Source organism: Kineosporia sp. R_H_3 (assembly GCF_002198675.1).
Classification (GTDB): domain Bacteria; phylum Actinomycetota; class Actinomycetes; order Actinomycetales; family Kineosporiaceae; genus R-H-3.
Genome location: NZ_MWLL01000152.1, coordinates 1 through 56774, shown reverse-complemented (window position 1 = coordinate 56774; position 56774 = coordinate 1). Strand labels below are relative to the sequence as shown.

52 protein-coding genes and 1 pseudogene (1 of these 53 running past the window's edge) are annotated in these 56774 nt (G+C 74.7%); 35 read left to right on the top strand and 18 right to left on the bottom strand.

Features of this window, described 5'->3' with window-relative positions; all coding sequences use genetic code 11:
• Both ECOMGDLI_RS15585 and ECOMGDLI_RS15580 read right to left on the bottom strand, forming a co-directional pair.
• On the bottom strand, positions 1-1924 hold the 5' portion of the coding sequence (locus tag ECOMGDLI_RS15585) for a diguanylate cyclase domain-containing protein (RefSeq protein ID WP_158221019.1). 488 nt of this gene lie to the left of the window's left edge; the window shows 1924 of its 2412 coding nt (coding positions 1-1924); the start codon lies at positions 1922-1924; its stop codon lies beyond the left edge, outside the window.
• A 68-nt stretch (positions 1925-1992) separates the two neighbouring features.
• Entirely contained in the window at positions 1993-3408 is a 1416-nt protein-coding gene (locus ECOMGDLI_RS15580; RefSeq protein WP_088317727.1) for a TrkH family potassium uptake protein, read from the bottom strand.
• A 162-nt stretch (positions 3409-3570) separates the two neighbouring features.
• Between ECOMGDLI_RS15580 and ECOMGDLI_RS15575 the strand changes: the two genes are divergently transcribed.
• From ECOMGDLI_RS15575 to ECOMGDLI_RS36835, 5 genes are all read left to right on the top strand, one after another.
• A complete protein-coding gene (locus ECOMGDLI_RS15575; protein WP_088317773.1) occupies positions 3571-4686 on the top strand; it encodes an acetoin utilization protein AcuC in 1116 nt (371 codons plus the stop codon).
• Between the two features lie 198 nt (positions 4687-4884).
• The gene (locus ECOMGDLI_RS15570) at positions 4885-5088 is read left to right on the top strand and encodes a helix-turn-helix domain-containing protein (protein ID WP_233150130.1); all 204 of its coding nucleotides are present in this window, start codon (positions 4885-4887) and stop codon (positions 5086-5088) included.
• A 127-nt stretch (positions 5089-5215) separates the two neighbouring features.
• Positions 5216-5314, top strand: a complete 99-nt coding sequence (locus ECOMGDLI_RS15565) for a 30S ribosomal protein bS22 (protein ID WP_003792170.1) — start codon at positions 5216-5218, stop codon at positions 5312-5314.
• A gap of 75 nt (positions 5315-5389) precedes the next feature.
• Positions 5390-6427, top strand: coding sequence for an NAD-dependent epimerase/dehydratase family protein (locus tag ECOMGDLI_RS15560; RefSeq protein WP_088317726.1), 1038 nt, complete (start codon positions 5390-5392; stop codon positions 6425-6427).
• Between the two features lie 238 nt (positions 6428-6665).
• Positions 6666-7752: lysophospholipid acyltransferase family protein (locus ECOMGDLI_RS36835; protein WP_369812755.1), on the top strand; the 1087-nt coding region annotated here is incomplete at its 5' end.
• A 12-nt stretch (positions 7753-7764) separates the two neighbouring features.
• Here the strand turns inward: ECOMGDLI_RS36835 and ECOMGDLI_RS15550 are convergent.
• Entirely contained in the window at positions 7765-8193 is a 429-nt protein-coding gene (locus ECOMGDLI_RS15550) for a VOC family protein (RefSeq protein ID WP_088317724.1), read from the bottom strand.
• A gap of 62 nt (positions 8194-8255) precedes the next feature.
• Positions 8256-9215 (bottom strand): HAD family phosphatase, encoded by a 960-nt coding sequence (locus ECOMGDLI_RS15545; RefSeq protein WP_088317723.1) that lies wholly within the window; start codon positions 9213-9215, stop codon positions 8256-8258.
• A 65-nt stretch (positions 9216-9280) separates the two neighbouring features.
• On the opposite strand from ECOMGDLI_RS15545, the gene ECOMGDLI_RS15540 reads away from it, so the two are divergent.
• From ECOMGDLI_RS15540 to ECOMGDLI_RS15470, 15 genes are all read left to right on the top strand, one after another.
• Entirely contained in the window at positions 9281-9553 is a 273-nt protein-coding gene (locus ECOMGDLI_RS15540) for a glutaredoxin family protein (protein WP_088317722.1), read from the top strand.
• A gap of 168 nt (positions 9554-9721) precedes the next feature.
• On the top strand, positions 9722-10477 hold the full coding sequence (locus ECOMGDLI_RS15535; RefSeq protein WP_369812754.1) for a redox-sensing transcriptional repressor Rex: 756 nt from the start codon (positions 9722-9724) through the stop codon (positions 10475-10477).
• Complete coding sequence (locus tag ECOMGDLI_RS15530; RefSeq protein WP_088317720.1) at positions 10474-11820, top strand: glutamyl-tRNA reductase; 1347 nt, start codon at positions 10474-10476, stop codon at positions 11818-11820. The genes ECOMGDLI_RS15535 and ECOMGDLI_RS15530 overlap by 4 nt, the downstream gene beginning before the upstream one ends.
• Complete coding sequence (hemC, locus tag ECOMGDLI_RS15525) at positions 11817-12899, top strand: hydroxymethylbilane synthase (RefSeq protein ID WP_088317719.1); 1083 nt, start codon at positions 11817-11819, stop codon at positions 12897-12899. Before ECOMGDLI_RS15530 ends, hemC begins: the two co-directional genes overlap by 4 nt.
• Positions 12896-14515 carry a uroporphyrinogen-III synthase gene (locus ECOMGDLI_RS15520; protein WP_088317718.1) on the top strand — a complete coding sequence of 540 codons (1620 nt, stop codon included), beginning with the start codon at positions 12896-12898 and terminating at the stop codon, positions 14513-14515. Before hemC ends, ECOMGDLI_RS15520 begins: the two co-directional genes overlap by 4 nt.
• Positions 14512-15513, top strand: coding sequence for a porphobilinogen synthase (gene hemB / locus ECOMGDLI_RS15515; protein ID WP_088317717.1), 1002 nt, complete (start codon positions 14512-14514; stop codon positions 15511-15513). Before ECOMGDLI_RS15520 ends, hemB begins: the two co-directional genes overlap by 4 nt.
• A gap of 1 nt (position 15514) precedes the next feature.
• Positions 15515-16006, top strand: coding sequence for a MarR family winged helix-turn-helix transcriptional regulator (locus ECOMGDLI_RS15510; RefSeq protein ID WP_088317716.1), 492 nt, complete (start codon positions 15515-15517; stop codon positions 16004-16006).
• 510 nt (positions 16007-16516) lie between these two features.
• Positions 16517-17053, top strand: coding sequence for a helix-turn-helix domain-containing protein (locus ECOMGDLI_RS15505; RefSeq protein ID WP_158221018.1), 537 nt, complete (start codon positions 16517-16519; stop codon positions 17051-17053).
• On the top strand, positions 17050-18480 hold the full coding sequence (gene hemL / locus ECOMGDLI_RS15500) for a glutamate-1-semialdehyde 2,1-aminomutase (RefSeq protein ID WP_088317714.1): 1431 nt from the start codon (positions 17050-17052) through the stop codon (positions 18478-18480). The genes ECOMGDLI_RS15505 and hemL overlap by 4 nt, the downstream gene beginning before the upstream one ends.
• Complete coding sequence (locus ECOMGDLI_RS15495; RefSeq protein WP_088317713.1) at positions 18477-19118, top strand: histidine phosphatase family protein; 642 nt, start codon at positions 18477-18479, stop codon at positions 19116-19118. Before hemL ends, ECOMGDLI_RS15495 begins: the two co-directional genes overlap by 4 nt.
• Complete coding sequence (locus ECOMGDLI_RS15490; RefSeq protein ID WP_088317712.1) at positions 19115-19732, top strand: TlpA disulfide reductase family protein; 618 nt, start codon at positions 19115-19117, stop codon at positions 19730-19732. Before ECOMGDLI_RS15495 ends, ECOMGDLI_RS15490 begins: the two co-directional genes overlap by 4 nt.
• A gap of 127 nt (positions 19733-19859) precedes the next feature.
• Complete coding sequence (locus tag ECOMGDLI_RS15485; protein WP_088317711.1) at positions 19860-20603, top strand: cytochrome c biogenesis CcdA family protein; 744 nt, start codon at positions 19860-19862, stop codon at positions 20601-20603.
• 16 nt (positions 20604-20619) lie between these two features.
• A complete protein-coding gene (locus ECOMGDLI_RS15480) occupies positions 20620-22263 on the top strand; it encodes a cytochrome c biogenesis protein ResB (RefSeq protein WP_198954889.1) in 1644 nt (547 codons plus the stop codon).
• A gap of 2 nt (positions 22264-22265) precedes the next feature.
• Complete coding sequence (gene ccsB / locus ECOMGDLI_RS15475) at positions 22266-23246, top strand: c-type cytochrome biogenesis protein CcsB (RefSeq protein WP_233153469.1); 981 nt, start codon at positions 22266-22268, stop codon at positions 23244-23246.
• A 49-nt stretch (positions 23247-23295) separates the two neighbouring features.
• The gene (locus ECOMGDLI_RS15470) at positions 23296-23682 is read left to right on the top strand and encodes a PLD nuclease N-terminal domain-containing protein (protein ID WP_088317767.1); all 387 of its coding nucleotides are present in this window, start codon (positions 23296-23298) and stop codon (positions 23680-23682) included.
• Positions 23683-23711: 29 nt separating this feature from the next.
• Here ECOMGDLI_RS15470 and ECOMGDLI_RS15465 read toward each other — a convergent pair whose 3' ends face one another.
• Positions 23712-25739: a bifunctional diguanylate cyclase/phosphodiesterase gene (locus ECOMGDLI_RS15465; RefSeq protein WP_088317710.1), complete on the bottom strand. Its 2028-nt coding sequence runs from the start codon at positions 25737-25739 to the stop codon at positions 23712-23714.
• 150 nt (positions 25740-25889) lie between these two features.
• Between ECOMGDLI_RS15465 and ECOMGDLI_RS15460 the strand changes: the two genes are divergently transcribed.
• A complete protein-coding gene (locus tag ECOMGDLI_RS15460; RefSeq protein WP_158221017.1) occupies positions 25890-26258 on the top strand; it encodes a DUF4229 domain-containing protein in 369 nt (122 codons plus the stop codon).
• Here the strand turns inward: ECOMGDLI_RS15460 and ECOMGDLI_RS15455 are convergent.
• Together ECOMGDLI_RS15455 and menE are read right to left on the bottom strand one after the other, a co-directional pair.
• Positions 26223-27203, bottom strand: coding sequence for a 1,4-dihydroxy-2-naphthoate polyprenyltransferase (locus tag ECOMGDLI_RS15455; RefSeq protein ID WP_088317708.1), 981 nt, complete (start codon positions 27201-27203; stop codon positions 26223-26225). The two genes, ECOMGDLI_RS15460 and ECOMGDLI_RS15455, sit on opposite strands and share 36 nt — an antisense overlap.
• Positions 27200-28432: an o-succinylbenzoate--CoA ligase gene (gene menE / locus ECOMGDLI_RS15450; RefSeq protein ID WP_143447731.1), complete on the bottom strand. Its 1233-nt coding sequence runs from the start codon at positions 28430-28432 to the stop codon at positions 27200-27202. Before menE ends, ECOMGDLI_RS15455 begins: the two co-directional genes overlap by 4 nt.
• A 67-nt stretch (positions 28433-28499) precedes the next feature.
• Here menE and ECOMGDLI_RS35945 point away from each other — a divergent pair, with 67 nt between their 5' ends.
• On the top strand, positions 28500-29819 hold the full coding sequence (locus tag ECOMGDLI_RS35945; protein WP_143447730.1) for a hypothetical protein: 1320 nt from the start codon (positions 28500-28502) through the stop codon (positions 29817-29819).
• A 98-nt stretch (positions 29820-29917) separates the two neighbouring features.
• The gene (locus ECOMGDLI_RS15440) at positions 29918-32164 is read left to right on the top strand and encodes a metallophosphoesterase family protein (RefSeq protein ID WP_088317706.1); all 2247 of its coding nucleotides are present in this window, start codon (positions 29918-29920) and stop codon (positions 32162-32164) included.
• Here ECOMGDLI_RS15440 and ECOMGDLI_RS15435 read toward each other — a convergent pair.
• Together ECOMGDLI_RS15435 and ECOMGDLI_RS15430 are read right to left on the bottom strand one after the other, a co-directional pair.
• Entirely contained in the window at positions 32085-32531 is a 447-nt protein-coding gene (locus ECOMGDLI_RS15435) for a PLD nuclease N-terminal domain-containing protein (RefSeq protein WP_198954888.1), read from the bottom strand. The genes ECOMGDLI_RS15440 and ECOMGDLI_RS15435 overlap by 80 nt on opposite strands.
• Positions 32532-32580: 49 nt before the next feature.
• On the bottom strand, positions 32581-33039 hold the full coding sequence (locus tag ECOMGDLI_RS15430; protein WP_088317705.1) for a PLD nuclease N-terminal domain-containing protein: 459 nt from the start codon (positions 33037-33039) through the stop codon (positions 32581-32583).
• 140 nt (positions 33040-33179) lie between these two features.
• Here ECOMGDLI_RS15430 and ECOMGDLI_RS15425 point away from each other — a divergent pair, with 140 nt between their 5' ends.
• Positions 33180-33539, top strand: coding sequence for a DUF1304 domain-containing protein (locus ECOMGDLI_RS15425; protein WP_088290254.1), 360 nt, complete (start codon positions 33180-33182; stop codon positions 33537-33539).
• Between the two features lie 22 nt (positions 33540-33561).
• On the opposite strand, the gene ECOMGDLI_RS15420 is transcribed toward ECOMGDLI_RS15425, so the two are convergent.
• Together ECOMGDLI_RS15420 and ECOMGDLI_RS15415 are read right to left on the bottom strand one after the other, a co-directional pair.
• Positions 33562-34014, bottom strand: a complete 453-nt coding sequence (locus ECOMGDLI_RS15420) for a GNAT family N-acetyltransferase (RefSeq protein WP_088317704.1) — start codon at positions 34012-34014, stop codon at positions 33562-33564.
• Between the two features lie 46 nt (positions 34015-34060).
• Positions 34061-34570 (bottom strand): hypothetical protein, encoded by a 510-nt coding sequence (locus ECOMGDLI_RS15415; protein WP_143447729.1) that lies wholly within the window; start codon positions 34568-34570, stop codon positions 34061-34063.
• 292 nt (positions 34571-34862) lie between these two features.
• On the opposite strand from ECOMGDLI_RS15415, the gene ECOMGDLI_RS15410 reads away from it, so the two are divergent.
• From ECOMGDLI_RS15410 to ECOMGDLI_RS15400, 3 genes are all read left to right on the top strand, one after another.
• Positions 34863-36452, top strand: coding sequence for an FG-GAP repeat protein (locus ECOMGDLI_RS15410; protein ID WP_088317702.1), 1590 nt, complete (start codon positions 34863-34865; stop codon positions 36450-36452).
• A gap of 126 nt (positions 36453-36578) precedes the next feature.
• On the top strand, positions 36579-38171 hold the full coding sequence (locus ECOMGDLI_RS15405; RefSeq protein WP_158221016.1) for an FG-GAP-like repeat-containing protein: 1593 nt from the start codon (positions 36579-36581) through the stop codon (positions 38169-38171).
• Positions 38172-38313: 142 nt separating this feature from the next.
• Positions 38314-39891: an FG-GAP repeat protein gene (locus ECOMGDLI_RS15400; protein ID WP_088317700.1), complete on the top strand. Its 1578-nt coding sequence runs from the start codon at positions 38314-38316 to the stop codon at positions 39889-39891.
• On the opposite strand, the gene ECOMGDLI_RS15395 is transcribed toward ECOMGDLI_RS15400, so the two are convergent.
• On the bottom strand, positions 39876-40700 hold the full coding sequence (locus ECOMGDLI_RS15395; RefSeq protein WP_088317699.1) for an aminoglycoside adenylyltransferase family protein: 825 nt from the start codon (positions 40698-40700) through the stop codon (positions 39876-39878). The genes ECOMGDLI_RS15400 and ECOMGDLI_RS15395 overlap by 16 nt on opposite strands.
• Positions 40701-40805: 105 nt before the next feature.
• Between ECOMGDLI_RS15395 and ECOMGDLI_RS15390 the strand changes: the two genes are divergently transcribed.
• Positions 40806-41165: a hypothetical protein gene (locus ECOMGDLI_RS15390; RefSeq protein ID WP_158221015.1), complete on the top strand. Its 360-nt coding sequence runs from the start codon at positions 40806-40808 to the stop codon at positions 41163-41165.
• A gap of 78 nt (positions 41166-41243) precedes the next feature.
• On the opposite strand, the gene ECOMGDLI_RS15385 is transcribed toward ECOMGDLI_RS15390, so the two are convergent.
• Together ECOMGDLI_RS15385 and ECOMGDLI_RS15380 are read right to left on the bottom strand one after the other, a co-directional pair.
• The gene (locus ECOMGDLI_RS15385) at positions 41244-42044 is read right to left on the bottom strand and encodes a nucleoside phosphorylase (RefSeq protein ID WP_088317697.1); all 801 of its coding nucleotides are present in this window, start codon (positions 42042-42044) and stop codon (positions 41244-41246) included.
• 251 nt (positions 42045-42295) lie between these two features.
• Positions 42296-43123, bottom strand: a complete 828-nt coding sequence (locus tag ECOMGDLI_RS15380; protein ID WP_088317696.1) for a hypothetical protein — start codon at positions 43121-43123, stop codon at positions 42296-42298.
• Between the two features lie 215 nt (positions 43124-43338).
• Here ECOMGDLI_RS15380 and ECOMGDLI_RS15375 point away from each other — a divergent pair, with 215 nt between their 5' ends.
• Positions 43339-43833, top strand: a complete 495-nt coding sequence (locus tag ECOMGDLI_RS15375; protein ID WP_088317695.1) for a hypothetical protein — start codon at positions 43339-43341, stop codon at positions 43831-43833.
• A gap of 122 nt (positions 43834-43955) precedes the next feature.
• Here the strand turns inward: ECOMGDLI_RS15375 and ECOMGDLI_RS15370 are convergent, their stop codons facing one another.
• The gene (locus ECOMGDLI_RS15370) at positions 43956-44261 is read right to left on the bottom strand and encodes a hypothetical protein (protein WP_088317694.1); all 306 of its coding nucleotides are present in this window, start codon (positions 44259-44261) and stop codon (positions 43956-43958) included.
• 393 nt (positions 44262-44654) lie between these two features.
• On the opposite strand from ECOMGDLI_RS15370, the gene ECOMGDLI_RS15365 reads away from it, so the two are divergent.
• Positions 44655-45008, top strand: a complete 354-nt coding sequence (locus ECOMGDLI_RS15365) for a hypothetical protein (protein WP_088317693.1) — start codon at positions 44655-44657, stop codon at positions 45006-45008.
• Between the two features lie 180 nt (positions 45009-45188).
• On the opposite strand, the gene ECOMGDLI_RS15360 is transcribed toward ECOMGDLI_RS15365, so the two are convergent.
• Both ECOMGDLI_RS15360 and ECOMGDLI_RS15355 read right to left on the bottom strand, forming a co-directional pair.
• On the bottom strand, positions 45189-46142 hold the full coding sequence (locus tag ECOMGDLI_RS15360) for a 1,4-dihydroxy-2-naphthoyl-CoA synthase (protein ID WP_088317692.1): 954 nt from the start codon (positions 46140-46142) through the stop codon (positions 45189-45191).
• 24 nt (positions 46143-46166) lie between these two features.
• Entirely contained in the window at positions 46167-46901 is a 735-nt protein-coding gene (locus tag ECOMGDLI_RS15355; RefSeq protein ID WP_143447727.1) for a hypothetical protein, read from the bottom strand.
• Positions 46902-46922: 21 nt separating this feature from the next.
• On the opposite strand from ECOMGDLI_RS15355, the gene ECOMGDLI_RS15350 reads away from it, so the two are divergent.
• From ECOMGDLI_RS15350 to ECOMGDLI_RS15340, 3 genes are all read left to right on the top strand, one after another.
• Positions 46923-47993: an o-succinylbenzoate synthase gene (locus ECOMGDLI_RS15350; RefSeq protein ID WP_088317690.1), complete on the top strand. Its 1071-nt coding sequence runs from the start codon at positions 46923-46925 to the stop codon at positions 47991-47993.
• Complete coding sequence (gene menD / locus ECOMGDLI_RS15345) at positions 47990-49915, top strand: 2-succinyl-5-enolpyruvyl-6-hydroxy-3-cyclohexene-1-carboxylic-acid synthase (protein ID WP_088317763.1); 1926 nt, start codon at positions 47990-47992, stop codon at positions 49913-49915. Before ECOMGDLI_RS15350 ends, menD begins: the two co-directional genes overlap by 4 nt.
• A 246-nt stretch (positions 49916-50161) precedes the next feature.
• Positions 50162-53866, top strand: coding sequence for an OmpA family protein (locus tag ECOMGDLI_RS15340; RefSeq protein ID WP_088317689.1), 3705 nt, complete (start codon positions 50162-50164; stop codon positions 53864-53866).
• 116 nt (positions 53867-53982) lie between these two features.
• Here the strand turns inward: ECOMGDLI_RS15340 and ECOMGDLI_RS15335 are convergent, their stop codons facing one another.
• On the bottom strand, positions 53983-55245 hold the full coding sequence (locus ECOMGDLI_RS15335) for an isochorismate synthase MenF (RefSeq protein WP_088317688.1): 1263 nt from the start codon (positions 55243-55245) through the stop codon (positions 53983-53985).
• Between the two features lie 171 nt (positions 55246-55416).
• Between ECOMGDLI_RS15335 and ECOMGDLI_RS15330 the strand changes: the two genes are divergently transcribed.
• The gene (locus ECOMGDLI_RS15330; RefSeq protein WP_143447726.1) at positions 55417-55938 is read left to right on the top strand and encodes a DUF3592 domain-containing protein; all 522 of its coding nucleotides are present in this window, start codon (positions 55417-55419) and stop codon (positions 55936-55938) included.
• Positions 55935-56774: pseudogene (locus ECOMGDLI_RS15325) on the top strand (hypothetical protein); the annotation flags it as partial. The gene ECOMGDLI_RS15330 and the pseudogene ECOMGDLI_RS15325, both read left to right, overlap by 4 nt.

Genomic DNA, 56774 nt, shown 5'->3' with positions numbered 1-56774 from the left:
CCGGGCGGCCCTCGCGCTCGTGCCGCAGCCACAGCGCCGTCATCGCCGCGTTGAGCCCGTCGGCGTCGGCGAGCCCGGTGAGCGGGTCGGCCGACAGACCGGCCGACGTCCGGCCCGTCGACCGGGTGAGCGCCTCGACGGTGAGCCGGCGGGTGCGGCTGACGACGACCTGCTGGACGGCGTCCTGCTCCCGGGCGAGCTCGTACCGGCGGGCCATCCCGTCGAGGCAGGCCGAGACGTCCCGGCGCAGTGCGTCCCCGGCGACCGCGTGCGAGAACGGCTGGTCGTAGAGCATGAACCCGTGCTGGAACCGGCCGACGCGCAGCGGCTGCAGCACGAGGACGCCGCCCGCGAGCTCGCCCGCGAGCTCGGACGGGAGCATCCCTGCCGAGGGGAAGACGATGCCGGTCGCGGACTCGTCGACCCGGTTGCCGCGGTAGGCGACGACGATCCGCGCGGAGGCCGTCGGCGCCCCGGCCTCCGGCTCGAACGTCGCCATGAAGAAGCGGCGGATGCCCAGCCCGGGCAGGTGGTGGACGACGGACCGCGTGAGGTCCTGGAGCGAGTCGACCGAGCGCAGCGCCTCGCTGACGCCCCGGGCGTGGTCGAGCGCGGCGATCTCGCGGCGGCGGGCGTCGAGCCACACCTCGTGCTCGGCCTCCGCGAGGCGCGAGCTGAGCTCGCCGTGGAGCAGCGCCGCGCGCAGCGCCGCCGAGTGCGAGGGGCGGTGCACGAGCACGGCCTCGAGCAGCGTCGCCGCGGCCTGGACCCACCAGCCCATGTCGCCGCCCTCCTCGGCGGTCGACCACAGCGGGGGCAGGCAGTGCGACAGCCACGGCTGCGGGTCGCCGTCCTCGGCGACGGCGGCGAGCGCGAGGGCGCCCCACTCCCGCGCCCAGCCGGGCGGCAGCTGCACGGGCGGTGCGCCGAGCGAGGCGAGGCCGGCCTCGAGGTCGGTGCCGATGGCCTGCGCGTCCCGCTCGTCGACCCCCGCGGCGACGGCCACCTCGGCCGTCGTCCGGGAGCGCACGGCGGCCACCGGCTCCTGGCCGGCCCGGGCCCGGGCGATCCCGGACAGCGGTGCGGCGCCGCACGAGCGGCGCACGACGAGCCGGGCCGGCACGTGCTCGTGCGGGGACGTCGCGTCGCCGTCCATGCGGGCGAGCAGCAGCCGCGCGGCGCGCTCGCCCTGCTCGACGAGGCACTGGTCGACGGTCGTCAGCGGCGGGCGCGTCGCGCGCGCCACGGGTTCGTCGTCGAAGCCGGTCACGCCCACGTCCTCGGGGACGCGCCGGTGCGCGGCGAGCAGCGCGTCGACCGCGCCGAGGGCCATCTGGTCGTTCGCCGCGACGACGAGGTCGACGTACCGGTCCCGGTCGAGCAGCCGGGTCAGCTCGAGCCGCGCCGCCTCGCGCTCGAAGAGCCCGGTGAGCACGTGGTCGTCGTCGAGCACGACGCCGCCGTCCGCGAGCAGCCGGCGGACGGCGGTCTCGCGGTCGTCGGAGTCCGGGTTGCCCTGGGCGCCCCGGAGGAAGACGGGCCTGCGGACCGAGCGGGTCGCGAGCAGGTGCGCGACGAGGTCCTCCGTCGCCCGGCTGTTGTCGGCCCGGACGCCGGGGACACCGGCGAGGTGCGAGCCGACGGTCACGAGCGGCGGGTTGTCCTGGTCGAGGAAGGCCCCGACGTAGGCGTGCGCGGTCTCCTCGGTGACGCTCGTCGCGACGACGCCGCGGACTGCGTCCGGCCGCACGAGGTCGAAGACGCTGTCGCTGGCCGCCCCCTCGTGCAGGTGCCGCACGACGACGACGCTGGCGACGCCCTCCGCCGAGAGCACGGACTCCACGCCGCGCACGATGCGCTGCTGGTAGTCCGCCAGCCCGTCGACGAGGATCGCGACGGGCTTGTTCTGCGTGCGGGGACGCACGGTGCCTCCTGACGGCCGGAGCTGGACCTCACCGCTCCGATCGGCCTGCGCGGCGCCCGCCTTGAGCCTCAGCCGACGATCGGGCGCTCCTCGGGGAGCCGGAACGCACGGCCGCGCTCGCGCAGCGCGAGCGCCGCGGCGAGGGTCACGGTGCCGGTGCGGCCGATGTACATGAGGGCGGAGAGCAGGTACTTCGCCTCGTCCTCCAGGTTCGGGTCGGAGGTCAGGCCGGTCGACAGGCCGCACGTCGCGAACGCCGAGATCACCTCGAAGAGCACGCGGTCGAGGTTCTCCCCGGTGATCGCGAGCAGCGCCAGGGTCGCGGCGAGGACGATCGTCAGCCCGGCGAGGAGCACCGTGACGGCGAGCCGCACGCTCGCCGAGGGGATCCGCCGTCCGAACGCCTCGATGTCCCGGTCCCCGCGGGCCTCGGCGACCGCGGCGAGGGTGAGGACGGCGAGGGTGCCGACCTTGATGCCGCCCGCGGTCGAGGCGCTGCCGCCGCCGATGAACATGAGGACGTCCTGGACCAGCCAGGTCGTCTCGTTCATCTTCGAGACGTCGACCGTCGCGAACCCGCCCGACCGCGGCATTGCGCCCTCGAAGACCGCGGTGAGCACGCGCGTGCCCGGGTCGAGGGCGCCCAGGGTCTGCGGGTTCGTCCACTCGAACGCGCCGATGAGCAGGATCGACGCCGCGAGCAGCAGCGTCGTCGTCGTGAGGGTGAGCTTGGTGTGGACCGGCCACGTGGCGGGCCGCCGCCAGGCGCGCACGAGCACGAGCACGACCGGGAAGCCGAGGCTGCCCGCGAAGACCGCGGCGGCGATCGGCAGGGTGAGCCACGGGTCGCCGACCCAGCGCGTCAGACCGCCCTCGTGGACGACGAAGCCCGCGTTGTTGAACGCCGACACCGCGTAGAAGACCGAGTGCCACAGCGCCTCGAGGACGCCCTCGCTGTCGCCGTCGTCCAGCGTGAGGAAACGCGGGAAGAGCACGGCGGCGACGGCGACCTCGAAGCTCGTCGAGGTGAGGACGACGATCCGCAGCAGGCTGCCCACCTCGGACAGCCGCGAGGCCTTGATCTCGGACTGGGCGACGAGCCGCTGGGCGAGCCCGAGCCGGCGCGACACCGCCAGGCCGAGCAGCGAGGCGATCGTGAGGATGCCCAGGCCGCCGACCTTGATGCCCGCGAGGATGACCGCCTGCCCGAAGCCCGACCAGTAGGTCGCGGTGTCGACGGTCGTCAGGCCGGTGACGCAGACCGCCGAGACCCCGGTGAACAGGGCGTCGACGAACGGCGCTCGCTGCCCGGTCGCGGTCGCCGCGGGCACGCTGAGCAGCGCGACGAAGACGGCGATGACCGCGGCGAAGACGCCGAGGGCCAGCCGGGCGGGGGAGCGGCGGGCCGCCTCGTCGATCCGGGCCTGGACCCAGCCCCGCCGGCGGTCGTCCCGGCCGGTGGCCTGGTGGTCGGTGTCGGTCATCGTGGGGAGGCTCCGGTCGTCGCGCAGATGCGGCCTGCCGTCGAACGGTACTGCTGGTCCGGGTCCGGTCGGGGGCGGCTCGGTTACGGTGAGCGGGTGGAGGCGCTGCGGCTGGTCTGGGACGAGTCTTTCACCCGGTACGACTTCGGCCCGGGGCATCCCATGGCGCCGGTCCGGCTCGACCTCACCGCGCGGCTCGTGCGCGACCTCGGGCTGCTCGACCACGCGGGCGTGCACGTCGTCGGCGTCGACCCCGCGGACGACGCCACGCTCGCCACCGTGCACGACCCCGACTTCGTCGCCGCCGTCCGGGCGGCGTCGGTCGTCCCGCCGGTCGTCGACGAGGTGCGCGGGCTCGGCACGGACGACGTCCCGACGTTCGCCGGCATGCACGACGCGAGCGCCCGGATCGTCGCGGGCACCCGGGACGTGGCGCTCGCGGTCTGGAACGGCGAGGCCGAGCACGGCGTGAACTTCACCGGCGGCATGCACCACGCGATGCGGGACAAGGCGAGCGGGTTCTGCGTCTACAACGACATCGCCGTCGCGATCCAGGCGCTGCTCGACGCCGGCGCGAAGAAGGTCGCCTACGTCGACGTCGACGTCCACCACGGCGACGGCGTCGAGCGGATCTTCTGGGACGACCCGCGGGTGCTGACGATCTCGCTCCACGAGACCGGGCGCGTGCTCTTCCCCGGCACCGGCTACCCGACCGACATCGGCGGCCCGAGGGCCGAGGGCGACGCCGTGAACGTCGCCTTCCCGCCCGGCACGTCGGACGCCGCCTGGCTGCGCGCGTTCCACGCCGTCGTCCCGCCGCTGCTGCGCTCCTTCGCGCCCGACGTCCTCGTGACCCAGCACGGCTGCGACTCGCACGCGCTCGACCCGCTCGCGCACATGGCGCTGTCGCTGGACTGCCAGCGCTCGTCCTACGAGGCCCTCCACGAGCTCGCGCACGAGGCGGCGCACGGCCGCTGGGTCGCCGTCGGCGGCGGCGGGTACGAGGTCGTGGACGTCGTCCCGCGGGCGTGGGCGCACCTCGTCGGCATCGCCGCGCACCACCCCGTCGACCCGATGGCCGACGTCCCGGTGGGCTGGCGCGAGTACGTCATGGAGCGGTTCGGCCGGCAGGCGCCGATGCGGATGACGGACGGCCGGGACGCCTGGTACCGCTCGTGGGCGACCGGGCACGACCCCGAGGACTCCTGCGACCGGGCGGTCATGCAGACCCGCAAGGCGGTGTTCCCGCTCCACGGGCTCGACGCCTGGTACGACTGAGCTCCTCCGTTCAGACGGTTCTGAGTAGCGACACGCAAGACCTGTCCAGCCGACACGCCGATGTTTCCCTCGAAAGGGTGCGCCCAAAAAGGGCAAACAGCCTGTGTCGGACAGGGTTCGGCTTCCTCATGAGTCACAACTGCCCCTAGGGTGATCTGAATGGTCCGGGGGCCAGGACCCAGGAGCAGGACCGAAGGGATGACGAGCATGGCTGGTGAGTTCGCCGACGTGCGGTTCCTCACGGTGGCCGAGGTGGCCACGATCATGCGGGTGTCGAAGATGACGGTGTACCGGCTCGTGCACGCCGGTGAGCTGCCCGCCGTCCGCGTCGGTCGCTCGTTCCGCGTGCCGGAGTCGGCGGTCCACGACTACCTGCGCCACTCCTTCGTCGACACCGCCTGATCGACACCCTCCGATCCGGCCCGTGGGCCCGGGCGGCGTCCGCACGAAGGTAGGCTGGGGGCAGACCCGGCGCTCCGCGCCGTCCGTCGCCTCCGCGACATCCCGTTCGAGACCGTGAGGACACCACGTGGGTTCCGTCATCAAGAAGCGCCGCAAGCGGATGGCCAAGAAGAAGCACCGCAAGCTCCTGCGCAAGACGCGTCACCAGCGCCGCAACAAGAAGTGACGCACGGTCGCACCGCCCGCTGACGGCGGTGCGACCTCTCCGCTGCTTCGACGCTTCGCCGCAGGGGGTCTCGCGATGGGCCGGGTCGTCCTCGTCACCGGGGTGAGCAGGTACCTCGGGGGTCTCTACGCGCGTGTGCTCTCCGCCGACCCCGAGGTGGACAGGATCATCGGCGTGGACGTCGTCCCGCCGCCGCACGACATCGGGCGTTCGGACTTCGTCCGCGCGGACATCCGCAACCCGGTGATCGCCAAGGTCATCGGGGCGGCCGGGGTCGACACCGTCGTGCACATGAACGTCATCGCGACGCCGACGAGCGCCGGCGGCCGGGTCTCCATGAAGGAGATCAACGTCATCGGCACCATGCAGCTGCTCGCCGCCTGCCAGAAGGCGCCGAGCCTGCGCCGCCTCGTCGTGAAGTCGACCTCGTCGGTGTACGGCGCGAGCCCGCGCGACCCGGCGATGTTCACCGAGGACACCGGCGCCAAGGTGCTGCCGCGCAGCGGCTGGGGCAAGGACTCCGTCGAGGTCGAGGGCTACGTCCGTGGCTTCTCCCGGCGCCGTCCCGACGTCGACGTCGTCATGCTCCGGCTAGCGAACTTCGTCGGCCCCGGCATCCGGACGGCGCTCACGGACTACTTCTCGCTGCCCGTCGTCCCGACCGTCATGGGCTTCGACCCGCGGATCCAGCTCGTCCACGAGGACGACGGCATCGAGGCGCTGCGGCTGGCGACGACCGGCACGGCGACCGGGATCGTCAACGTCGCCGGCGACGGCTGCATCACCGTGAACCAGGCGGTCCGGATGGCCGGCCGGGTGCCCGCGCCCGTGCCGCCGCCGCTCGTCGGGATCGTCGGCCAGGCCGCCCGCCGGTCGGGCCTGGCGGACTTCTCGCCCGAGCAGATCCGGTTCCTCTCCTACGGTCGCGGTCTCGACACGACCCGGATGCGCCGGGTGCTCGGCTTCGAGCCCCGCTACTCCACGCGCGAGGCGTTCGCCGACTTCGTCCGCGGCCGCCGGCTCACCGGTCCGCTCTCGCCGGACCGGGTCGAGGCCGCCGAGGCGAAGGCCCTCGGGGTCGTCCACAGCGTCGCGACGGCGGTGGTCGGCTGATGGCACAGGTCATCGACCTCGACGGCGAGCGCCCCGGACGGCGCCGCCGCACCGGTGCCGCGGCCGTGGCCGCCGGCGCCCAGCGGGCCACCGGCGAGCGGGACAGCCGCCGTCGCCGGACGACGCCGCTGCTCGCCGACCTCGACCCGCAGCCGCTGTCCGTCATCCCGGACGGCGACCCGCACCCGGGTGGTACGACGTCCGCGGACGACGCGTCGCCCGCCGCCGACGCCGACGNACCCGTCCGGACAGTCCGGCCCGGCCGGGCCGCCGTCGCCAAGAAGGCCGCCGCGAAGAAGGCCGCGCCCCGGCCGACCGTGCGACCCGCCGGGGACCCTGCTGCGTCGTCCGACCAGCCCCCCGCCGTCCGCCGCACCCCCCGGGTGCGTGTCGTCGGTGAACCGGACCGCCTCGCCGCCGTCACCGCCGCCGCGACCGCCGCGGGCGAGGCGATCGCCGACGCGCTCGCCGGCTCGTCGCGCGCCGCGGAGGTCGAGGACAGGATCGCGGCGGCCCTGGCCTTCCTGCGCCGCAGGCTGACCGGCGACTACGAGGTCGACGAGTTCGGCTTCGACCGCGAGCTCACCGAGACGGTGCTGCTCGCCGTCGTGCGCCCGCTCTACAAGCGGTGGTTCCGGGTCGAGGTGCGGGGCATCGAGAACATCCCGGAGTCCGGCGGCGCGCTCGTCGTCGCGAACCACTCCGGGGCGGTCGCGCTCGACTCGTTGATGACCCAGGTCGCCGTCCACGACGTCCACCCGCAGCACCGGTTCCTCCGCATGCTCGGCGCGGACCTCGTGTTCCAGACCCCGTTCGTCGGCGAGCTCGCCCGCAAGGGCGGTGCGACGCTCGCGGCGAACTCGGACGCCGAGCGGCTGCTCTCCGCCGGCGAGGTCGTCGGGGTGTGGCCCGAGGGCTTCAAGGGCGTCGGCAAGCCGTTCAGCGAGCGCTACAAGCTCCAGCGCTTCGGCCGCGGCGGCTTCGTGTCGGCTGCGCTGCGCACCCGGACCCCGATCGTGCCGTGCGCGATCGTCGGCGCCGAGGAGACCTACCCGATCCTCGGCAACCTCCCGACCGTCGCCCGGCTGCTCGGGCTGCCGTACTTCCCGGTGACGCCGACGTTCCCGCTGCTCGGCGTGCTCGGCGCCGTCCCGCTGCCGAGCAAGTGGCTCATCGAGTTCGGCGCCCCGGTGCCCACCGACGAGCTCGGGATCGGTGCCGCCGAGGACCCGATGCTCGTCTTCGACCTCACCGACCAGATCCGGCAGACGATCCAGCAGACGCTGTACTCGCTGCTCGTGCAGCGCCGGTCGGTGTTCTTCTAGCAGCGCGCCCGATCAAGCACAGAACTCGTTGCCCTCGGGGTCGGTGAACACCACCCACGAGTGCGGTCCCTGCCGGCCCTCGCCGATGCGGGTCGCGCCGCGCTCGACGAGCCGGTCGCGGAAGCCGGGGAGGTCGTCCGGGGCGAGGCCGCGCAGGTCGAGGTGCACCCGGTTCTTCACGGTCTTGCCCTCCGGGACGAGCTGGAAGAGCAGCCGCGCCGCCGTCCCCTCCTCGCGCGGGACGACGGCCGCGCCCTCGCGCCACACGAGGTGGCCGTCGTGGACGGTCGTCTGCTCCGCCGTCGCGTGGCCCTGCTCGACCATGGACCGGATGAAGGCCTCGTCCTGCTCCTCGACCTTCCAGTCGAGGGTGACGGCCCACCAGTCGGCGAGGTCGTGCGGGGAGCTGCTGTCGACGGCGACCTGGTACCAGAGGCTCATGGCGACGACGGTACGACAGCAGGCGGACAGTTCCGGTCCGCGTGCCGCGAGGGAGCGGCCGGTCAGCGCCGGCGGCGGTTCACGGCGACGGCGCCCGCGGCCGCGCCGGCGAGCGCTCCGGCGACCGCGGCGACCGGCAGGCTGGCCCGGACCGCCTTGCGGCCGGTGCGGTAGTCCCGGACCCGCCAGCCCTCGGTCCGGGCGTGCGCCCGGAGCTGGGTGTCGGGGTTGATCGCGCACGGGTTGCCGACGAGCGAGAGCAGCGGGATGTCGTTCGCCGAGTCGCTGTACGCCGAGCAGCGGTCGAGGTCGAGCCCTTCCGCCTCGGCGAGTGCCTTGACCGCCTCGGCCTTGGCCGCGCCGTGCATCGGCTTGCCGACGAGCCGACCGGTGTAGACGCCGTCCACGTGCTCGGCGACCGTGCCGAGGGCGCCGGTGAGGCCGAGCCGGGCGGCGATCACCTCGGCCACCTCGACCGGCGTCGCGGTGACGAGCCAGACCCGCTGCCCGGCGTCCAGGTGCATCCGGGCGAGGGCGTGCGTGCCGGGCCAGATCTTGTCGGCCATGAGCTCGTCGAAGACCTCCTCGCCGACCGCGCGGAGCTCGGCGACCTGGTGCCCGGCCACGAACGACAGGGCCTTCTCCTGGATCTCCTCGACGTGCTCCATGTTCTCCCCGACGAGCACGAACTGCGCCTGCTGCCAGGCGAAGCCCGCGATGTCCTTGAGGGTGAAGAACTTGCGGCGGTAGAGGCCCCGGGCGAGGTGGAAGATCGACGCGCCCTGCATGACGGTGTTGTCGACGTCGAAGAACGCCGCGGCCGCCGGGTCCGGCGGGACGGCGAGCGCGGCCTCCAGCTCGGCCGCGGCGGACCCGGCCTCGAGCACGTCGCTCGCGCGGACCCGCAGGTCGCGGTCGTCCGGGGCGAGGGTGTCGGGCAGGTCCGTGGACGCCGCGGCGGCGGACGCGCGGCCGGCGACGACGTCGTCCGGCGTCGCCTCGGGGACGTCCGGCTCGGCCATGCGCGTCACTCTAACGGCGCAGGCCGGGAGCGGCCCGGGAGCGGCCCGGGTCTACGCTGTCGGCCGTGACGCAGGAGCGGATCACCCTCGTCGGCCGGCCCGGCTGCCACCTGTGCGACACGGCGCGCGAGGTCGTCGCGCGGGTCGCCACCGACACGGGCACCGGCTGGGCCGAGGTCTCGATCGACGACGACGCGGACCTGCGGGAGCGCTACGCGGAGCAGATCCCCGTCGTCCTCCTCGACGGCACCGAGCACGCCTTCTTCCGGGTGGACGAGCACCGGCTGCGCGAGGCGCTCGCCGGCCGCCGCGGCTGGCTGGGGCGCCGCCGGGCGTGACGTACGGCACGTCCGCCGCTGCGCCCCGTCCAGCATCCGGTCCGGGACGCTGTCAACTTTGTGCACCCGTTCACAAGTGCCTACGCTGGACGGGTCATCCCACGTCTGGGCCGTGACACCAGACGACGGGCTCGAGCACCACCTGCTCCCCGAGGAGTCTGCGCTCCCGTGTCCACGCCGCGTCCTGCCCGTCTCGTGCGCCAGGCACGTCCCGTGCGGCAGGGCATCCCCGACGCCACCGTGGCCCGCCTGCCGGTGTACCTGCGCGCGCTGACGACGCTCGCCGAGGACGGTACCGCCACGGTCTCGTCCGAGGAGCTCGCGGCCGCGGCCGGGGTCGGGTCGGCGAAGCTGCGCAAGGACCTGTCGCACCTCGGCTCGTACGGCACCCGCGGGGTCGGCTACGAGGTCGAGTACCTCGTCTACCAGATCTCCCGCGAGCTCGGTCTGACCCAGGACTGGCGCGTCGTCATCGTCGGCGTCGGCAACCTCGGGCACGCCCTGGCGAACTACGGCGGCTTCGTCTCCCGCGGCTTCACCGTCGCCGCCCTGCTCGACGCCGACGACCGGATCGTCGGGGAGACCGTCGGCGGACTCGTCGTGCGGCCCGTGGACGACCTCGAGGAGGTCGTCGCCGAGCAGGGCGTCCACATCGGGGTCGTGGCCACGCCGGCCCCCGCGGCGCAGGACGTCTGCGACCGGCTCGTCGCCGCGGGCGTGACGAGCGTGCTCAACTTCGCCCCCGTCGTCCTGCTCGTGCCCGACACTGTGATGGTCCGCAAGGTCGACCTGTCGACCGAGCTGCAGATCCTGGCGTTCCACGAGCAGCGCCAGGTCGCCAACCGGCTGTCGGTCGACGTACCGGCCCGGGTCGTCGCACTGGAACCCGACGGGGGTACGGGTCGGGCTGGAGTGTCCCCGTGAGCGTCCTCGTCGTCGGGCTGTCCTACCGGACCGCGCCGCTCGATCTCCTCGAGCGTGCCGCCCTCGGTGGCACCGCCGCGCGCACCCTCGAGGCGGACCTGTGCCGCTCCGACAGCGTCGCCGAGGCCGTCGTCCTCGCGACGTGCAACCGGCTCGAGGTCTACGCCGAGGTGAGCAAGTTCCACGGCGGCGTCGCGGACGTCGGCGCGCTGCTCGCGGCCGCGACCGGGCTGACGCTCGCCGAGCTCACCGACCACCTCTACGTGCACTACGAGGCCGCCGCGGTGACCCACCTGTTCACGGTCGCCGCCGGCCTGGACTCGATGGCCGTCGGCGAGCAGCAGATCCTCGGCCAGGTCCGCACCGCCCTGCGCGAGGCCCAGGAGTCCGGCTCCGCGGCGCGCGTCCTCGGGCACCTGCTCCAGGTCGCGCTGCGGGTCGGCAAGCGGGCCCACAGCGAGACCGGGCTCGACCGCGCGGCCGGCTCCCTCGTCGAGGCCGGGATCGCCCGCAGCGAGCAGGCCGTCGGGCCGCTCGCACAGGCGTCGGTGCTCGTCGTGGGCGCGGGCGCGATGAGCGGCCTCGCGGTCGCGACGATGGCCCGGCGCGGTGTCGGGCGGCTCGTCGTCGCGAACCGGACGGCGGCCCGCGCGCAGCGGCTCGCCGAGGCCGGCGGGGGTACCGCCGTCCCGATGTCCGACCTGCCCGCCGCGCTCGCCGCGGCCGACGTCGTCGTGTCGTGCACGGGAGCCGTCGGGCACGTCGTCACCGCCGGGCTCGCGGCCGCCGCGTCGGCGGCCCGGGGCGGGCGGCCGCAGGCGTACGTCGACCTCGCGCTGCCGCGGGACGTCGACCCGCAGGCCGCGGACGTCGACGGCGTCACCGTCGTCGACCTCGAGGCGCTCGGCCGGCACCTCGCGACCCACGAGGTCGCCGTCGAGGTCGCCCAGGTCCGCGAGATCGTCGTCGCCGAGGTGCAGACGTACCTCGCCGAGCAGCGCGCCCAGGCCGTCGCGCCGACCGTCGTCGCCCTGCGCGCGCACGCCCGCAGCGTCGTCGAGGCCGAGCTCACGCGGCTCCAGCAGCGGGTGCAGGTCGACCCGACGGTGCGCGCCGAGCTCGAGCAGACCGTCCACCGCGTCGTCGAGAAGCTGCTCCACAACCCGACGGTCCGGGTCAAGGAGCTCGCGGGCGAGCCTGGCGGGTCGGCCTACGCCGACGCGCTGCGCGAGCTCTTCGGGCTCGACCTCGGGCGGGTCGCGGCCGTGTCCGAGCAGCCCGTCCCGTCGTCCCCACCAGGGCTGAGCATCCCGGCCCCCAGTCACACCGGGTTGGTGTCATGACCGTCCAGACCACGCCGGCATCGACGGCGTCCGCGCCCGGCGAGCAGGCCGGGGGGCCGCGCGTGCTGCGCCTGGGCACCCGGCGCAGCGCGCTCGCCCGGACCCAGTCCGGGCACGTCGCCGCCGCGATCGAGGCGGCGGCCGCCGCCCGCGGCGAGGACCTGCGCGTCGAGCTCGTCGAGGTCGTGACCCACGGGGACACCTCCACCGCGCCGCTCGCGACGTTCGGCGGGGTCGGCGTCTTCGTCTCCGCCCTGCGCGACGCCCTGCTCGCCAAGGAGGTGGACCTCGCCGTCCACTCCCTCAAGGACCTGCCGACCGCACCCGCCCCCGGGCTCGTCGTCGCTGCCGTCCCGCTGCGCGAGGACCCGCGCGACGTGCTGGTCGCCCGTGACGGGCTCACCGTCGGGGAGCTGCCGGCCGGCTCGCGGATCGGCACCGGCTCGCCGCGCCGGGCCGCCCAGCTGCGCGCGCTCGGGCTGGGCCTGGAGGTCGTCGGGGTGCGCGGCAACGTCGACACCCGGCTCGGTCTCGTCACGTCGGGCGAGGTCGACGCCGTCGTCCTGGCCCGCGCCGGGCTGCTGCGCCTCGGGCGCGCCGACGAGGCGACCGAGGTGCTCGACCCGCTGACCATGCTCCCCGCCCCCGGGCAGGGCGCGCTCGCCGTCGAGTGCCGCGAGGCCGACACGGACGTCGTCGCGGCCGTCGCGGCGCTCGAGGACCCGGCGACCCGGGCGGCCGTCGAGGCCGAGCGCACGCTGCTCGCCGTCCTCGAGGCCGGCTGCGCCGCACCGCTCGGTGCGCTCGGCGAGGTCGTCGAGGGCGACGACGGCGACGAGCTGTTCCTGCGCGCCGTCGTGGCGTCCGTCGACGGCGCGGTGACGATCCGGCGGTCCGTGACCGGGCCCGCCGACGACGCGACCGGTGTCGGGCGGCGGCTCGCGGAGATCCTCCTCGAGGACGGCGCCGCCGAGCTGGTCGCCCCGCCGCCGGTACCGCCCGGACCACCCGCACAGCCTGAACGCCCGGAGTCTGCACGACCGGAGTCCGCACGACCGGCAAGAGAAGGTGACCTGTGAGCTCCACCCGCACGCGCAAGAAGACCTCCGTCGGGCAGGTCTCGTTCGTCGGCGCCGGCCCCGGCGACGAGGGACTGCTGACGCTGCGTGCCGTCGAGCGCCTCGCCGAGGCCTCGACCGTCGTCGTCGACCAGACCGACCGCGAGCGACTCGTCGCGACCCGCTGCCCCGAGGACGTCGAGATCGTCGACGCCGGCTTCGGCGAGGACGGCCAGCCCATGACCCGCGCCGCCCGCGCCAAGATCGTCGTCCGGGCCGCGAAGAAGGGCGGGCGCGTCGTCCGGCTCATGGACGGCGACCCCGCGACGTTCACCGGCCTCGCCGAGGAGATCGCGGCGTGCCGCAAGGAGGGCATCGGCTTCGAGATCGTCCCCGGCGTCTCCGCCGCGACCGCCGTCCCCGCGTACGCGGGGATCCCGCTCACGCCGGCCGGGACGTCGTCCGTGCACGTCGTCCACCCGCACGGCGTGACCGTCGACTGGGCGCTCCACGCCGACGCGCAGTCGTCGGTCGTCGTCCTCGGCGGGGTCGACGAGATCGTCGACGCCGCCGCAGGGCTGCTCCGGGCGGGGCGGGCCGGCTCGACGCCGGTCGCGGTCACGTCCAAGGGCACCACGACCGAGCAGCGGACGGTGTCGTGCACGCTCGCCGAGGTCGCCAAGGCGGTGCCGGCGGCCCGCCTCGAGCGGCCGGTGACGGCCGTCGTCGGCGCGGCCGCCGGGCTGCGCGAGGTCGGTGCGTGGTTCGAGACCAAGCCGCTGTTCGGCTGGCGGGTGCTCGTGCCGCGGACGAAGCAGCAGGCCGGGTCGATGGTCTCCCGGCTCACCGAGCACGGCGCGACGGCCGAGGTCGTCCCGACGATCTCGGTCGAGCCGCCGCGCACGCCGCACCAGATCGAGAAGGCCGTCAAGGGCCTGGTGACCGGCCGCTACGAGTGGATCGGCTTCACGTCGGTCAACGCGGTGCGGGCGATCCGGGAGAAGTTCGAGGAGTTCGGGCTCGACGCCCGGGCCTTCGCCGGCCTCAAGGTCGCGGCCGTCGGCGGGGTCACCGCCGAGGCGCTGCGCGAGTGGGGCATCGAGCCCGACCTCGTGCCGAGCGGCGAGACCGAGCAGTCGGCGCAGGGCCTGCTCGACATCTGGCCGCCGTTCGACGAGGTCCTCGACCCGATCGACCGGGTGTTCCTGCCCCGGGCGGACATCGCGACCGACACCCTCGTCGCGGGCCTGCAGGCCGGCGGCTGGGAGGTCGACGACGTGACCGCCTACCGCACGGTGCGGGCGGCGCCGCCGGCCGCGGACGTCCGGGAGGCGATCAAGACGGGCCAGTTCGACGCGGTCGTCTTCACGTCGTCCTCGACGGTGCGCAACCTCGTCGGCATCGCGGGCAAGCCGCACCCGACGACGATCGTCGCGTGCATCGGGCCGGCGACGGCGAAGACGGCCGAGGAGCACGGCCTGCGGGTCGACGTCCTCGCCCCGGAGCCGAACACCGAGGCGCTCGTCCAGGCGCTGGCCGAGTACGGCACCGGCGTGCGGCTCTCGGCCGTCGAGGCCGGCGAGCCGGTGCTGCGGCCGAGCCAGCGCAAGGGTGCGGCCCGACGGACCGCGAAGTGAGCGCGGGCGCGTTCCCCGGGGTGCGGCCCCGCCGGCTGCGGACCTCGCGCGCGATGCGCCGACTCGTCGCCGAGACCCGGCTGCATCCGGCCGAGCTCGTGCTGCCGGTCTTCGTCAAGGAGGGCGCGAGCGAGCCGGCGCCGATCGGGTCGATGCCGGGCGTCGTCCAGCACAGCCGTGACTCGCTGCGCAAGGCCGCCGTCGACGCGGCCCGGCTCGGCGTCGGCGGCATCATGCTCTTCGGCATCCCGACGGTGAAGGACGCCGCCGGCTCCGGCGCGACCGACCCCGACGGCATCCTCAACGTGGCGGTCCGCGACGTCGTCGCCGAGGTCGGCGGGGACGTCGTCGTCATGGCGGACCTGTGCCTCGACGAGTTCACCGACCACGGGCACTGCGGGGTCCTGCGACCCGACGGCGGCGTCGACAACGACGCGACGCTCGAGCGGTACCGGGACATGGGCGTCGCGCTCGCCGCCGCCGGGGTCGACCTCGTCGGCCCGAGCGGCATGATGGACGGCCAGGTCGCGGCGGTCCGGACGGCGCTGGACGGCGCGGGGCACACCGACGTCGGGATCCTCGCCTACGCGGCGAAGTACGCGTCGGCGTTCTACGGCCCGTTCCGCGACGCCGTGGAGTCCTCGCTCGAGGGCGACCGTCGGACCTACCAGCAGGACCCGGCGAACGGCCGCGAGGCGCTGCGCGAGGTGGCCCTCGACGTCGCCGAGGGCGCCGACATGGTCATGGTGAAGCCGGCGATGTCGTACCTGGACCTCGTGCACGCGGTGGCCGGCGCGGTCGACGTGCCGGTCGCGGCCTACCAGGTGTCGGGGGAGTACTCGATGATCGAGGCGGCCGCCGAGCGCGGTTGGATCGACCGCGAGCGCGCGATCCTGGAGTCCCTCACGTCGATCCGCCGCGCCGGCGCGTCGACGATCCTCACCTACTGGGCGTGCGAGGCCGCAGGCTGGCTCGCCCGGGACCTCACGGGGCGCTGACATGGACACGGACAGCGACACGGACACGACGGCCACCGAGCCGCGGTGGCTCACCGCCCAGGAGCAGGCCGTCTGGCGCGCCTACCTCGACGTCACGCGGCTGTTCAACGACAAGCTCAACCGCCGCCTCGTCGACGACGCCGACCTCTCGCTCGCCGAGTACGAGATCATGGTCCAGCTCTCGGAGACCGACGGCCACCGGCTGCGCATGTCCGAGCTCGCCGACCGCGCCGTGAACTCCCGCAGCCGCCTGACCCACACCGTCGCCCGCATGGAGGACCGGGGCCTCGTCCGTCGCGAGGCCTGCCCGGACGACGGCCGCGGCGTCCTCTGCGTCCTCACCGACGACGGCTTCGCGACCATCCAGCGAGCCGCCCCCGACCACGTCGCCGCCGTCCGCGAGACGGTCTTCGACGTCCTCACCGAGCCCGAGGTCGAGTGCCTCGGCACCGCGATGCAGAAGATCCGCGCCGGTCTGCGCGGTACGGCCTGACGTTCGCCTCCGCGGCGGGACGAGAGCAATTCTCGCCATGCTTTGCTCTGCCCTCACTTATGAGGGTGGGCCGACCCTGGGCATCGCCTGCTTGCTCTGCCCTCACTTCTGAGGGCGGTCGAAGGCGCGCCCGCGAGCGCTTGCCGCTTGCTGTGCCCTCACCTCTGAGGAGCCGACGGGCAGCGCCACAGCTTCGTCGTTGCTTCGCGACTCGCAGGGTCCGCAACGGCGTGTCGTCGAGCAAAGGCGAAGCTCTGGCGCGGTGCCGATGGCTGGGGAGACGGGCGTCGTAGGCACCCTCACAAGTGAGGGCAGTGCAAAGCGAACGGGGCACTGCTCCCTCCCGGCCCGTACCGGTGGTCGGGAGCGGCCGTTCGACCGGGGGCGATCCGTCCACAGGTCGGGGTTCCGTCCCACTGTCCACAGGTGGACGGGTGCCGACGGCGGCCACCGCGGAAGGCCATGCACAGTCGAGGCATGTGGCCGGACGGATTTCCTGCGGGGGACTACGTGCGACAGGCTCGCGCCGAGACGGGCCTCAACCAACGGGACTTCGCCGAGAGAGCAGGCGTCGGGCGGGCCACCGTGGAGCGGGTCGAGGCCGGGCAGCCGCCTCGGCTCGGGGTGCTCGAGACGCTGCTCGGCGCTGCCGGGTTCGAGCTCGTCGTCGTGCGCGAGGTCGACGGCGAGGGCCTGGTGTTCGTCCCGCCGCTGGAGGAGCTCGACGGGCCGGGGATGTGCCGGGACGGCGCGGGGCGGCGGTACCCGGCGCACCTCGGGCTCGTTGTCGACCCGGTCCGGGGCGAGTGGTGGGGCGACCGGTTCGCGATGACGCGGCCGCCGGAGACGTACCACCGCGACCAGGTGCTGCGCGAGGTGCGGCGGTCGCTGTCGCAGCGGGAGGTCCGGCCGGGGCTGCCGGCACCGGTGCCGAGGTGGCCGCTGCCGCTGGTCCGTGCGGCGTACGCGATGCAGAAGGCCGGCAACCGCGAGGGGGCCCGGCCGCGGGAGGAGACGCTCCAGGAGCAGCGTCGGGAGACCGGATGACGTCCGCGTGCGGGACGGCACACGCCCCCGATTCACGCTCCGGGCGTCCGGCTTGCGAGACTGGGGCCGTGAGTCGGTACCCCTTCGAGGCCCCCGCGTCCGAAGCACTCTTCGAGCGAGCCCGGGCGATCGTCCCCGGCGGCGTGAACTCCCCGGTCCGCGCCTTCCGCGCGGTCGGCGGGACGCCGCGGTTCATGGCCCGCGGGCAGGGGCCGTACGTGTACGACGTCGACGGGCGCGAGTACGTCGACCTCGTCTGCTCGTGGGGGCCGATGATCCTCGGTCACGCCCACCCCGACGTCCTCGCCGCCGTCCACGAGGCCGCGGACTCCGGCTTCTCCTTCGGGACGCCGACCGAGAACGAGCTGCTCCTCGCCGAGGCGATCGTCGCCCGCGTCGACCCGGTCGAGAAGGTACGCCTCGTCAGCTCGGGCACCGAGGCGACGATGAGCGCGATCCGGCTCGCCCGCGGGTTCACCGGGCGCAGCAAGGTTGTGAAGTTCGCCGGGCACTACCACGGGCACGTCGACGCGCTGCTCGCCGCGGCCGGCTCCGGGGTCGCGACCTTCGCGCTGCCGGACACCCCCGGCGTCACCGGCGCGAGCGCCGCCGACACCCTCGTCCTGCCGTACAACGACGTCGCCGCCCTCGAGGCCGCGTTCGCCGCGCACGGCGACGACATCGCCTGCCTCATCACCGAGGCCGCCGCCGGCAACATGGGCGTCGTCCCGCCCGGCCCCGGCTTCACCGCCGCGCTGCGCCGGGTCACGAAGGCTCACGGCGCGCTCCTCGTCAGCGACGAGGTCATGACGGGCTTCCGGGTCAGCGCGGCCGGCTGGTTCGGGCACGAGGGCCCGACGGCGGACGGCGTCCCCGACCTGTTCACCTTCGGCAAGGTCATGGGCGGCGGGTTCCCGGCCGCGGCGTTCGGCGGCCGCGCCGACGTCATGTCGCACCTGGCCCCCGAGGGCCCCGTCTACCAGGCGGGCACCCTCTCCGGGAACCCGGTCGCGACCGCGGCGGGCCTGGCCACCCTCACCGGCTGCACCCCGGAGCTCTACGCCCGGCTCGAGGCCGCCGCGGCGACGATCTCGAAGGCCGCGTCGGCGGCGCTCGGCGCCGAGGGTGTCCCGCACGTCGTCCAGTCCGCCGGCTCGATGTTCAGCGTCTTCTTCAGTGCGGACGACGGCCCCGCCGCGGTCCGCGACTACGACGACGCCCGCAAGCAGGACCTGCCCGCCTTCACCGCCTTCTTCCACAGCATGCTCGCCGACGGCGTCTACCTGCCGCCGAGCGCGTTCGAGGCCTGGTTCCTCTCCGGTGCGCACGACGAGACCGCCGTCGGCCGGATCCTCGACGCGCTGCCCGCCGCCGCGAAGGCCGCCGCGGCGGCGTCATCGGCGACGAGCGGGGAGGCCCGCGCGTGACCGAGCGCACCGTCGTCCACCTGCTGCGCCACGGCGAGGTGGAGAACCCCGAGAAGATCCTCTACGGCCGCCTGCCCGGCTACCACCTCTCCGCGCTCGGCCGGCAGATGGCCGACCGGGCCGGGGCGTACTTCGAGACCCGGGACGTCGTCCACCTCGTCGCCTCGCCGCTCGAGCGCGCCCAGGAGACCGCGGAGCCCATCGCCAAGGTGACCGGTCTGCCGATCGTCACCGACGCCCGGGTCATCGAGTCGGAGAACGTGTTCGAGGGGCAGCGGTTCGGCGTCGGCGACGGCAGCCTGCGCCACCCCTCGGTGTGGAAGCACCTCGTCAACCCGTTCCGGCCGTCGTGGGGCGAGCCCTACGCCCAGGTCGCGTGGCGGATGCACGCCGCCGCCGAGGACGCCCGGGACGCCGCCCGCGGCCACGAGGCCGTCATCGTCAGCCACCAGCTGCCGGTCTGGATCGCCCGGCTCGCAGCCGAGCACCGCCGGTTCGTCCACGACCCGCGCAAGCGGCAGTGCTCGCTCGCGTCGGTGACGTCCCTGCACTACGACGGCGACGAGCTCGTCTCGGTGAGCTACGCCGAGCCGGCCGCCGACCTGCTCCCCGGTGCGAACAAGGTCGCCGGGGCATGAGCGCGCGGCGGGGCGGACGACGGGGGGTGCGCCGGCGCGCCGCGCTGGCCGCCCTGCTCCTGGGCGCCACGGCGCTCACCGCCTGCTCGTCGTCCGGCACGGCGGACGGCAGCGGCAAGGGCTTCGTCAGCGGTGACGGCACGATCACCGTGCTGCCCGTGACGCAGCGGCCGGACCCGGTCGCGCTCTCCGGGAAGACGCTGGAGGGCGCAGCCCTCGACGTCACGAGCCTGCGCGGAAAGGTCGTCGTCCTCAACGTCTGGGGCTCGTGGTGCCCGCCGTGCCGCAAGGAGGCGCCGGACCTCGAGCAGGCCTACAAGGACCTCAAGGGCAAGGGCGTCGAGTTCGTCGGGATCAACGTCCGCCAGCAGAGCCAGAGCGAGGCCCTCGCGTACCAGCGGAAGTTCGCGATCACCTATCCGAGCCTTGCCGACGACGGCGGCAAGAGCCTGCTCGCGCTGCGGGGCGCGGTCGCCGCCAACGCGATCCCCTCGACCCTCGTCCTCGACCCGCAGGGCCGGATCGCCGTCCGGATCAGCGGCCCGACGACCCGCACGACGCTCGTCGACCTCGTCGAGGACGTCGTCGCCGGCCGCGACCCGCAGGTCGCGTGAGCACGATGAGCGCGGGAGGCGGCGCGGCCGTGCCTGGACTGACGAGAGAGCAGACCCGCTCTTGGTCTGCGAACGAGGAGGGAAGGCGCGGACCTGAGCGCCGTCGCCCGCGCGACCGGACAACACCGTGAGCGACCTGAGCCAGACCGTCCTCGACGGCTCGCTCGTGCTCGCGCTGCCGATCGCGGTCGCGGCGGGCCTCGTGTCGTTCCTCTCGCCGTGCGTCCTGCCGCTCGTGCCCGGCTACCTCGGGTACGTCACCGGGCTCACCGGCGTCGACCTCGAGAAGCAGCGGCGCGGCCGGATGGTCGCCGGGATGCTCCTGTTCGTGGCCGGGTTCAGCGTCGTGTTCGTGCTCGTCGGGCTCACCGCGGGCGCCCTCGGCGGCGCGCTCCTCGAGCACCGGACGGCGGTCGAGCGCGTCCTGGGCGCGGTCACGATCGGGCTCGGGCTGGTCTACCTGGGGGCGCTGCCGGTGCTCCAGAGCACCAAGCGGCTCGACGTCCGCCCCGCCGCCGGCCTGGCCGCCGCGCCCCTGCTCGGCGTCGTCTTCGGCGTCGGCTGGACGGCGTGCACGGGGCCGACCCTCACCGTGATCGTCAGCCTCAGCCTCATCGACGGCACCGCGACCCGCGGCGCCCTCCTCGGCGCCGCGTACTGCGTCGGCCTGGGTCTGCCGTTCGTCGCCGCCGGGCTGGCCTACCGGCGCGCCATGGGCGCCTTCGACGTCGTCCGCCGGCACCGGGTCGCCGTGACCCGGTTCGGCGGGGGAGTGCTCGTCGTCGTCGGGGTCCTCCTCGTGACGGGCCTGTGGGGCCAGTGGATCCAGTCGGTCCAGGGCTCGATCGCCGGCTACGAGACCGTGCTGTGAGGGTGACGAGCGCACGATGACCGACACGATGCTCCCCGAGACCGCGCAGCCCGAGCCGGTGCGGTTGCCGCCGCTGGGCCCGGCCGGCTGGGCGCGCTGGGCCTGGCGCCAGCTGACGAGCATGCGGGTCGCGCTGCTCCTGCTCATGCTGCTCGCGGTCGCCGCCGTCCCCGGCTCGGTCTTCCCGCAGCGCCGCATCGACCCGACGAAGGTCGACGGCTACCTCGCCGAGCACACGACGAGCGGCCCGTGGCTCGACCGGCTCGGCGCCTTCGACGTCTACTCCTCGCCGTGGTTCTCGGCGATCTACCTGCTCCTGTTCGTCTCGCTCGTCGGCTGCGTCGTGCCGCGGGCGAAGCAGCACTGGAAGAGCGCCCGCAGCGCGCCGCCGCGCACCCCGCGCCGGCTCGAGCGGCTCCCCGCGCACGCCTCGGCCACGGTCGACGGATCGCCGGAGGAGATGCTCGAGAAGGCCCGGACGGCGTTGCGCCGCAGGCGTTTCCGGCTCGCCGAGCATGACGGCGGCACGAGCCTGGCGGCGGAGAAGGGGTACACGGCCGAGACCGGCAACCTCGCCTTCCACCTCGCGCTCCTCGGGCTGCTCGTCTCGATCGCGGCGGGCACGCTCGTCGGCTACTCCGGCCAGGTCACGGTCGTCGAGGGGCAGCCGTTCTCCAACGTCGCGGTCATGTACAACACGCTGTCGGCCGGCAGCCGGGTCGACACCGGTGACCTGCCGCCGTTCACCCTGACCCTCGACTCCCTGAAGGTCGACTTCGACGACGGCTCCGGCGGCGGCCAGCTCGGCGCCCCGCGGATGTTCACCGGCGCGGTCACCGTCGCCGACGCGGGCGGCCCGCCGTCCACCCGGACCCTGCGGGTCAACCAGCCGGTCGACGTCGGCGGCACCCGGCTCTTCCTCGTGGGCAACGGGTACGCGCCGGTGCTCACGGTGCGGGACGGCGAGGGGAACGTCGCGTTCAGCGGCGCGGTCCCGTTCCTGCCCCGGGACGCCCAGTACACGAGCCTCGGCGTCGTCAAGGTGCCCGACGCCCAGCCGCGGCAGATCGCGCTGCGCGGGCTCTTCCTCCCGACGTCCGTCGTCGACCCGGTCAAGGGGCCGATCTCGATCTTCCCCGGCCTCACCGACCCGCGGCTGTTCCTCACCGCGTACGTCTCCGCGCCCGGCGTCGACGGCCTCGGTCTCGACAGCGGCGTCCCGCAGTCGGTCTACGAGTTCGACGACAAGGACCTCACGCAGCTCACCGACGACTCGGGCGAGCCGCTGCGGATCCTGCTCGCGCCCGGCACGACGTTCGACCTGCCGGACGGCGCGGGCTCGGTGACCTTCGACGGGATCAAGCGCTACGCCGCCCTGGACATCCGGTACGACCCCGCGAAGGGCTGGGTCCTCGGCTTCGCCGTGCTCGCCCTCGCCGGCCTCACGGCGTCCCTCTTCGTCCGCCGCCGGCGCCTGTGGGCCCGGGTGTCGACGGACGGCGAGGGCCGTACCGTGGTCGAGGTGGCGGGGCTGTCCCGCGGCGACGACACCGCCCTGGAACCGCTCGTCCGCGAGGTCCTCGCGGAGATCGTCCCGGGCCCGCAGCAGCACGACCCGAAGCACCAGCACGACCCGCAGCACCAGGACGACGAGGAGTGACGGTGGCCGTCGACGCGACGCTCGCAACCCTGTCCAACCAGCTCGTGTACTCGGCGATGGCCGTCTACACCGGCGCGATGGCGGCCTTCGCGGTGGACCTGTCCGGCCGCGGCGCCCGTGTCGAGGGCGAGGGCAAGGTGCTCGTCGGCCCGGACGGAGAGCCCGTCAGGGACGTGGCGTCCGTCACGCCGTCCGCCTCGGCCGACGAGCCGCGGTCGCGCCCGCGCACCAAGATCGGCGGCATCGCCGTCGCCCTCACCTGGCTCGCGTTCGCCCTGCACCTCGGCGGCGTCGTCGCCCGCGGGGCCTCGGTCCACCGCGCCCCCTGGGGCAACATGTACGAGTTCTCGGTGAGCGGCGCGGTCGTCGTGACCGCCGTCTACCTCGCGGTGCTCAGCCGCCGGGACGTGCGCTACCTCGGCACCTTCGTCGTCGGCCCGGTGCTGCTCACCCTCGGCCTGGCGGTCACAGTGCTCTACACCCGGGCCGCCCAGCTCGTGCCGGCGCTGCAGAGCTTCTGGCTCGTCATCCACGTCTCCGTGGCGTTCATCGCGTCCGCCCTGTTCACGCTGGCGTTCTCCACGACCGTGCTCCAGCTCGTGCAGGAGCGCCGCGAGCTCGCCCGCGCCGCCGGGAACCCGCCCGCGCGCGGCCGCTTCATGGACAACCTGCCGGGCTCGGTCGAGCTCGAGCGCTCGTCGTACCGGCTGCACGCGATCGCGTTCCCGCTGTGGACCTTCACCGTCATGGCCGGTGCGATCTGGGCCGAGCACGCCTGGGGCCGCTACTGGAACTGGGACCCGAAGGAGGTCTGGTCCTTCGTCATCTGGGTCGTCTACGCGGGGTACCTGCACGCCCGCGCGACCCGTGGCTGGGACGGCCGCCGCTCGGCGTACCTGGCGCTGGCCGGGTACGGCTGCATCCTGTTCAACTTCCTCGTGGTCAACATCTTCTTCGTGGGGCTGCACTCCTACGCGAAGTGACCAGGGGCCCGGGACGCCGGGTCCGCGCGGACGACTTACAGTGGACGGCATGGGACAGGCGATCGTCGGGCTCATCACCGTCGGGGTGATGATCTACGGGCTCGTCGACTGCTGGCGCAGCGACGAGCGAGAGGTGCGCGGGCTGCCGAGACCGCTGTGGTTCCTCGTGATCCTCGTCCCGCTCGTCGGCGGGATCGCCTGGCTCGTCTACGGCGCGCCCAAGGCGCCGGGCGCCGCGGGCCGCGGCCCCCGGGTGCTCGCGCCGGACGACGACCCGGACTTCCTGCGCTCCCTCGAGCAGCAGACCCGCGAGCAGCGCCGCGCCGAGCGCGAGGAGCGCCGCCGGCAGGCCAAGGAGCAGCGCCGCGAGGAGAAGGAGCAGCGCCGCGAGGAGAAGGAGCGCCGGGACACCGGCGACACCTCCACCCCGGACTGACCTCTGACCGACCCTGCCTGCGGCCGGTCCTACCCCACGTGCCGCGGCGGCGTCGCCGCCGGCGGCATCGGGCGCCCGAGCAGGAAGCCCTGCGCGCCGTCCATCCCGAGCCGGCGGGCCGCCTCGAGCTGGGACGTCGACTCGACGCCCTCGGCGACGCAGCGCCGTCCCATCGCCCGGCACAGCGTGAGCACGGTCGCGGCGACGGTGTCGTCGCGGCCGAGGTCCATCGTCACCTGACGGTCGACCTTGACCGTGTCCACGGGGAGCTGGCGCAGCGCGAGCAGGCCGAGCGAGCCGCGGCCGAAGTCGTCGACGGCCACCCCGACGCCGAGCGAGCGCAGCATGCCGAGGGTGCGGCGGGCCTGGTCGGTGTCGACGAAGGTCACGGCGCTCACCTCGACGGACAGCCGGGACGGCGCGACGCCGCGGGCGGCGAGCCGGTCGGCGACGGCCCGCGCGAACCCCGGGTCCTCGAGCTGGCTGCGCGACAGGTTCACGGCCACGTAGCGCGGCCCGGTCGAGGCCTCGTCGTCCGCGGGGACGTCGGTCGCGCCCCACTGCACGAGCAGGTCGAGCGCCCGGTCGAGGACGATCTCGCCGAGCCGCGAGCCGATGCCCAGCTCCTCGGCGACGGCGACGAAGTGCTGCGGCGGCACGGTCGTGCCGTCCGGGCGGGTCCAGCGGGCGAGCACCTCGACGCCGCCGGTCCGGTCGGACGACGGGTCCGCGGCGAGGTCGACGATGCCCTGCACCGCGATGTCGATGTCGCCGTCGGCGACGGCCGCGCGCAGGTCGTCCTCGATGCCCTCGCGGGTCGCGTCGTGCGCGGCCATCGCCGGGTCGTGGTGCACCCAGCGGCCGCGGCCGGCGGTCTGGGCGGCGTGCATCGCGGTGCTCGCGGCCCGCAGGAGGCGCTCGGGGCTGGCGAGGTCGGCGTCCGCGATCGCGGTGCCGACCGAGCAGGTGACGGACACCAGGGCGCCGCCGACGAGCATCTCCTCCTCGAGCAGCGCCGCCATCCGGTGGACCATCGACTCGCAGCCGTCCGGCCCGACGCCCTCGACGAGGACGGCGAACGTGGTCGGCCCGACGCGCGCGACGACGTCCTCGGCCGGCATCGCGGCGCGCAGCCGGCGGGCCAGGTGCCGGAGCACCTCGTTGGCCCGCTTGTCGCCGTGCTTCTGGGCGACGACGTCGAACCGGTCGACGTCGAGGACGAACAGGGCCACCCGGCCGCCGATGACGTCGACCCGGGCGAGCGCCCGGGTGATGCCGCGCAGCAGGACGCCGCGGGTCGCCATCCCGGTGAGCGGGTCGGTGCTCGGCCCGCCGGCGACGGGGACGACCGCGGCCGACGTCCCCGCCCCGGACCACATCCGGTCGCCGTCGAAGCCGGCGTCGAGGGTCCAGCCGGTGCCGCCGAGCGCGAGCCGGTGCGCGACGGCGCTGCCGACGGTGCCGGCGCCGATCGTGCCCGCGGCACCGGCGAGGAGCACCCCGCTCGGGCCGGCGGAGACGCCCAGCGGCTCGGCCATGAGGGAGAGCACGGTCTCGAGCATCGCGAGCATGCCGCCGCCGGCGGCGGTGAGCAGCCAGCCGGTGTCGCCGGGCAGCCGGGTCGTCAGCACGCCGACGACGACGACGGACCACAGCGCCGCGACGGTCGCGAGGTCGGGGGCGGAGACGGCGAGCAGCGCCGCGGCGGTGAGCGCCGCGCAACCGCGGCCGAAGGTGCCGGCGGACAGCCGCGGGTGCAGGGCGGAGGCCGCGGTGACGGCGAGGGCCGCGACGGCGACCCAGGCCGTCGGGCGGCCGTGGGAGATCCAGACGGCGGGCATCGACGCGCCGGCCATCGCCCCGAGCGCGAGCGCCTCGTAGCGGGTGGCGTCGCGGGTCCCGAGTCCCTGGCCGCCGGTCGCCTCGTGGCTCACGAGCTCGGCGAAGCCGGGGATCGCGTCGAAACCCGTCGCTACGGGGCTGCCTGCCTGGACGGGCAGCTCCTCGAGGGCGTCCGCGGACGCCTGGACGGCGGCGTTCGTGACCTTCGCGTTCATGTTCGGCCCCAGCTCGGCGACATCGTGGTTCGGCGGGTGACGGGTCTGTCCGGCGCACCGCGCTCACGGTGCGTCCGGGTAGATGTCGGATCACGCCCCCCGGGTCTTGAGCCGTCCGGGCGACGCCGTCGCGCACCGTAGGCTGTGGGCGTGGTGCCGTTCCTCAAGTTCTCCGTGCTCAGGCTCGCGCTGTTCCTCGTCGCCCTGGTGACCTTCTCCTGGCTCGGCGCCGAGATGCTGCTGGCGGTCGTGCTCGCCGCGGTCGTCTCCGCGCTCCTGTCGTACGTGCTCCTGCGCGGCCCCCGCGAGGAGCTCGCCGGCACGATCCAGGACCGTGTCCAGCGCCGGCTCGAGGCGGGCGGGGCGAAGCCCTCCGCAGGGTCCCGCCGCCGGGCCGAGGACGACGCCGTCGAGGACGCCGCCGCGGACGCCGCGCTCGCCCGGCAGGACGAGGCTGCGCGCCGGGAGGCGGCCCGCGAGGGCTCAGCCGAGGAAGGCCAGCCCGGCGCCCAGCAGTAGCCCGTAGACGAGCTCGAGCCGGCCGGTGTCCCGCAGCACCGGCAGCAGGGCCCGCCCGGTCGCACCGCCGAGGACCGCCCGCAGCGGCACGACGGCGAACGGCGCCGCGGCGACGACGACCATCGCCCAGGGCCGCCCCGAAGCGGCGCAGACCGCCGCGACGACGAACGCGACGGCGACGAGCCCGGCGTACAGGGCCCTGGTGCGGGCGTCGCCGAGCCGGACGGCGAGCGTCCGCTTGCCGGCGACCGCGTCCGTCGGGATGTCCCGCAGGTTGTTCGCGACGAGGATCGCGCAGGCGAGCGCCCCGACGCCGACCGCGCCGAGCACCGCAGGCAGGTCGACCGACCCGGCCTGGGTGTACGCCGTCCCGAGGACGGCGACGAGCCCGAAGAAGACGAAGACGAAGACCTCGCCGAGGCCGGCGTAGCCGTAGGGCCGTGTGCCGCCGGTGTAGTACCAGGCGGCGAGGATGCTCGCGGCGCCGACGGCGACGAGCCACCAGGCACCGGAGACCGCGACGAGCGCGAGCCCGGCGGCCGCGGCGACGCCGAACGCGAGGAAGGCCGCCCGCTTGACCGCCGCCGGGGCGGCCGCGCCCGAGCCGGTGAGCCGGAACGGGCCGACCCGGTCGTCGTCCGTCCCGCGGATGCCGTCGGAGTAGTCGTTCGCGTAGTTCACGGCGACCTGGAGGGCGAGCGCGACGACGAGCGCGAGCACGGCCCGGACGGCCTCGGGCCCGCCCCACAGGTCACCGGGGTACGGCGGTTCGAAGAGCCCGGCGCGCAGGGTGCCCGCCGCGGCGCCGGTGCCGACGAGGACCGGGGCGACGGCGGCGGGCAGCGTCCGGGGCCGGGCGCCCTCGAGCCACTGGGCGGGCGTGGCCCGGGGCGCCGTCCCGCCCGTCGTCGCACCGGTGCGGTCTGTCGTGTCGTCGGGGGTCACCCGCGGTCTCCCAGGGTCGCGAGGCGCGCGAGCGCCGTCCGGTCCGGCTTGCCGGGTCCGCGCAGCGGCATCCGGTCGAGCACGAGCAGCTGGCGGGGCGTCGCGCGGGCGGTGACGTCGGCCGACACCCGCTCGCGCACCTGCGCCATCGACGGCGCGGTCGCGCCGTCGGCGAGCACGAGGGCCGCGACGACGCGCTGGCCCCACTCGGCGTCCGGCACGCCCACGACGACCGCCTCCGTGACACCGGGCAGGCGCAGCAACGCGGCCTCGACGGCGGCCGGCGCGACCTTGAGACCGCCGGTCGTCACGACGTCGTCGAGCCGCCCGAGCAGGTCCAGGCGGCCGCCGTCGGGCAGCCGACCGGCGTCGTCCGTCGCGAACCAGCGCGCGCCGTCCGCGACGAAGAAGCCGCCCGCCGCCGAGCCGTCGTCCGCGGACCGCCCGCGGTAGCCGCGCGCGAGCACCGGCCCGCCGAGCAGCACCCGGCCGTCGGCGCCGGTCGCCCCACCTGCACTGCCCTCAGGAGCGAGCCGGACCCGGACCCCGTCGAGCGGCACGCCGTCGTACACGCACCCGCCGCACGTCTCGCTCATGCCGTACGTCGTCACGAGCCGGACGCCGGCCGCACGCGCCCGCTCCTGCAGGCTCGGCGCGGTGGCCGCACCCCCGACGAGGACGGCGTCGAAGCCGGTGAGCGCGGCCAGGCCCGGGCCGCCGGCGTCGAGCAGCCGGACGAGCTGGGTCGGCACGAGCGAGGTGTACCGGCGCGGGCCGCGCATCCGGGCGGCCGCGTCGGCGAAGTCGTCGGGCCGGAAGCCCCGCGTGAGGTCGAGCACGACCGGCGGGCCGCCCCCGACGAGCGCGCGCAGCAGCACCTGCAGGCCCGCGACGTGCTGCGCCGGCAGGGCGAGCAGCCAGCGGCCCGCGCCGCCGAGCCGGTCGTGGGTCGCCGAGACCGAGGCGAGCAGCGCCGACGCATGCAGCAGTACACCTTTGGCGGCGCCCGTCGAGCCGGACGTCGTGACGACGGCGACCGTCGGGTCCGCCGGGTCGTCCTCGTCGCCGTCCAGCGGCTCGCCGGGGCGCAGCGCCGGAGCGGGTGCGGCGTCCGCGTCGTACGGGAGGAGAGCGGGTCCGGCACCGGACAGCGCGGCCCGCAACCGCGGCAGGACGTCGAGCACGGACTCGTCCGACGCGATCGCGACGGGTTCGAGGACGCGGCTCACAGCCCCAGAGTAGGAGTCGCCCGCGCGCCGCCGACGAGCGGCCCGCCCGCGGTGGCAGGCTGACCGGGTGCTGTCGGTCGAGGAGGCGCTCGCCGAGCTGGGACGAACGGATACCCGGCTCGTGGACCACGCCCGCCTCGCCTGGGAGGCGCTCTCGGGGGGCGGCGGACCGGAGACCGTGACCCAGTGGCGGGTCCAGCAGTTCTGCTGGTTCGAGCTCGCCGCGGCCGACCGCCTCGCGGGCCGGCGCTGGCCGCTCGCCGAAGGGCTCGCGGCCCTGCTCGACGGGCTGGGCCTCGGCCGGTACGCCGGCATCGCGCGCAGCAGCACGACGCGCGAGGTGCTCCTCGCCGCCGACCAGTCGAACGGCGGCGGCCACACCCTCGCCGACCGGGCGTCGCAGCGCTCCGGGATCCACCCGCCGGACACCGAGCTCGTGACGTGGCGCGGCCGGTGCGGCCCGGTCGAGGCGACCCTCTACGAGCTCGTCGCGGACCGGCTCGAGATCGCCGTCGTCCTCGGCGACCTGCAGCCCGGCACCCGGGGCTGGCGTGACCAGCAGGCCGAGCTGACCCTCGCCGTCCTCACGACCCCGCACCCGGCGTTCGACGACCGGCCGCCGTACGAGGCGCTCGTCGCCGAGCGGGTGCACCGCTGGGTCCGCCGGCCCCGCTCGACGACCCGGACCGGTCTGCTCGCGCCGCTCGAGCGCCGCCTGCTGAGCCGCGTCGACCCCGGGATGGCCGCCCCGGCCCGCTCGCTGCTGCGCCCGATGGACTGGCTGCTCACCGAGATCCACGAGGACGGCCTCCCGCTCACCGCCGCCGGCTACCTGCCCCCGCGCACCGTCGCCCGCGCGCTCGACGAGCTCGGCTGGCGCGACGAGATCGTCGGCCCGGCCTCCCGCGAGGTCGACGCGTACCCGGTGCTCGTGCTGCGCGAGTCCGCGACCCGGCTCGGGCTCGTCCGCCGCCGGTCCGGCCGGCTCGTGCGCACCCAGAGCGGCCGCGCCGCCGTCGCGGACGGCCGCACCCTGTGGCTCGAGGTCGCCGCCGGTCTCGTGGGCCCGGAGGACTCCGCGCTCGCGACGGCGTGGGAGGTCGTGCTGGCCGTCCTCGAGCCGGGCGACAGCGTCCCCGAGCAGGACGTCCGCGCCCTCGTCCAGTCCGTCGTCGCCGAGTCCGGCTGGCGCCTCGCCGGACGCCGCGACCCGGTCGGCGTCGACACCGCGCCGCTGTTCTTCGCGGTCCTGCGCGAGCTGCGCTGGCTCGAGCTCGTCGAGGAGAGCGGCGCCCTCCTCGACCGCCGCCTCCAGGCCCGCCCGGGCGCCGGCGACCTGTTCCGCGCGGCCCTGCGGCACCGCGTCCTGCACACGGCCCAGGGCTGAGGCCCTCGCCCGCAGAGGGGTCCAGACCGGGCCACCGGCTGCCGACAACCTCCCCGAGGGGCCCGCGCACGACCGCGCGGGCGGAGGGGGTGCACCGGGTGGGCCGGCTGAGCGCCGACGAGCTGGCGCGGATGAGCACGGCCGAGCGGCACAGCGTGCTGCGCGGCGTGCTCAGCCGTCGCGGGCTGCTGCGCGCCGCCGCGGTCACCGGTGCCCTGGGGGCCGGACCGGTGCTGCTCGCCCCGCGCGCGGGGGCGGTGTCGTCGGGCACGGTCCCGCTGCTCGCCCGCTGGCTCGCGTTCGGCGAGGACCCGCGCACGCAGGTCCGGGTCCGCTGGCAGGTGGGCGGGCCGGTGACGGGCGCCGCCGTCCGGTACGGCTCGGACGTCGGGTACGGCAACGACGTGCCGGCCGCGCTCGAGGTGCTGCGGACGGTCATGCCGAACGGCCGCGTCGTCGAGCAGTACTACGCGGGCGCCGACCTCGGCGGTCTCACACCCGGCACGACGTACCACTACCAGGTCGTCCACGACGGCGGCGTCGCCTCGAACGACGCGACGTTCCGGACGGCGCCCGAGCCGGCGGACCGTGCCCGGTTCAGCTTCACGGCGTTCGGCGACCAGAGCGTCTCGAGCTGGGCGGTCTCCCTCGAGCAGGTGATGCTGAAGTTCGACCCGGCCTTCCACCTGCTCGCCGGCGACATCTCCTACGCCGACGCGAGCGGTCGCGGCGAGGCGACGGACGACTACGAGCCCACCCGGTGGGACGCCTACTTCCGGCAGATCGAACCTGTCGCCGCGCACGTGCCGTGGATGGTCGCGGCGGGCAACCACGACATCGAGATGCTCTACGACGGGCACGGCTACGGCGGTCTCACGACCCGGTTCGCGCTGCCGACCAACGGCCCGTCGGCCTGTCCCACGGCCTACACGTACACGTACGGCCGGGTCGGCTTCCTCGTCGCGGACTCCAACGACCTCACGGCCGAGCTGCCCGCGAACCGCGACTACTCCCAGGGCCGTCAGCTGCTGTGGGTGCGGGAACGGCTCGCGGCGCTGCGCTCCGACCCCGACGTCGACTTCGTCGTCGCGGTGCTGCACCACTGCGCGTACGCCACCGCGGCCGAGCACGGCTCGGACGAGGGGGTCCGCTCGACGCTCGGGCCGCTCTTCGACGAGTTCGGCGTCGACCTCGTCATCAGCGGCCACAACCACGTCTACGAGCGCACCGACCCGATCCGCGCCGGGGTCGCGGCGGTCGAGGCACCGGCCGGCTCCGTCGTCGCGAGCGCGGACGCCGGGACGACGTACATCTGCGCGGGCGGCGGCGGCATGGGCCTCAACGGCTTCGCCGTCGCCGACCGCAACACGATGGTCCGGGACGTCGCGCCGCCGGAGTTCGACGCCCGGCTCGTCGCCGGCAACGGCACGCTGACGACCGAGACCGTCGGCTGGTCGCGGGTCCGGTACACCGGGCACTCGTTCCTCGTCGTGGACGTCGACCCCGGGCCCGTCGCGTGGTCGGCGACGATGCGGGTGCGGATGGTCACCGTCGACGGTGCCGTCCTCGACGACGTCACCCTGACGCGTGACACCGCGAGCTGGGTGACCCGCAACGGCACGAACCTCCTCGTCGCGGCCGGCGGGGTCGTCGGCGCCGGGCTCGCCGGGGCGGTGCTGCTCGGCGGCCGCGACGAGCCGGCGCCGGAGCCGGCGCCCGTGTGGTCCGGGCCCTCACCGGCGGACCGGGACGCGGCCGCCCGCCGGCGGGCCGACGTCCTCGCCGAGGCGACCCGCGCGGCGCTCGCGGCGGAGGACCTCGAACGCTCGGGGGCCGACGCCCTGGGCCGGCTCCCCGACCCGCTCCTCGCCGGCGCCCTGGCCCTCGACCTGCTCACCGCCGACCCGGCGTCCCTGCCCCGCCGCAGCGACGAGGACCGGCCGGACGGCGCGTCCGACGGCCAGCTCGCGCTCGACCTCGTGCTCCCCGTGCCGCAGGACGACGTCCCGGAGGACGCCCCGGACGACGTCCACGAGGACCTCCCGGAGGACGCCCCGGACGACGCGCCGCAGGGCACCCCCGACGACGGACCACGGTTCGGCGACGACCTGCCCGAACCGCTGCCGGACGTCGAGGACGACGTCGAGTGCTTCGAGACCGACGACTCCCGCTACCTGGACGGCGGCTACCTGCCCTGGCCGTTCGCCGGTGCGGCGGGGCCCGTCGACGGGCCCGATGCCGAGCCCCTGCCGCCGGGCACGGCGCTCACTGCCGCGCGGGACCTTCCGGGGCAGCGTCGTCCGGAGGGGTCGTCCCCGACGCCCCCGGGGAGCCTTCCTGCCTGAGCTCCTCCTCGCGGCGGCGCAGGTTCTCCTCCCAGGCCGCGAGCCGGCTCTCGTCCTCGCGGCGGGCGGCCAGCCCGGCGAGGAACTCCGGGTCGTCGTCCGGCGCGAGCGAGCGGCCGGTCCGACCGGGCCGCTCGTACTCGGGGTAGCCCGCCGTCCCGGTCGCGGGCCACGGCACCGAGCCGGCGCGCCGGTCCGGGCGGCCGAGGAGCAGCCAGGCGATCGAGCCGAAGAGCGGCAGCACGATGATGACGACGAGCCAGGCCCACTTCGGCAGGTTCCGCGGCACCGGCGTCTGGATGCAGTCGACGATCGCGTAGATGAGCAGGCCGACCTCGATGAGCAGCGGCAGGCCACGCGTGGCCACGAACAGCACGTCGTCCCCCTTCGCCGGGCGAGGGGCCGATCATGTCACCTCAGGCGGCCGCGGTTCCGCCGATCCGCGCTGTCGCCGTCCGCAGCTGCTCCTCGCGCCGCCGCAGGTCGTCCTCCCAGCGGGCGAGCATCGCCTCGTGCTCCTCGTTGAGCTCCCGGAGCTGGCCGAGCAGCACCGCGTCGTGCGCGCCGTCCACCGGTGCCGCGCTCCTCGGCGAGGTCGCCGGCGCGGCCGGCACCCCGGCCCCGGCCGTCGATGCGTCACCCGCGGCGGACGTCGCCCCGGCTGCGGCGCGCTGCCGTTCCGCCGCCCGCCAGGCCCGGCCCGCGACGAGGTACCCGACGCCGCCCGCGATCGGGAAGACGAGGATGGCGACGGCCCAGGCCCAGCGCGGCACGATCCGGACGGCGGCCTCCTTGGCGATGAGGACGTCCACGAAGCAGAACAGGGCGAACCCGACCTCGAAGACCAGGCCGATACCGCTCGTCAGGTGAATCATGCGCAGGGCTCCCACGACGGCGCGCCGACTCCTCGACGCGGCTCAGGCTTCGACTGTGCGACGGACGGCGGCCCGGCGCATCCCGAGGTGCCGGGTCCGTGACTGGCGCCCGCGGGCAGCACGCTGCTAGAACGTCGGCCGTGTCGACCGTCGCGAACGTCCTCGTCGCCCTCATCGCCCTGCTCCACGTCTACATCCTCGTCATGGAGATGTTCCTGTGGCGCACACCGCGCACCCGGGCCTCGTTCGGGCTCACCGAGGAGATGGCCGAGGCGACGGCGGTCATGGCCGGCAACCAGGGCCTCTACAACGGCTTCCTCGCGGCCGGCCTGTTCTGGGGGCTCTTCGCCGCCGACCCCACCGGTCGCGAGGTGACGATCTTCTTCCTGCTCTGCGTGGCCGTCGCGGGCGTCTACGGCTCGCTCACCGCGAGCCGCCGGATCCTGTTCATCCAGACCGTTCCCGCGGTGCTCGCGCTCGCGGCGGTGCTCGCGTCCTGACCGTGCCGACCGGGCCGATGGCTCAGTCGACGGTCCGGTCGAGCGGCCGCACCCAGCGGCTCCAGGAGTGCTGCCGGGTGTAGCCGAGCGCCGCCCACGCGGTCCCGCCGGAGTCGTTGCCGTCGAGGACCATCGCGTCGGCCCGGGCCGCGCCGAACGCGGCGAACCGCGACTGGGCCCGGCCGACGAGGGACCGCGCGATCCCCTGCCCGCGGCGGTCGGGGGCGACGGCGAGCCGGTACAGGTGGGCGCGCCAGCCGTCCCAGCCCGCGACGACGGTGCCGACGATGCGCTCGCCGGGCGGCGCCGCGCCGTCCGGCTCGACCGCGAGCAGCAAGGCGTCGGGGTCCCGGGCGAGCAGGGCGCGGACGGCGTCCGCGCTGTCGGCCGGGCGGTCGGCGTTCTCGGCCGCGCCCGCCCAGAACGCGAGCACCGCCGCGACGTCCGCCGCGGTCGCCGTCCGGTAGTCGACCACGGACGACGAGACTACGGGCGCGTGCAGGGCCACCTCAGCCGGGTTCTCAGCCCGCGTCCCCGACGAACTCGACGCCCCAGACCTGCCCGAGCGGCGCCGACGTCGTGAGGATCCCGGTCGCGACGCCGGGGACGACGTCCTCGGGCACGGTGAAGGTCCAGCTCGTGGCGTAGCCGGTCTCCTCGCCGCCGGCGTCGGCGGTGCCCAGCGGGAAGGTGCGCCCGTTCCACGTGAGCTCGAGGGCGACGTCCTGCAGCGGGACGGACGGCGTCGGCGGGTCCGCGCGCTCGCACCCCGGCCCGTAGACCGTCACCGAACCGGTGTCGTCGCACCCGGCGAAGAAGTACTTGCCGGTGACCGTCACCGTGGCGCCCGGCTCGAGCCGGACGACGGGCACGGGGACGTCGCTGCCGGGCAGCGAGGTCGGTGACGCCGTCGGCCCCGGCACCGCGATCTGTGCCCCGGCGCACGACGCGGTCGCCGTCGTCGGCGCGAACAGCCCCAGCCCCGCCGCCGCGACCGCCACCAGCAGCCCGAGCCGCACCAGTCGTCTCATGATCCCTCCCGCTCCCATGATGCTCGCCGCAGGTCCCGGATCGGGGGTGCGGACGGTCTCGGATCGGTACCGGACGTGAGCATCGGCAGTCTTCGGAGCAGGGGTGCATGGTGTCGTTCTGTGATCGGGGAGGTGCGGTGCGAGACCTCGTCACCCGTTGGGGTGCGGCGCGAACCCTAAATCTTTGTCACCCACCGTATGACCGGCCCGATCCGCTTCCTGTGACGATCACGCTCCGCCATGATGGGCGCCCCCTGGGCGTCACGGGCGCCCTCTGGCACCAAGGGATGACATGGCCCCGAACCGCCCCTCCCGGCGTCGTCGCGTCGAAGCGACCGTCGCCGCCCTGCTGCTCCCCGCCGCCGCGCTGCTCGTGTCGGCCGGGCCCACGCAGGCCGTCGTGACCGCCTGCTCCGGCAAGCCGCAGGACATCAACGGTGACGGCTTCGCCGACATCGCGATCGGCGAGCTGCGCGGCGGCCCGACGGGCGGCGGCCGACTGCACGTCTTCTACGGGACGGCGACCGGCCCGGCGACCGTGGCGACGGGCGACGCGCCCGACGACCAGGTCTTCGCGCAGGGCGTCGGCGGCATCGCCGGCGTGGACTCCAAGGGCGACGCGTTCGGCGCCACGGTGCAGATGGGCGACCTCAACGACGACGGCTGCGCGGACGTCGCGGTCGGCATGCCGGGCAACGCCTCCGGCCGGGGCGCCGTCGTCGTCCTCTACGGCTCGATCACCGGCCTCTCCGGTACGGGCTCGCAGTTCTTCACCGAGGACGTCGTGGGTGCCGGCGAGGCCGAGCCCGACGAGGGCTTCGGGTCCGGCCTGTCCGTCGGCGACTTCGACGGCGACGGGGTCGCCGACCTCGCCGCCTCCGCGCCGTTCGACGCCGTCGGCGGCGGCACCGAGCGCGGCGCCGTCGTCGTCCTCTACGGCTCGGCGGCCGGCGTGAACAAGGGCACCCGGCCCGCGTCGATCCACCACCAGAACCTCGCCTCGGTCCCCGGCACGGCCGAGGACGGCGACGCGTTCGGCTTCATCATCGGTGCGGACGACGTCACCGCGGACGGCATCTCCGACGTCGTCGTCGGGGTGCCGGGCGAGAACATCGGGGCCGGGATCGTCCAGGTGCTGCCCGGCAGCGCGACCGGAGTCGGCGCGACGACCGGCCTCACGTTCAGCCAGGACAGTGTCGGCGTCCCCGGGGCGCCCGAGGACTTCGACCACTTCGGCTACTACGTGACGACGGGCGACGTGAACGGCGACGGCGCGCCCGACCTCGTCACCGGCGTCCCGGGCGAGGACAACGCGCGCGGCATCGTCCAGGTGATCTACAGCGACCCGGTGACGAAGAAGCTCACGACGACCGGCGCGCAGACCGTCTCCCAGGCGGTCACGGGCGTCGACGGCACCCCGGGGAACGGCGACTTCTTCGGTGGCTCGGTGGCCGTCGCGAAGCTCGACGGCGACGCGTTCGGCGATGTCGTCATCGGTACCCCGTCGGACGCCGTGACGACGCGTTCGGAGGCCGGCTCGGTGTCGATCATGCGTGGTTCGGCGGCCGGGATGACGACCGCCGGGTTCGGCGGCGTCCGGATCACCCAGGACACCACGGGCGTCGCCGGGTCCCCGGAGAACGGCGACCTCTTCGGGTTCGCCGTCACCGGTGCCGCGGTGCAGGGGCTCGCAACGGAGAACGTCGTCATCAGCGCGCCGGGCGAGAGCATCAACGGCGTCCTGCGGGCCGGGCTCATGGTCGTCCTCACCGCCACGGCGACCGGGCCGTCGGGGACGGGGAGCGACACGATCGAGGCCGGGACGCCGAACGTCGCCGGTGCCCGGACGGCGGAGGGTCGCTGGGGCTGGTCGATCGACTGACGCCCTGCCCGGATCAGCGATGTGACACACCGTGCATCTCTGATTCCCCTGCGTAGACACCCCGGGGCCGCCATGATGGCGGTCCCGGGGTGCCGCGCCGGTGCCCGCCGTCCCGCGAGGTCACCCATGGCACCGAGCTTCCCGTCCCACCGTCGTCGCGCCGGGGCGGCACTGGCATCGCTCCTGCTCCCCGCCGCGCTGCTCGTGGCCGCCGACCCCGCGGGTGCCGTCGTCGCCTCCTGCGCCGGGACGCCCCAGGACTTCAACGGCGACGGCTTCGCGGACTTCGCGGTCGGTGAGGTGGACGGCGGCGCGACCCACGGCGGCAAGGTGCACGTCTTCTACGGGACGGCGTCCGGCCCGACCTTCACCGGCTCCGGGGACGCCCCGGACGACCAGGTCTTCCAGCAGGGCGTCGGCGGTGTGCCGGGCGTCGACGCCGCGGGCGACGGGTTCGGCGCGACCGTGACGGCGGGTGATCTCAACGACGACGGCTGCGCGGACCTCGCGATCGGTGCTCCCGGCAACAACCGCCGGGTCGGGTCGGTGACGGTCCTCTACGGCTCGCCGGGCACCGGGCTGCGGACGACCGGCGCCCAGTTCCTCAGCCAGGACAGCATCGCCGCCGGCGAGGCGCGCTTCGGCGAGCAGTTCGGCGCCTCGATCGCGGTGGGCGACCTCGACGACGACGGGGTCGAGGACCTCGCCGTCGGCGCCCCCTTCGACATCGTCGAGGTGCCGGGCGGCGCCGACCAGGGCGCCGTCGCCGTCTTCTACGGCGCCACGACGGGCGTCGGGCGCAGCACCCGCGCCGACGTCCTGGTGGACCAGAACGACGCCACCGTGCCCGGCACGGCGGAGGACGGCGACGCGTTCGGCTACGCGGTCGCGGCGGGCGACGTCACCGGCGACAGCATCGACGACCTCGTCGTCGGTGCCCCGGGCGAGAACGGCAGCGGCCTCGTCTCCCTCCTGCCGGGCAGCGCGACCGGCGTCGGTGCCACCGCGGGCACCGGGTGGAGCCAGAGCACCCCGGGCGTGCCGGGCGCGAGCGAGACCGACGACTCCTTCGGCGAGACGGTGACCCTCGGGGACATCACGGGCGACGGCGCACCGGACGTGCTCATCGGCGCGCCGGGCGAGAACGTCGGCCGCGGCGCGGTGACGATCCTGCTCAGCGACGGCACGACCCACGCCGTCGGGGTCGCGGGAGCGCAGGCCTTCAGCCAGAGCACGGCCGGCGTCGACGGCGCCGCCGGGGTCGCGGACGACTTCGGCTTCGCGATCGCCGTCGCCGACCTCGACTCGGACAGCTACGGCGACGTGGCGATCGGAACCCCCGGTGACGACATCGGCGCGGTCGTCGGGGCCGGCTCGGTGACCGTGCTGCGCGGCTCGGCCGCCGGGGCGACCTTGGCCGGCTACGGCGGGGCGCGGATCAGCCAGGAGTCGGTCGGCGTCCCCGGCGGCGCGGAGAGCGGCGACGGCTTCGGGTTCGCGGTCTCCGGCGCGGGGATCCGCAACACCGGGGTCGACGACCTGCTCGTCGGTGTCCCCGGCGAGACCCTCGGCGCGGTCTCCGAGGCCGGGCTCACCCTGATCCTGCCCGGGCGGACGACGGGTCCCTCCGGCGTCGGCAGCTCGGAGGTCGAGGCCGACAAGCTCAACGTCGCAGGCGGCCGGACGACGAACGGGCACTGGGGGTTCTCGCTCGACTGACGGTACGGGCGGGGCCCTGCATGCCGGGCACTGGGCCGTCGGGGGTGACATCAGATGATGTCCTGCACGTGTCCTGTCCGGTCAGGGAACATGACCGCGTCCGGGCGCCGAGGCGCGCCCTCCGATCGGTGAGGCTGCTCGAATGACACCCGGTTCCATCCTCCGGCTCCGCCGGACCGCGCTCGTGGCCGCGCTCGTCCTGCCGGGCGTGCTGTTCCTTGCGACGCCCCCGGTCGACGCAGCGGTGACGGAGTGCGCGCCGTTCCCGCTGGGCGACTTCAACGGCGACGGCTTCCCCGACGCAGTCGTCGGCGAGGCGGACGGCGGCGCGACCCGTGGTGGCCGGGTGCATGTGTTCTACGGGACGGCGGCCGGTCTCACCTTTACCGGCTCCGGGGACGCGCCCGACGACCAGGTCTTCGCGCAGGGCATCGGCGGTGTCCCGGGCGTGGACGCCGCGGGTGACCGGTTCGGTGCGGCGACGCAGGTCGCCGACCTCAACCGCGACGGCTGCGCGGACCTCGCGATCGGTGCGCCGGGCAACAACAGAGCCACCGGCTCCGTGACGGTCCTCTACGGCTCGCCCGGTGCGGGGCTGACCACCGCGGGCGCCCAGTTCCTCACGCAGGACAGCGTCACCCCGGGTTCCGGGCGCGCCGGTGAGGCGTTCGGCGCGTCGCTGGCGACCGCGGAGCTGGACGGCGACGGCATCGTCGACCTCGTCGTCGGCGCACCCTTCGACACGGGCACGGCGGGTGCGGGCGCCGATCGTGGCGCGGTGACCGTGTTCTACGACTGGATGACCGGTGTCGGTCGCGCCGCCCGGGCCGACGTCACCCTCACGCAGGACGCCGCGATCGTGCCCGGTGTCTCGGAGAACGGCGACGCGTTCGGCTACTCGCTGGCCACCGGGGACGTCACGCACGACGGTATCGACGACATCGTCGTCGGCGTTCCGGGCGAGAACGGCTACGGCGTGGTCGACGTCCTCCTCGGCACGTTGGACGGCGGCTTGCGGGTCGGCCCGGACTACAGCCAGAACACCGCCGGCGTCCCGGGGACGGCCGAGGTCGGCGACGCTTTCGGACAGACCGTGGCCGTGGGCGACGTCACCGGCGACGCGACGGCCGACATCGTCGTCGGCGCCCCGGGTGAGAACTCCGGTGCCGGTGCGGTGACCGTCGTGCACAGCGGGTCGACCTCGGGCCCGGTCCGGGCGACCGGGGCCCAGATGATCACCCAGGATACGGCCGGGGTGCAGGGCGTCGCCGGGGCGGGTGACGCGTTCGGCTTCTCGCTCGCCGTCGTGGAGCTCAACCAGGACGGCACCAAGGACCTCGTCGTCGGGACGCCCGGCGACGCCATCGGTGCGATCCGCAACGCCGGGTCGGTGTCGCTCCTGTACGGGGGGCCGTCCGGCCTGGTCGTGCTCAACGGGGAGCGGCTCAGCCAGGACTGGCTCGGGGTCGCCGGGACCCCGGAACCCGGTGACGCGTTCGGCTTCTCGGTGCAGCCCCTCGCCGTCGACGGCCAGTTCCGCGACGACTTCCTCGTGGGCGCCCCCGGCGAGACGCTCGGGACGACGACGGAGGCCGGGCTCGTGCACCGATTCCTCGACGGGGTCGGTGGCGGCAGGCCGTCCGTCACCCTCGAGGCCGACACCCCGAACGTCGCGGGCGGCAGGACCTCCCGCGGGCACTGGGGCTACTCGCTCGGCTGATCCTGGGCACCCCGCTCATCCCCGACGAGCTCGGCGAGCCGGCGGGCGAGACGGCCGGCACCGTCCAGCAGCGGGGCCCATTCGTCGTCCGCCTCGCCCCGGTAGGCGGCGGCCGCGAGGTCGAGGAGCGGCCGCAGCTCGGCGGGAACGTCGTCCCTCACCTGCGCGGCCGCCTCGTCCTTCGACCAGATCCGGTCGGTGCGCAGCGTCGCGAGGATCCGGGCGAGGGTGAGCAGGACGTTGCGGGTGTCGTCCTCGAGGTCGGCGAGCAGCCCGGGCACGCCGTCCGCGACAGCGTGCCGCAGGTCGGCCAGGGGCACCGGGTCGAGCACCTGGGCAGCCGGCGGGCCGACGAGTGCGACGCCGTCGAGGAGCACCTGGGTGAGCAGGCACGCGAGGTCGGGGTCGTCGGGACCGCCCCACGGCGCCGGCCCGCCCGCCGCCGGGTCGAAGGCCTCGAGCCCGGCCCGGAGCCACTCGCCGTACTGCAGCTCGCGCGGCGGCGGGTAGCGCCACGGCCGTACCCGGTCGGCGACGACGACGGTGAGCTCGACCGGCCGCAGCCCGTGACGCCGTCCCGACCGGGCCAGGACGGAGTCGAGCAGCGGCCTGACCCGTTGCCCGAGCGGCGCCCGGACGACGACGAGCAGGTCGAGGTCGCTGTCCGGCCGCAGCCCGGACGACGTCGCGGACCCGTACAGGTAGACGGCGACGAGGTCCCCGCCGAGCACCCGCCGGACGGCGTCCACGACGTCGCCGACCTGCCGACGGTCGGCCTCGGCGAGCGGGGGCGCGGCAGCCGGTGTCATCCCCGCCATCCTGACGCCGCCGCCGCGCGGGCGTCACCCGGGATTCGCCGTACCGGGGTCGTGCGGGCGGTGACGCGGGTCGGCGTGGCCGGGCAGCATGGGCGGGTGCCGTGGTGCGTGCAGTCGACGTGGACCGTCGACGACGAGCAGCGTGCCTACGCCCCGGTCGTCGTCCGGTGGCGCTGGCAGGCGTGGTCCGTCGCACGGAGGATGACGCGGACGCTCGCGCACTTCCCCACCCTGGTCGTCGAGATCCGGAAGGCGTCCGCCGCGGACCTCGCTGCCGCGGCGCAGGTCGCCGCACCCGACGGCCCGCCCGCCGACGTGCACCTGTCGCGGTTCGACGACGGCACCAGCCTGTGCGGCCTCGTGCACGGTGACGTCGCAGCGGTCCTCCACGTCGACCTCTTCGACGACACCGGCCCGGCATGCCCGCGATGCCTCGCCCGCATGCGCGACATGTGACGCGTACACCGCCGGCTACGGGGACATCGCAACGGCAGAGTGCCGCTCGGACATCCCCGCAGTGGTCATCGCCGTCACTCAGGTGGTCACGCGCGCCAGCGCGATCGCGGCGGACGCTGCGAGGTCGAACAGGTCCTCGCGAACGTCGGAGAGGTCCTGCCAGGAGCGGTGGTCCCACTCGTCGCCCGCGAGATCGTCGCCGCAGTAGACGACCTGGGCGAGAGGAACCCCGCGAAAACGCGCTACCGCTGCCAGCGCAGCCGCCTCCATCTCGACGGTCAGACACCCTTCGGCCCGACGCCGCGCGATCTTCCCCGGGGTCTCCCGGTACGGCGCGTCCGTCGTCCACGTCCGACCGACGACGAACGGAGCCCCTCGCGCTTCGAGGACCTCCTCGAGCACCCTTCGAGCGACCTCGTCGAACTGGATGCTCCGGGCCGCGGGCAGGTAGTGGTAGGAGGTCCCTTCGTCGCGGATCGCGGACGACACCACGACGAAGTGCCCCAGCGTCAGCTCGCTGCGGAGCGCCCCCGCGCCGCCGCAGACCACGAACGACCGACATCCCGCGGCGATGACCTCTTCGAGGAGGGCTCCGGCCAGGGGTGCGCCCACCCCCGATCGGAGAACCGCGAGCCGCTCCTCGCCGTGCTCGACCTCGAGCAGGGGGTGCGGGCCGTCTTCCCAGCGGTTCTCGACGAGCACGCGCGCGCCTCGACGCTCGACGAGCCGATCCACGACATCACCGAAGAAGGTGATGACGCAGGCCCTTGGGACATCGCGCCGAACGATCTGTTCAGAAGGTTCGATGAACGCCAGTAGAGCGGAGTCGTGCTCGGTCAGAGGAACCTGAGGGTGCCGTTCCCGGCCTGGCTGCTCCATGTCGCCCCTGCCTGGACCCGATGCGTATTTGCCCCATCTTGGCCGCCACCAGGTCCTCGCACGATCGACTTCCGGGACCGAACTGCTCCGCGGAGCGGCATGCGTGACCCTCGCCGTCCCCCGTACCCGGGAGGCTCGCCTATGCCGTGCGCGGCCAAGGCCGGCCCGGACAGTCCGATCGCGCCGATGACGTAGAGGACGGACCCGCGCGACCGCGTCAGGCGTGTCGCAGGAGGTGCGCGCGACCTCGTCTACGCGGTCGGCTCGTCGGTGACGCCTTCCTCCATCTCGATCACGATCGAGCCAGACGTCATCGAGGCGAACTGGGGGTTGAGTTCGAGTTCGTCATCGAAGTCGCCGTTGAGGTTCTTGGTGAGGGTGTCGGCGAGTCGATGGCCCATGGGTCGGAACGTCACGTATGTCAGTCCACCCGAGATGACACCACCGACGATGGGGACGGCCTTCGTGACCGTCTTCTCTACGGTTTTCTTCGTGATCTTTAAGCCGATCACGGCGCCGACCCTCTTTACCAGCGGGTACCAGGTGGTCTTGGTCAACGCCTGCGCCGCGACCTTCTTGCCGAGGCTCGCGCCCGCGGCCTTGGAGGTGTTCGACACGAGTGCCGCAGCGCCGGCCGCACCGAACATGGCGCCGAGGTAGGCGATGACCCGAATCTGCGCGGCCTCTGTCAATTGACCGCCGCCATCGAACAGGTCGTCCTCGCCGAACAGGTAGGCAATCTGCTGGGCCATGTTGATGGCGAAGCCGAAGTACTGGGCGACGTCGGCGCCTCCCGCGACGATCATCACTGCGGGGTTGGCCGCCAGACCCGACGCGAAGGAGACCGCAGACGTCTTGGCCGCGCTGTTCTTGATGAGCGAGTTGGCCTTCCGCCGGAGCGACTCAGCCGAGTACACCGCTTGCGGCCCGTGCTCCAGGATGACGTCGAGGTGCTCGGAGTCACCGAAGTGCTTACGTAGGAACGCCTCGCGGTCGACTCGGACCACCGGCAACTTGGAGACGGCGCCGATCGTCTGCAGCGTGGTCGCGTAGAGCTTGTCCTGGGACGGTTCCGCCATAGCAGAGGACCCTATCCGGGGGAGCCGACAGGCGATCGGCGCAGCGATGTCCCGACCTTGGCAACGCGACCACCGACGACCCTGCTGGAGCGCCTCGCCCGCCGGAGACGTTCGAATCCGCTAGCCCAACGACTGGTCCTTGATCCCTCGAGTCGGCTCCGAGCAACCCTAGGACCGTTCTCTCGAGCCGCTGGTCGGATCCCGTTCTTCACACGGTGAAGATCGTCGGTCATGCTTCGCTCGTGACCGTGGTGGCCGGGACTCCGCACGCCTGGCTGAGGCGTCCGGCGAACACGTTCGGTGGCCAGTGGCTGGTTCTCTTCTTGCTCCTGCCCAGCCCGGTCGGCTTCGCGGTCGGTGTCTACTACCTGGTCAGCGGCCAGGTGCACGGAGGACGTGTCGCCGCGCTGCTGATCCTGGTCTACGCCGCGGCGGCGACCTACATCCTCGTCCAGGGGTGGCGGCGTGGCGCACGCATCTGGCACCTGGTCGCGGGGGTGGTGCTCGCTGCTCCCGTGAGCTGGATCGACTCCTGGATCAACGACCCGTCCATGCACTGGACGTTCCCGCTCTGGGCGGTGCTTCTCACCCTCGGACTTGCGCACAACGTGACCCGCTACGTCTGGCGGAGTCGTCGGCGGACCGGACCCGAGGGATCGCCCCAGGTCCCCGCCCCTCAGGCGTCAGCGGCGTCGGCGGACTCGCAGTGATCGAAGGGCGATCCGGATCCACGCGTCGACCGCTCCGGCACCGAGCACCACCGAGACGTCGTGATGACGGAGGTCATGCGTCGTCGTGCCCGCCCGGCACGCGCCGCGAGCGAGCTGAGCGCTCAGACGCCGTGCGTGCCCCGCGGGGGCGTAGCTGCACTGTTGAGACGTTCGAGTCGGACCGCCCGAAGGTGCTCGATCACCAGGGCCAGGCTCATCAGCAGCAGCGAGACCAGCAGGCCGAAGCGCTCCAGGGCCGGTCCGGGACGCATCGCCAGCGACAGCCCGAGGACACCCAGCGTGGGCATCATGAGCTTCTGGGCCCCGGGAAACTGCGGCCGCGTCGGCGCGGGCTCGACGCACTTGAGCAAGACCAACCCGAGCGCCAGCACCAGGAACGCACCGTCTGCGGCCCCTGTCCACGTCATGGCACCATTGTCGCCGCTCTCGTAGGAGTCCAGGGTCGGTTCGGCCCGTGCCTGTCCGGGCTCGGGGCCGGTGGGGCGACCTGCGAGGCCGGATGGCCGCCCCAGGCAGGCGATCGCGCAGGCGCGCGTGCCTCAGCATCGCCCGGTCGACGGGACCGCTGCCCTCTGAGGAAGACGAGGGCAGCGCGGACCTGCAGTCCGCGGGAAACTGAGCTTGTCGTCGCCGCCAGTTCCGCGCCCGTTGCGTGCCCGAAGTGTGGTCGCGACCGGCACTCTACGGTCATGCGTGCAACGTCCGGGGCGAGGATCCAGGTACGGGTCGCCAGAGTGGTGCCTCCCGGCTCGTCCGTCGCGGTCCTGGGCCGTGCTGTCCTGATGAACGGGTGATCGATCATGAACGTGCGGACCGCTGGGGCGCTCGTGAGGAGTCCATGGCTCTGGTTCTGGTTGATCTTCGTGATCGCGTTGGTGGCCCACTTCGTCTTCGGCGTCGTGCCGCTCAGCTTCTGGCCTCTCATGAGCGGGACCGCCCTCGCGATCGCCATCTGGCGGCGCCGGACGGCGTACAGGTGGCCCCTGGCGGGGGTTGTCGGCGGTGCTCTCACGGGCGTGACCGCGGCGGTCGTCGTGCCGCTCGCCGTGTCTGACGTCGCGTTCCTGCTGTCGTTCCTGCCTGCCGGCGTGCTCGTCGTCACGGGCACCAGACCCTCACTCGCCGAGCCTGTCGCAGGGACACCGCAGACGTGACGATCGCGCTGCAGCGGTCCTCGGTCGCTTGCCCGGCTGCCAGTCCTCGCCGGTCTGATGGCGGGGCGCATCAGGGGCACGTCCGAACCCACGACGACTGCAGGCGACGTCGATCGACGGCAGAGATCACCGCAGGTCAGCGGCGGGTCGACGTCCCTGCCAGGGGTAGGGACAACCCGGTCAGTAGTACCAGGGATACGGACTCCAGTCCGGCGCCCGCTTCTCGAGGAACGAGTCCCGGCCCTCGACGGCCTCGTCGGTCATGTACGCCAGCCGGGTCGCCTCGCCGGCGAAGACCTGCTGGCCGACGAGCCCGTCGTCGACGAGGTTGAAGGCGAACTTCAGCATCCGCTGCGCGGTCGGGGACTTGCCGTTGATCTCGGCGGCGACCTCGAGGGCGACGGTCTCCAGGTCGGCGTGGTCGGCGACGAGGTTCACGGCGCCCATCCGGTGCATGTCCTCGGCGGAGTACGGGCGGCCGAGGAAGAAGATCTCGCGGGCGAACTTCTGGCCGACCATCTTCGCGAGGTACGCCGAGCCGTAGCCGGCGTCGAACGAGCCGACGTCGGCGTCGGTCTGCTTGAAGCGCGCGTGCTCCCGCGACGCGATCGTCAGGTCGCAGACGACGTGCAGGGAGTGCCCGCCCCCGGCGGCCCAGCCGTTGACGACGGCGACGACGACCTTCGGCATCGTCCGGATGAGCCGCTGCACCTCGAGGATGTGCAGCCGGCCGCCGGCCGCCTTGACCCGGGCCTCGTCGACCGACTCGACGGTGTCGCCGGGCCGGCCGGTCGCGGGGTCGACGGTCGTGTACTGGTAGCCGGACTTGCCACGGATCCGCTGGTCGCCGCCGGAGCAGAACGCCCATCCGCCGTCCTTGGGGCTCGGGCCGTTGCCCGTGAGCAGGACGCAGCCGACGTCCGGGGTCATCCGGGCGTGGTCGAGCGCCCGGTACAGCTCGTCGACGGTGTGCGGCCGGAAGGCGTTGCGCACCTCCGGGCGGTCGAACGCGATCCGGACCGTCCCGCGGGCCGGCCCGTCGAGGCGGCACCGGTGGTACGTGATGTCGGTGAAGTCGAAGCCGGGGACGACGTCCCAGGCGGCTGCGTCGAAGATCTCCGAGACGTCGGTCACCGACGCAGGATAGGGCGCGGCCGGTCAGGCCCCGTCGGACGCCCCCGCCGTCTGCCGGACGACGTCGATGAGCACCGTCCGGTGCTCGGTCCGCAGCGGCTCAGGGATGAGCCCGACCCCGTCCGCGGTGGACGCCGGCCAGCGCGACTCGACCGTCGTCACCGTGCCCTCGCCCGCGTCCGTGACGAACGTCGTCCGCACCCGGACCCCGGGCACGAGCCGTGTGCACCCGCCGTCCCCGCCCGCGCAGAACAGCGGCAGCCCGACGAACCGGCGCAGCGGCGGGGTCGTCGCGCCCGGCGCCGCGAGCTCGTAGTCGACGCTCACCGCCCGGACGCCGCGCCACGAGTCGAAGCCGCCGGAGCCCCAGCCGCCGCCGCGCACCCGGCGCACGCCGAGCACGGTGACCTGCGGGTGCCGCTGCAGCCAGCCGACGAGGTCGTCCGGTGCCGGTGCGCGGCCGCCGTCCGGCTCGACGACCTGCGCGACGGACGCCACCCGGACGTCGGCCGCGGCGACGGCCGCCGCCGCGCTGCCGGGCTCGGCGGCCCCGACCGGGTCCGCTGCGCCGCCGGACAGGTCGCCGCCGAGGCCCGCGCCGACCGCCCACACCCCGGCGACGACGACCGCCGCGACGGCGAGCGCGCGGGGCGCCCGCCGGGGGGCCGTCACGGCCTGCGGCGCGGCCTGCGGGACGGCGTCCAGGGCGGTCTCCTGACATCGGCCCGGGCGGCCCGGGTACGGGTGGGACCCCACCATCGTCACCCGTAGGCTGCCGATGTGCACCCTCCCGCCGACGACCTCCGGGCCGCCGCCCACGTCGTCCGGCTCCCGCTGCGCACCCGGTTCCGCGGCCTCGTCGAGCGGGAGGCCCTCCTCCTGCACGGTCCGGCGGGCTGGGGCGAGTTCTCCCCGTTCGTCGAGTACGACGACGCCGAGGCGTCCCGCTGGCTCGCGTCGGCGGTCGAGGCGGCCTGGGGGAGCGGTGCCGGTGCGGGGTCCGCCCGGCCGGACGCCGTCCGCGACCGGGTGCCCGTCAACGCGACCGTCCCGGCCGTCCCGGCGGACGACGTCGCCGGCGTCCTCGCCCGGTTCGACGGCTGCACGACCGCGAAGGTCAAGGTCGCCGAGCGCGGCCAGACGCTCGCGGACGACGTCGACCGGGTCGCCGCGGTCCGTTCGGCGCTCGGGCCGGGCGGACGGGTGCGGGTCGACGCCAACGGCGCGTGGTCGGTCGACGACGCCGTCCGCGCGCTCGCGGCGCTCGCGCCGTACGACCTGGAGTACGCCGAGCAGCCCTGCGCGGGGCTCGACGGGCTGCGGGACGTCCGGACGGCGCTCGCCCGGGCCGGGGTCGACGTCCTCGTCGCGGCCGACGAGAGCGTCCGCAAGGCCGAGGACCCGCTCCGGGTGGCCGTCTCCGGCGCCGCGGACGTCGTCGTCGTCAAGGTCGCCCCGCTCGGCGGGGTCGCGGCCGCTCTCGACGTCGCCGGCACGCTCGGGGCCGACCACGGCATCCCCGTCGTCGTCTCCTCGGCGCTCGACACCTCGGTCGGCATCGCGGCCGGCGTCGCGCTCGCCGCGGCCCTGCCCGACCTGCCGTTCGCCTGCGGGCTGGGCACCGTGTCGCTGCTCGGCGCGGACGTCGCGGCGGAGCCGCTCGTGCCGGTCGCCGGCGGGATCGACGTCGCGCGGGCCCGCGCCCTCGTCGCCGACCCGGCGCTGCTCGCCGCGCTGGCCGCCCCCGACGACCGCCGCGACTGGTGGCTCGACCGGCTCGCCCGGTGCGCCGACCTGTTGCGCCGCAACGACTCCGGGGCGCCGGCCCGGGCCGGGGCGGGGCCGGCGTGAACGACTCGACGCTGCTCGCCCGGCTCGCCGTCGAGGCGCTCGCCGCCGCCGGGGTCCGCCACGTCGTGCTGTGCCCGGGGTCGCGCAGCGCACCGCTCGCGTACGCCCTCGTCGAGGCCCTGGAGAACCGGCCGGACGACGCCCAGCACCCCGGCAGCGCCCCGGACCTGCACGTCCGGCACGACGAGCGGGTCGCCGCCTTCACCGCGCTCGGGGTCGCCCGGGGCGCGCTCGCCGGGGGCGCGGCCATCGCCGGGGCGGTCGTCACGACGTCCGGCACGGCCGCCGCGAACCTGCTGCCCGCCGTCCTCGAGGCGCACCACGGCAACGTGCCGCTCGTCGTCGTCACCGCCGACCGGCCGACGGCGCTGCGCGGCACGTGGGCCAACCAGACGACCGAGCTCCAGGCCGGGCTCTTCGGTGACGCCGTCCGGGCCCGGCTCGACCTCGCCGACGACGTCGCGGCCGCCGACCCGGACGCCGCCCGCGCCGCGCTGCTCGACACGCTCCAGGCGATGTGGGGCCGCACCGTCGACGACCGCCCCGGGCCGGTGCACCTCGACCTCGGGTTCACCGACCCTCTGGTACCTGATGACGAGAGCTTTGCTCTGCCCTCACTTGTGAGGGCGGCCGATGGTCTGCCCTCAGAAGTGAGGGCAGAGCAAAGCATCGGCGAGACAACCCCCGCCCGCTCGGTCCCGGGCGTTGTCCGGCACCGGAACCGCGGTGCCCGCGGTGAGCCGCTGCCTCCGGGGGGCCGCACCGTCGTCGTCGCGGGCGACGGAGCCGACTGGGAGGCCCGGTGGCTCGCCGAGGCGGGTGGCTGGCCGCTCCTCGCCGAGCCGTCCTCCGCGGCCCGCAGCGGGCCGAACGCGATCGGCCCCTACCGGCTGCTCCTCGAACTGCCCGACCTCGGCGGCGCCGTCGAGCGCGCCGTCGTCCTCGGTCGCCCGACGCTGTCCCGCCCGGTGAGCCGGCTGCTCGCCCGCGAGGACGTCGAGGTTGTCCTCGTGTCGCCGTACCCGGCGTGGCCCGAGCCGGGCCGAGCGGTGCGCCGGATCCTCGGCCTGACCTGGCCCGCTGACCTCGACGAGACCGGGAAGGATTGGTACCGCAGGGATCCGGACCCGTGGCTCGCAGGCTGGCTGGCCGCCGGCGATGCCGCGCAGCGGGCCCTGGACGCCGTCCTCGACGACGTCGCGGCCGGCTGGTCGGACGGCGCGTCCGCCGTGCCGCTCGGCCCGCTCGTCGCCCGCGAGGTCGCCGCCGTGCTGCGACCCGGTGACCTGCTCGTCGCCGCGGCGAGCAACCCGATCCGCGACCTCGACCTCGCGGGCCACCCGTTCGGTGACGTCCTCGACCGTGAGCCGGGGGTCTTCGAGGGCGACCAGACGCAGGTCGTCGCCAACCGCGGCCTCGCCGGTATCGACGGCACGCTGTCGACGGCGTCCGGCGCCGCGCTCGCCCGGGACGGCTCGCCGGTACGGGTGCTCGTGGGGGACCTCGCCTTCCTCCACGACGCCAACGCCCTCCTCGCCGGCCCCGCCGAGCACCGCCCCGACCTGCAGGTCGTGCTCCTCGACGACGACGGCGGCGGGATCTTCAGCCTGCTCGAGCACGGCGAACGGGCCACCCGCGGCGCCGACAGGGCCGCGCTCTTCGAGCGCACCTTCGGCACGCCGCACGGCACCGACATCGGGGCGCTGTGCCGCGCGTACGGCGTCCCGCACACCCGCGTCGGTGACCTCGCCGGGCTGCGCGCGGCGCTCGCCGCGCCGCCGACGGGCACGAGCGTCGTCGAGGTGCGGACGGCGCGCGCCGGCCTGCGGGACCTGCACGCCAGGATCCGTGCTGACGTGCATGCGTCGGCGCTCGAGCGGCTGCGCGGTGGTGCGCCGACCCGCCCCGAGGGTCGGCGTTGACCGTCCGTTGACCTTGCGTTGACCTGCCGCCGAACCCGTTGCCGGTCAAGCATTCCGAGCGTCGGGAGCGCTGCGTCACGCGACCCCGGACGGCTCTGCCGCAGGCGCCCCGGACGGCCCACCCGCCACCGGTCCGGTGACGCCCGGCAGACGTTTGTTCCCGAACGACACCACTCTCAAGCGAGCTCCTGCCCCCGACGAAGCGACTGACGGATCGTCTCCGTGCTCGCCCCGAAAGGTGTCCCCATGTCCGTCACACGTTCCTCCGGCCCGTCCTCGGGCCGCCGGCTGCTGAGGTCGCTCTGCGCGGCCGCGGTGGCCGCGGCGTCCCTCGTGGCGCTGCCGCTCTCCTCGGCGCAGGCCGTCGGGAGCCCGGCCGACACGACGGTGTCCTCCGAGGGCGGTGCCGCGAGCAACGTGGCCGTCGGGGACACCCTCGACGTCGCCACGTCCTCCCCGGTGACCGAGACCGGGTCCGTGGACCAGACCATCACCCAGCAGTGGGACCCGGCCGCCGGCATCCTCGACCCGGCGACCCTCGTGGCGCCGGACGGCTGGACCGTCACGTACGACGTCGACGGCACCTGGACCAGCAGCGCGCCCAGCTCGGCGCAGGACCTCGCGATGACCGACGGCGTCCGGGCCACCTCGACGATGAACTCGGGCGGTCTCGACGGCTCCGGCAAGCAGCTGGCCACCTCGCACGGCAACGGCACGCTGAAGGTCGGCGCCGGCTCGTTCCAGGGGTCCTCGGGCGGTGACGGCTGGGACGTGTTCGTCGCCGGCTCGAAGGTCCTCAACATCTACCACCACAACAACAGCCAGTACGGGATGGACTGCCACATCAAGTCCACCGGTGCGTCGTGCACGGGGTCGGTGTACTACCGCACCGGCTTCGTGACCTCCGGTGCGTCCACCGGGTCCGTGGTCGCAGGCCGCGTGTACTCGATCGTCGGCTCGGCGAACGGCGCCGGGGTGCTGTGCACCGACATCCGCTCGAACCCCTTCACCGACTGCGGGTTCACGGTGCTCCAGAGCGGCGCCTACACGGCGTACGGCACGATCGGCAAGCAGACGATCTCCGGCACGAAGGTGTACGCACCCGTGCTGCTGTCGGGGACCGCGAAGCTGCTCTGCTACGACGTCTCGACGTCCGCCGCCTGCGCCGGCCAGCCCTACGCGCTCGCCGGGCTCAGCGGCGTCGGCTCGGTGCCGGCGTTCTCCGTCGCCATCGACGGCAAGGTCTACGTGACGGCGAACAAGGTCTGGTGCCTCGACGCCGCCACGGACGCCGCGTGCGCGGGCAGCTGGCCGGTCGGGTCGCTGAGCGCGGCCTCCTCCGTCGCCCCGATGCGGGACGCCCAGCTCGACGTCGTCGGGGTCTGCGCCATCCGCGGCGCGAGCGCCTGCTGGGACCTCACGGGCGCCTCGGCGACCGTCCCGACCGGCCTCGCCTCGGCACTGTCCGCCGACCCCGCGGGCTCGATGGGGACGTGGTCGGACTTCTCCTGGTCCACGCAGCGCCAGTACTGGTTCAGCGGCGGCTCGATGTTCTGCTACGACTGGCTGACCGACGCGTCGTGCGCCGGGTTCACGCCGCCCTCGGTCTCCGGTGACCGGTACGCGCTGACCGTCGACCCGACGGACGCACGCTGCATCTGGACCAACGGCGACAGCGGCCAGATCACCACGTTCGACGGCCTCACGGGCGCGGCCGGCTGCCCGCCGCCCGTCGACCCGACGCTCGAGTTCGCCCACACGACGACCGCCCCCCGGCTCTCGTGCGACGAGACCGGCCGGGTGCGCGAGTGGCGCTCCATCGCCCTGACGCCCTCCGGTGCCATCACCGCGTCGGACCTGCGCGTCACCGTCGTGAGCAGCGGCGGCGAGGAGGTCGCGGGCTTCGTCGGCCTCACCCCGGACGCCGGCGGCGTCATCGACCTGACGGCGCTCTCCGTCGCGGACACCGGCACCCAGCCGACGTTCGAGGTCACCGCGCTCGGTGCCACGAGCAACGACGCCTCCGACGTCACCGCGGACGTGCTCTACGTCGGCGACCCGGCCCAGGTGTGCTTCTCGCTCGACGTGCAGCGGGACTGCCCGACCCTCACGGCCGGCGTCCAGAACGGTGACACCGTGCCGGTCGCGGCGACGGGGATCACCGGGACGACGGTGACCGACGACGGCAGCGGCGCGGTCACCCGCACGGCGGAGGTCTCCGTGACCCGCGCCGACCAGAGCGGCTGCATCGGGAGCGTGTCCGGCACCGTGGTCGTCTCCCCGCCGGGCGGTCCGGTCCCGGTCGAGGACGTCACGGTCACCCTCGCCCCCGCCGCCGGGGGTGCCGCCTACGCGACGGCCACCACGGACGCCGACGGCGACTACGCGTTCCCGTACGTGCGGCCCGGTGGCTACCGGGTCAGCGCCCTCGGCACGAACCAGACCGTCACGGTGACGGACGGCGCGCAGGACGCCGACGTCAGTCTCCCGGTCGACGCACCGGTCGCCGGTCCGGTGACGATCAGCACGCTCCAGGGCGTGGCCGGCAGCGCGCCGGTCTCGGTGACCGTCGACGAGCAGGCGGACGTCGACACCGACTCGGTCGTCCTGCAGGACCCGTCCGACAGCAGCTGGGGCACGACCCTGGTCGTCGACGACGAGGGCACGTGGACGGTGCTGGGCAACGGGTCGCTGCGGTTCACGCCGCTGAACACGTTCACCGGGACGAGCACCGACGTCACCTACCGGGTCGCCGACTCGTTCGGCACGACGGACACCGCCGCGGCGCACGCCGTGGTCCAGGCGGTCCGGCCGACGGCGCACCCGGTGCGCAGCACCGGCGTCCAGGGCTCGACGCAGACGATCACCCCCGACGGCCGCTCGCGGACGCTGGCGATCGACGCGTCGACCGTGCGGGTCGTCGACCCGCAGACGGGCAACTCGGAGACGGTCGTGACCGTCGCCGGTGTCGGGACCTTCACCGCCGACACCACGCACGGCAAGGTCGTGCTCGTCCCCGAGGGTGACTTCGTCGGGTCGTACACGGTGATCTACGAGGTGTCCGACATCCTCGGCCGCGCGGCCGTCTCGACGATCACCGCGGTGACGACCGAGCTCGACCCGAGCACGCAGAAGGTCACGGTGGACTCGGGTGCCGTCGCCCGGGTCACGGTCCGGGGCGTCCCGTCCGGGGCGACGGTCAGCGGCCCGGCGACGGTGTCCGGCAAGGCCTCGGCCGTCGCGTACACCCGCACGCGCATCACGGTGACCCCGGTCGCCGGGTACGCGGGCCTGGTCCAGGTCCCCTACACGGCGACCAACGGCACCGCGACCGTGCAGCGCGTCGCGAAGGTGTCCGTCCGGCCGCTCGGGGCCGGCCGCGTGACCTACAAGGTCGGCTACGGCAACACCGTCGTGACCTGGGCCGCGTCGGGCAGCCGGGGCGTGACCGGGTACGAGGTGTGGGTCGACGGCGCCAAGCGGTGCTCGACGTCGGCCACGACGTGCACGGTCGACGGCGTCTTCGGGCCCAAGGCCGAGGTCAGCGTCGTGGCGGTCGGTCCGGACGGGAGCAGGACGCGCAACGGTGCGACCGGGCGCTACACGAGCTCGGCGGCCTGCGGCGGGGTCTCGGCGGTCTACTTCGACGTCGACTCCTCGGTGCTCACGGGTGACACCCGGGCGACGCTCGCGAAGACCGCGGCCGACCTGAAGGCCCAGGGCTTCACGAAGGTGTGCCTCGTCGGCTTCACCGACGCGAACGGCAGCGCGGCCTACAACCTCGCCCTGTCCAAGCGCCGGGTGAATGCGGTCGGCGGCTACCTCTCGCCGAAGCTCGGCAAGAAGGTGTCGATCGTCAAGGACTTCAGCGGCGAGGCGGACCCCGCCGCGCCGAACGACACCGCTGACGGGCGGGCGGCCAACCGTCGGGTGGAGGTCCGCGTCGGCTGACCGTGCACCGTCGACGAGGCCGTGGCCCGGTTCCCCCAGGGGAGCCGGGCCACGGCCGTCGTGCGACGTGGTGCGGGGCGGGAGCCGGCAGCGGCGGTTGCGGCGGACGGGCGGGCTCAGCCCCCGGAGAGCGCGTCCCGCATCGGCACGAGCTTGTCGTTGGACTCCGCGAGCTCCCGCTCGGGGTCGGAGCCGGCGACGATCCCGCAGCCGGCGAACAGCCGCAGCCGGCGGCCGTCCTCGCCGTCCACGCGGGCGCAGCGCAGCGCGATGCCCCACTCGCCGTCGCCCTGGGCGTCCATCCAGCCCACGGGCCCGGCGTACCGGTCCCGGTCCATGCCCTCGATCTCGGAGATGACCGAGGCCGCGACCTCGGTCGGCGTCCCGCAGACCGCGGCCGAGGGGTGCAGCGCCGCGGCCAGCCCGAGCGACGTCGTGTCGTCCCGCAGGACGCCCGTCACGTCGGTGGCCAGGTGCATGACGTTCGCCAGGTGCAGCACGAAGGGGCTCTCGGGCACGTTCATCGACGTGCAGTGCGGCGCGAGGGCGTCGGCGACGGAGCGCACCGCGTACTCGTGCTCCTCGCCGTCCTTGCTCGACCGGGCCAGCGAGGCCGCGAGCGCGAGGTCGTGCTCGTCGTCCCCGGTGCGGCGGATCGTGCCGGCGAGCACCCGGGACGTGACGAGGCCCTTCTCCCGCCGCACGAGCATCTCCGGCGTCGCGCCGACGAGGCCGTCGACGCTGAACGTCCAGCACCCCGGGTAGCGGTTCGCGAGCCGGCCGAGCAGTGCCCGGACGTCGACCGGCCGCTCCGCGTACGCCTCGAGGTCACGGGCGAGGACGACCTTCTCCAGCGCACCCGCCCCGATCCGGCGGATCGCCTCGGCGACGACGCTCTCCCAGTCGACGGCGGTCCGGGCGCCGTCCGCGAAGGTCACCTCGCCGTGCCAGAGCACGGGCTCGTTCTCCGTCTCCGGCAGCGTCGCCGACGGCACGACCCGCCCCAGGCTCGTCGTCGTGAGCCACCACTGGTCGCCCCGGCGGCCGACGACGACCTCGGGAACGACGAGCACGCCGCCCGCGGCGGAGCCGGGGGAGAAGGCGAACGAGCCGAAGGCGACGGGCCCGGTGCCGGGCAGGCCGACCTCGTCCCGGACGACCGCGTGGTCGACGAGGTCGAGCCAGGCGGCCTCGGCGTCGGCGAACCGGTGCACGCCCGTCGTGCGGATCCGCAGCGTCTCGCCCCAGCCGACGAGCCCTTCGCGCCGTCGCACCCAGGCCAGCGGGCCGGTACGCGGCAGCAGACCCAGCAGGGGACCCGGGTCGGGGATCGGGACCGTGCGGGCCACGAGGGGCACGGTCAACGGCGCGGTGGTCATCGCGTTCAAGCGTAGGACGCCGGGACCGGGGCTTCGCGCCGGACCCCGGGGCCGTGGGCCGGACGAGGCGTGACGTCCGCCACCCCGGTGATCAGCGCCCGGCGGGGGCACCGGCCGTGCCACGATCGCCCTCACGGCGGACCCGCCGCCGTCGGACGACAGGAGGCGACCGTGCGACGACGCGCCGTGGTCGCCCTCGTCGCGGCGGCGGGGCTCCTGCTCCTCGGCCGGTCGGTCCTGGTCGGTCCGGCGGACCCGCCCTGCCTCGTCTCGTCGGGCGGGACCTGCTTCGACGAGCGGCTCACCGGACGCGCGCCGGGCTACGTGTCGTCCATCGACACCGAGACCCCCGGCGTCCCGTTGTTCTACGTCGAGTTCGAGGTCGCGGGGGAGCGGGTGCAGGCGAAGGTGGCGAACTGGCCTGCCGCGCCCGACGGCCCCGCGAACGGACCGCGCGTCGGGTCGACCGTGGACGTCGCGTTCGACCCGGCCGCCCCGGCCGAGCGAGCCACGGACGCCGACGCCCTCGCCGCCCGCCCGCCCGAGGGCGCCCCTGGGTCGGCGGTCGCCGCCCGCTGGGCGGGGGCGGTCCTGCTCCTCGCCGCCGCGCTCCTCGCCGTCCGGGGCCGCCGTCCGGCCGTCTCAGGACCCGCCGCCCCGCCGCGGCCCACCGACCCGGGAGCCGCCGCATGAGCACGCCACGTCCGGGCCGCGGTGCCCGCTGGGGGATCGGCCTGTCCGCGGCGGCCGTCGCACTGTTCGTCGGCATCGTCACGGGCGCCGTCGCGGTCGGGCAGGCGGTCGGCGGCGGTGGCGACTGCGTCTCGGACCCGGGCGCGCCGGGGATCTTCTGCTTCGACGACGACCTCACCGAGGAGGCGCTCGCCGAGGTCGTCCGGGTCGTGCCCTTCGACTCCTTCGAGGACCCGGCCGACCCGCAGGCGGACCCCGCGGACGACCCGTTCACCGTGTCCCTGCCCGGCTGGTACCTCGATCTCGACTACAGGACCGTGGACGGCGAGGACGTCCGCGCGACCGACATCCCGTGGCCGCGCGGGGTCGCCGAGCCGATCGAGGGCGGGACGGTCCGCATCGCCTACGACCCGTCGGACCCGGAGTTCTCCGTCGGGTCCGCGCAGGCCCTCGCCGCCGCCCGCGCGCGACCGGCCGCCGAGGACGACGGCCCGGCCGCCGCGCTGCTGTGGACGACGGGAGTCGCGGTCGCGACCGCGTTCGCCCTGCTCGGCGGCACCGTCGTCTGGGCCCGTCGCGCGCCCCGCCCGGAGCGGGCCGCCCCGGTCGGCTGGTACGGCAGCCCCTACGGCTACCCGGTCGGCCCGCCCGGCTACGCCCCCGCGTACCCGCAGCCGTACGCCCAGCCGTACGCCCAGCCGTACCCGCAGCCCTACGCCCAGCCCTACCCGCAGCCGTACCCGCAGCCGTCCCCGCAGCCCTCGTACCCGCCGGCCGCGGCTCCGCCGGCGGGGTACGCGCCCCCGGTCCCGCCGGCCGCGAGGTCGAGCAGTCGC

Coding starts and splice junctions, on each gene's coding strand:
- hemC (WP_088317719.1), top strand. CDS start 11,817: ATGACCGTCCAGACCACGCCGGCATCGACGGCGTCCGCGCCCGGCGAG.
- ECOMGDLI_RS15575 (WP_088317773.1), top strand. CDS start 3,571: ATGGCGCCGGTCCGGCTCGACCTCACCGCGCGGCTCGTGCGCGACCTC.
- ECOMGDLI_RS15550 (WP_088317724.1), bottom strand. CDS start 8,193: ATGAGCCTCTGGTACCAGGTCGCCGTCGACAGCAGCTCCCCGCACGAC.
- ECOMGDLI_RS15465 (WP_088317710.1), bottom strand. CDS start 25,739: ATGAACGCGAAGGTCACGAACGCCGCCGTCCAGGCGTCCGCGGACGCC.
- ECOMGDLI_RS15480 (WP_198954889.1), top strand. CDS start 20,620: ATGACCGACACGATGCTCCCCGAGACCGCGCAGCCCGAGCCGGTGCGG.
- ECOMGDLI_RS15510 (WP_088317716.1), top strand. CDS start 15,515: ATGGACACGGACAGCGACACGGACACGACGGCCACCGAGCCGCGGTGG.
- hemL (WP_088317714.1), top strand. CDS start 17,050: ATGACGTCCGCGTGCGGGACGGCACACGCCCCCGATTCACGCTCCGGG.
- ECOMGDLI_RS15400 (WP_088317700.1), top strand. CDS start 38,314: ATGACACCCGGTTCCATCCTCCGGCTCCGCCGGACCGCGCTCGTGGCC.
- ECOMGDLI_RS15380 (WP_088317696.1), bottom strand. CDS start 43,123: ATGGCGGAACCGTCCCAGGACAAGCTCTACGCGACCACGCTGCAGACG.
- ECOMGDLI_RS15545 (WP_088317723.1), bottom strand. CDS start 9,215: ATGGCCGAGCCGGACGTCCCCGAGGCGACGCCGGACGACGTCGTCGCC.
- ECOMGDLI_RS15335 (WP_088317688.1), bottom strand. CDS start 55,245: ATGACCACCGCGCCGTTGACCGTGCCCCTCGTGGCCCGCACGGTCCCG.
- ECOMGDLI_RS15395 (WP_088317699.1), bottom strand. CDS start 40,700: ATGACACCGGCTGCCGCGCCCCCGCTCGCCGAGGCCGACCGTCGGCAG.
- ECOMGDLI_RS15580 (WP_088317727.1), bottom strand. CDS start 3,408: ATGACCGACACCGACCACCAGGCCACCGGCCGGGACGACCGCCGGCGG.
- ECOMGDLI_RS15365 (WP_088317693.1), top strand. CDS start 44,655: ATGAACGTGCGGACCGCTGGGGCGCTCGTGAGGAGTCCATGGCTCTGG.
- ECOMGDLI_RS15405 (WP_158221016.1), top strand. CDS start 36,579: ATGGCACCGAGCTTCCCGTCCCACCGTCGTCGCGCCGGGGCGGCACTG.
- ECOMGDLI_RS15430 (WP_088317705.1), bottom strand. CDS start 33,039: ATGATTCACCTGACGAGCGGTATCGGCCTGGTCTTCGAGGTCGGGTTC.
- ECOMGDLI_RS15490 (WP_088317712.1), top strand. CDS start 19,115: ATGAGCGCGCGGCGGGGCGGACGACGGGGGGTGCGCCGGCGCGCCGCG.
- ECOMGDLI_RS15355 (WP_143447727.1), bottom strand. CDS start 46,901: ATGGTGGGGTCCCACCCGTACCCGGGCCGCCCGGGCCGATGTCAGGAG.
- ECOMGDLI_RS15370 (WP_088317694.1), bottom strand. CDS start 44,261: ATGACGTGGACAGGGGCCGCAGACGGTGCGTTCCTGGTGCTGGCGCTC.
- ECOMGDLI_RS15570 (WP_233150130.1), top strand. CDS start 4,885: ATGACGAGCATGGCTGGTGAGTTCGCCGACGTGCGGTTCCTCACGGTG.
- ECOMGDLI_RS15410 (WP_088317702.1), top strand. CDS start 34,863: ATGGCCCCGAACCGCCCCTCCCGGCGTCGTCGCGTCGAAGCGACCGTC.
- ECOMGDLI_RS15560 (WP_088317726.1), top strand. CDS start 5,390: ATGGGCCGGGTCGTCCTCGTCACCGGGGTGAGCAGGTACCTCGGGGGT.
- ECOMGDLI_RS15470 (WP_088317767.1), top strand. CDS start 23,296: ATGGGACAGGCGATCGTCGGGCTCATCACCGTCGGGGTGATGATCTAC.
- ECOMGDLI_RS15340 (WP_088317689.1), top strand. CDS start 50,162: ATGTCCGTCACACGTTCCTCCGGCCCGTCCTCGGGCCGCCGGCTGCTG.
- ECOMGDLI_RS15415 (WP_143447729.1), bottom strand. CDS start 34,570: ATGAGACGACTGGTGCGGCTCGGGCTGCTGGTGGCGGTCGCGGCGGCG.
- ECOMGDLI_RS15385 (WP_088317697.1), bottom strand. CDS start 42,044: ATGGAGCAGCCAGGCCGGGAACGGCACCCTCAGGTTCCTCTGACCGAG.